Raw genomic sequence first — 46,725 nt, forward strand, 5'->3', positions numbered from 1 at the left:
TTCACCGGTACCCGGCACTTCTTCCACTGAGCCGTCCCGCGCGACGTGGCGACACCGGAGGCCGCACCCCGAGATCAGGGGTGCGGCCTCCGCCGCCCACCCCCGCTCCGGCCCCTCTCACGGGCCCTGAGTGGAATCGATGTCCCCGCATCCGGGAGGATGAAGCCATGACCGCCCAGATTCTCGATGGCAAGGCAACCGCCGCCGCGATCAAGTCCGATCTCGTCAGCCGCGTGGAGGCGCTGAAGGCCAAGGGCGTCCATCCCGGCCTCGGAACCCTGCTCGTCGGCGAAGACCCGGGCAGCAAGTGGTACGTCGCGGGCAAGCACCGCGACTGCGCCCAGGTGGGCATCGCGTCCATCCGCCGCGACCTGCCCGACACCGCCACCCAGGAGGAGATCGAGGCGGCGGTCCGCGAGCTGAACGAGGACCCGTCCTGCACGGGCTACATCGTCCAGCTGCCGCTGCCCAAGGGCATCGACACCAACCGGGTGCTGGAGCTGATCGACCCGGCCAAGGACGCCGACGGGCTGCACCCGATGAGCCTCGGCAAGCTGGTGCTGAACGAGACCGCACCGCTGCCGTGCACGCCGCAGGGCATCATCCAGCTGCTGCGCCACCACGGCGTGGAGATCAACGGCGCGCACGTGGTGGTCGTCGGCCGCGGCATCACCGTCGGCCGGTCGATCGGGCTGCTGCTCACCCGCCGCTCCGAGAACGCGACGGTCACCCTGTGCCACACCGGCACCCGCGACCTGTCCGCGCAGCTGCGCCAGGCCGACATCATCGTGGCGGCCGCCGGGGTGCGGCACCTGGTCAAGGCGGAGGACGTCAAGCCGGGCGCCGCGGTGCTCGACGTGGGCGTCAGCCGGGACGAGCACGGCAAGATCGCGGGCGACATCCACCCCGATGTGGCCGAGGTCGCGGCCTGGATCTCGCCGAACCCGGGCGGCGTCGGCCCCATGACGCGTGCTCAGCTGCTGGTCAACGTCGTGGAGGCGGCCGAGCGGGACGCGAAGGCGGCCGCCGACGGCGGTGCCGGTCATGACGGCTGAGGCGAGCGAAGACCCCGCGGGCGGTCAGACGGGGCAGACGGCTCAGGCGGCTCAGACAGCTCAGGCGGCGGCCGAAGATTCCGCGGCCTCCGCGACCAGGGACTCTGCGGCCAAGGATTCCGCTACGGAAGACTCCGCGGCCAAGGGCCCGGCGGGCGCTCAGGCCCCGGGGGGCAAGCCGACGGTCGCGGAGCTGCCCGGGCTGCTGCTCCGCAAGTCCCGCCGCTTCCCGCTGATCACCCGGGACACCGCGCGTCCGCAGGGCGGCGGCCGGGCCGCGCCCGGAAGCGCCCCGGCGACCGCCCGGCAGTGGCCGTTCCTGGCGGTGGTGGGCGGCGTCGCGCTGGGGCTGCTGATCGTCGCAATGGACGGGTTCCGGTTGGGCACGGCGCTGATCGGGCTGTCCCTGCTGGCCGGCGCGGGGCTGCGGTGGGCGCTGCCGGAGGTCGGGATGCTGGCCGTACGGTCGCGCTTCACCGACCTGCTGACGTACGGCGGGCTCGGCGCGGTGATCCTGCTGCTGTCGCTGATGGTCCAGCCGAACCCCTGGATCAAGCTTCCGTTCCTTCAGGACGTGGTGCACTTCACGGTCCGCTAGTCCGCGCCCTCCGCGCGGCCCGCCAACCGAACGGCGGCCCGTCCTCACCCCCCGCGGGAGGACGGGCCGCCGTTGGCTTGTTCGCATCCCTCGCGGTCCGGGCGGCGGTCCGCCCTCTCCCCCGAAGAAGGACGGACCGCCTGGTGAACAGGGTTGTGTGTCAGCTGTGCGGGATCAATGGACGTCGAACCCCTGTGGCTCGGAAGTGACCGTTCCGCAACGAGGTATCGGCTGCGCAACGATGAGCCGGCGCCGAGGGAGTGCGCCCCCGGGCCCGAAATGCTCCGATGCGCCCTCGCGCGGAGAACTGACATCCTGGGGCAAGGCATCTCTTTGGGTAGTCAGATCGACGCCCCGGGAAGCCGGCACGGGGACCAGACCAAGGGGAACCACCAGGTACGTACGGGGGGACAGGGGGAGGCACATGCCTCGTTGGAGGGACCTGCCGGAGGAACTCGATCCGCAGGTGCGGGAGTTCACCGGGCAGTTACGCGGACTCGTCGACCGCAGTGGTCTGAGCGTCGTGGCCATCGCCGACCGCACGGGCTACAGCAAGACCTCCTGGGAGCGTTACCTCGGCGGCAGACTCCTGCCGCCGCAGGGCGCGGTGGAGGCGCTGGCCGAGGCGACGGGGGCGGACGCGGGTCACCTCGGCATCCTGTGGGAGCTGGCGGAGCGGGCCTGGAGCCGCGCCGAGATGCGGCACGACCACACGATGGAGGCGATCCGGGTCGACCGGGCGCGGGCCGCGCTGGAGGAGTTCGCGCCGCCGCCCGCGGAGAAGGAGAAGAAGAACGGGCGCAAGTCGGCGAAGTCCCGCCCGGCCACCGCCGCGCCCGCCGTCGGCCAGAACGCTCAGCCCAGCCAGGAAGCTCCGGCCGACCAGGGCACCCGGACCGTCCAGGGCGTCGACGTTCCCGAGCCCGAACAGCCTCTGGTGGAGCCCGTTCCGGCGTCGTCGTCGCGCGCGTGGCCGACGTTGCCCGTACCCGACGCGGCACCCGCACCACCCGTGTCGAGCGCGCCGCCCGCGTCGCCCACACCGCCCGTACCGCCCGCGGCCGACGAGCCGGGTCCACCGCGTCCCGCGCCGGGGCCCCGGCGCCGTATCGCGCTGTTCGCCGGGGGCGTCGTCGGCACGCTGCTGATCGTGGCCGGAGCCGTCCTCCTGGCCGGGCAGGGCGGCGACGACGAGAAGCGGGCCCACAAGCCGGTCAAGTCCCCGGCCACCACCGCCTCCCGGCTCCCAGCCGGGGTGAAGTGCTCCGGCAACGGCTGCGCGGGCAAGGACCCCCAGGCCATGGGCTGCGGCGGCAAGTACGCCAGGACGGCCGCGAACGCGATGGTCGGGACGGCGTACATCGAGGTCCGCTACAGCAAGGTCTGCGGCGCCGCGTGGGCCCGCATCGCCCAGGCGGCCCCCGGCGATCTGGTCGAGGTCGGCGCCCCCGCCAAGGGCGGCGGGCAGAACCGTACGGAGCGCGGCAAGGTCGACGCGGACGGCGACGCGTACACCCGGATGGTCACGGCGGACGCCACCTCGCGGGCCACCGCGTGCGCGACCCTCACCGGCGGACAGCGCGGCTGCACACCGAAGGAAGGCACCCCGTAGGGGGAATTTTCCGGGAGGGGGAATGCCCCCGTGGAATCGGGGCAGGCGCACGCCGAACCCCCCCCACGGGTGCGGCACCGGGCGGCCGTCTGTACTCCCCCTCCTGGCAGGCGGCCGCCGGGGCGTGACCGGTGAGAAGCGACACAGAGGCCCGGGGATGCGCGCGCTCCGCCGTCGGATAGCCTGACGCCGGTATCTCGACACCAAGAGATCTCGGACAAACACAGCGCAGGAGACCGCCATGACCCGCACTCCCGTCAATGTCACCGTCACCGGCGCGGCAGGCCAGATCGGCTACGCGCTGCTCTTCCGCATCGCCTCCGGTCAGCTCCTCGGCGCCGACGTTCCGGTGAAACTGCGGCTTCTGGAGATTCCCCAGGGGCTGAAGGCGGCCGAGGGCACCGCGATGGAGCTGGACGACTGTGCGTTCCCGTTGCTGCGTGGCGTGGACATCTCCGACGACCCGAACGTCGCCTTCGACGGCGCCAACGTCGCGCTGCTGGTCGGCGCCCGCCCGCGCACCAAGGGCATGGAGCGCGGCGATCTGCTGGAGGCCAACGGCGGCATCTTCAAGCCGCAGGGCAAGGCCATCAACGACCACGCGGCGGACGACATCAAGGTCCTGGTCGTGGGCAACCCGGCCAACACCAACGCGCTGATCGCCCAGGCCGCCGCCCCGGACGTACCGGGCGACCGCTTCACCGCGATGACGCGCCTGGACCACAACCGCGCGCTGTCGCAGCTCGCCCAGAAGACCGGGGTGCCGGTCGGTGAGATCAAGAAGCTCACGATCTGGGGCAACCACTCCGCCACCCAGTACCCGGACGTCTTCCACGCCGAGGTCGCGGGCAAGAACGCCGCCGAGGTCGTCAACGACGAGCAGTGGCTGGCCGACACCTTCATCCCGACCGTCGCCAAGCGCGGCGCCGCGATCATCGAGGCCCGGGGCGCGTCCTCGGCCGCCTCCGCGGCCAACGCCGCCATCGACCACGTCCACACCTGGGTCAACGGCACCGACGCCGGTGACTGGACCTCGGCCGGTGTGGTCTCCGACGGCTCGTACGGGGTGCCGGAGGGCCTGATCTCGTCCTTCCCGGTCACCGCCAAGGACGGGCAGTTCGAGATCGTCCAGGGCCTGGACGTCAACGAGTTCTCCCGCACCCGCATCGACGCGTCGGTGAAGGAGCTGGAGGAGGAGCGTGAGGCCGTGCGCGGTCTGGGCCTCATCTGACGCACCTCGCCGCGGGATTCTGAGACGCACCCCGCCGCGGACTTCTGAAGGGTCACCCTCCGTTATTCACTCCGGAGAGTGACCCTTCGGCTATTCCCTGTTCTTGCGCCCCACCGTCTCCTACCGTAAGAGAGGTTGACGCCGGCCTCGGGGGGAGAGCATGGGCTCAGGCAGTCGTAGTGATCACGCGTCCAGACACACGGCCAGTGAGGCCACGCGTCTGCTGTGCGCGGGTGCCTATCTGGACGATGACTTCCGGGACACGGTCGTGGACGAGCTGTTGGTCCACGAGGAGCGTGTCGTGGCGCCGTCGCTGGGCATCGACGCCTCCCGGGTGCTCGCCCACGCGCTGCGCGCCCGCCGTCTGGAGGCGGGCTGGACCCTGCTGCTGATCGCCCTCTGGTTATTGCACTTCTTGCTGGCCAAGGGCTTCTTCGTCATCTTCCTGATGTCCTGCGGGCTGTTGCTGCTGGCGACCTGGGCCAGGGGCGGTGCCTCGGGCCCCTTCCGCGCCGACTATCCGGGCTCCGACGGGATCCCGCCCGCCCGGCGGCGGCTGGCCGCGGTCCTGCGGGTGTTCGGGGTGCTGCTGCTGATCGCCTATGTGTTCTCCGCGCTGGAGCTGGTCCTGACGGACGATCCGGAGCCGAGCGCCCTGGAGGAGAGCACCTCGCTGTCGGGGCTGACGGCCGGGGCGGGCGCCGGGGCCGCCTGGGCGGCGCTGCTGATCCCCACCGCGATGGCCGCGGCGGTCGCCCTGCACCGCGAGCATGTGGCCCGGGTGCTGTCCGCCGACCTCGATCCGCGGACCTTCGCCGCTCCGGCCGAGGACCCCGCCGAGCGCTCCGGCAGCGCCCGCTTCCGGCGGGTGCGGGAGCTGATCCGGCGCGAGCAGCACGCGCCCGTGATCCTCTACCACGATCAGCACCCCTTTCTCGGGGCGGGCACCGCGCATGCCACCTGGACGCTCGCGGTCGAGCTGCGCCCGCGCGAGGGCCGTACGGCGGTGCCGCTCGACAACCGGGTGATCCTGGAGCGGATCCGGCCGCTGGTGGAGAACCTGCGCACCCCGTCCGCCAGGACCCCCGCGCGGAACGGCGCCCGCACCGCCACCGTGCCGAGGCAGTCGTTCGAGGTCCGCGACCGGCTGCGCGGTCTGGAGCTGGACGAGTGCGTGTTCGTGAAGGCCACCGGGCTGCGCAGCCGCTCCCTCGCGCCGCACGGCGAGGCGCACTTCGAGCGGGAGCGGGCGGAGGCGGTCGAGGAGGGCGGCGAGGTCCGGCGGCACTTCCTGCGCATCCGGGTCGGAGCCTGGCAGGAGGAGGTCGTCACCACCGTCTTCGTCCGGGTGCACACCCAGGGCGGCATGCTGATGGTGGAGTTCGCGCCGCATGTGCTGCGCCCGATCCGCCCGGACTTCCGCGCGATCGACCGGCTCACCGACTCCCACCGCCGCGGCGGACTCCCGGGCAAGGTGCTGTGGGCGGTGGCCCGTACGCCCACGGCCGCGGGCCGCGTGCTGATCCACGGCTTCCGGATGATCGCCTTCTTGGTGCGGACGTACACGGGCGCCTATGCCGCGGCCATCCCCGACGGGCCCTGGAAGTCCGTGCGTGAGCTGGGCAGTGACGAGGGCGCCTCGCTCTTCCAGGAGATGGACGTCAGCCGCTATCTGAAGAGCGTCGAGGACCGGGTGGCCAATGGGGTGCGGCAGGCGCTGGATGAAGCCGGATGGGAGACCGGCGAGTTCGAGCAGAAGATCATCAACGTGAGCGGTGGCGGCATCTTCATCGAGTCCGCGCAGGACAGCGCCATCACCGTCGGCGACAACAACACGGTGAGCAACACCAGGGGCAACGGAGGGGGAGGCGGCCATGGGGACGGCTGAGAGGGACGAGGAAAGCGGCGCGGGCACGGCCGGGGGCCAGGGCGGGCGGCGGTTCGGGAACATCCGCATCGGCAATGTGCGCGGCGGTGTCGTCGGCATCGGCGACCACAACCACATCGTGAACGGGGCGCAGGAGGGCGTCGCCTGCGACCCCGCGTACGAGGAGCTGCTGCGCGCGGTCCAGCAGCTCTCCGCCGATCTGGAGCGGATGGTGGCCACCCCCGAGATCGGCGCGCTGTCGGACGAACTGACCGGTGCCCAGGACGAGATCGCCAGCACCGGCCGGGCCGGGGCGGGCCGCCTCGCCCGGCTCCGGGTGCTGTTGCAGGACGCCGGGGCCGGGATCGGCATGCTGGCGTCGGGCGTCGCGGTCGGCCAGGCGGTCGGCGCGCTGCTGGGTGGTTGAGATGAGCACGCCGGGCGACGAGCGCGGCCCCCACTGGGACGAGGCCGCGCAGCGCTGGGTGGGGGAGGGTGCCGAGCCACCCGCCCCGGGCAGACGGCCGCCCAGTCCGCACCGGGGGCCGGTGCTGCTCGTGGTGCTGGCCGTCGTGCTCATCGGCGGCATCGGCGTCGGCACCTGGCATCTGCTGTCGGACAGCGGCGATGACACGGCGAAGGAGGGCAGCGGCCCGAGCGCTACCGCGTCCGGCTGGGACACCGTCTCGCCCTCGCCGTCCGATTCCGTGCCGTCGTCGGGCCAGCCGTCCGCGTCGCAGTCGGGGTCGGCCGTCGCGGGCAGCGGGCCGCCGCAGGGGTATCAACGCACCGCGGATCCGGAGGGATTCACGCTGGACGTCCCGGTGGGCTGGCAGCGCGTCAAGCGCGATACGGGGGTCTTCTACGAGTCGTCCGACGCGAGCCGGCTGCTCCAGGTCTTCGCTCTGACCAGCCCGCAGGTCACCCCGTACGAGGCGTTGAAGCAGGCCGAGACCAGCCTCAAGAAGAACCCCGGCTACAAGCGGTACGGGCTGAAGCGGCTCGGCCCGGGCGACGACGCCGACGCGGAGCTGCAATACGGCTACCGCAGCGAGAAGTACGGGCCGCGCCGCGTCGTCGACCGTGCCTTCACCGGACCGGACGGCGTGCAGTACGCGGTGCTGGTGGCAGGCCCGTCCGATGAGTGGCCGCGTCAAGTGGAGCGGCAGCGGGTCGCGTTGGGCGCCTTCTGCCCCACCACGTACTGCCCGGCGGGCTGAGCGCGTACATCTCCGGTGGCGAACTATCCGGCATCGGGGCGGTAGCGGAGGTGGCGGAAGCGCGCATACTGGGTAAACCGTATGTCGGTTAACTAGATTAACTCGGCTTATGGGTAGAAAAATGCGATGTAGGGGGAACAGGCATGTCTGACGGGGGTTCGGACCCGGGCGCGGAGACGCGGCGGGTGGTGCAGGCGGTCGCGGTCACGGTGTTCCTGACCGCGGGGATCGCGTTCTCCGGCTGGGTGGCGTTCGGCGGCGACGGTTCGACCGGGAAGCAGGCGGGTCCGCTGCCCTGGGACCGTGCGACCCCCGCGCCCTCGGCGACCGCGGACGCCACCGCACCGGACGATGTCTATCCCGCGCCCGAGACCGGTGCGCCCACCGATCTGCCGTCGGGGCTGCCGAGCGCCTCGCCGTCCGGTCTGCCCTCGGCGTATCCGTCCGGGTCCCCGGACGCGTCCTCCTCGGCGGCGCCGCCCCTGACGGGCTCCGCACCGCCCGCGGGTTTCAGCACGGAGCGGGACCCGGAGGGCTTCGACATCGCCGTCCCCGACGGCTGGCGGCGGACGGTGGAGGGGCCGAGCGTCTTCTACACCTCGCCCGACGACTCCACCAAGATCCAGGTCTTCGAGCTGCACGGCCCCGAGGCCACCCCGTACGAGTCGGCGCAGGAGGCCGAGCGGCTGGCGTCCCGTAGCAGCGGCTATGAGCAGATCACCCTGGCCCAGCTGGGCGCGGCCGCCATGGATCCCGCCCAGCTGGAGTACACGTACCAGAGCAAGGAGTCCGGTGCCCGCCGGATACTCGACCGCCGCTTCGCCGCGCAGAACGGCACCATGTACGCGGTGCTGATCATCGGCCCCGCCGGTGACCGGGCGCAGGAGCGCTCGCTCCACGACACCGTGCTGGAGACCTTCTGTCCCACCGCCTACTGCACCGCTTCGTAGACCGTCCGCGCCTCCGCCTCGCGTGAGCCGTGCCACTTTCAAGAAAAATTTGCGCATACGTTTCGCGCTTCCGGTAAGGGGTCCCTGTTGCTGGCGTGGCCAGCGGAAACGCTCGCAACCCCCGGAAGGCAGAGGTAGACGTGTCGGCAGTCGAGACCATTCATGTGGACGGGGTGTGGCGGGCGGCCGCATCCGGCGCGCAGCGGGAGGTCCTCGACCCCGCGGATGCCAAGACGCTCGCGGTCGTGGCCGAGGGCGGCGCCGAGGACACCGACGCGGCCATCGCCGCCGCGCGCCGCGCCTTCGACAGCGGCCCCTGGCCGCACACCCCCGTCGCCGAGCGGGCGGCCCTGCTGCGGCGGGTCGCCGATCTGCTCCAGCGCGACCGTGAGGAGATCGCGCTCCTGGAGAGCCGCGACACCGGCAAGACCCTGGAGGAGGGCCGGGTCGACGTCGACGACGTGACCAACGCCTTCCGCTACTTCGCCGACCTGGTCACGGGCGAGTCGCCCGGCCGCGTGGTCGACGCGGGTAGCCCCGACGTGCACAGCGTCGTGGTGCACGAGCCGGTCGGCGTCTGCGCGATGATCACGCCCTGGAACTATCCGCTGCTCCAGGCCAGCTGGAAGGTGGCCCCGGCGCTCGCGGCGGGCAACACCTTCGTCATCAAGCCCAGTGAAGTGACCCCGCTGTCCACCGTTCACATGGTGAAGCTGCTGGTCGAGGCGGGCCTGCCGAACGGTGTGGCCAACCTGGTGACCGGTGCGGGCGACCCGGTCGGCGCCCGGCTGTCCGAGCACCCGGATGTGGACCTGGTGTCCTTCACCGGCGGTCTGATCAGCGGCACCAAGGTGGCCCAGGCCGCCGCGCCGAGCGTGAAGAAGGTCGCCCTGGAGCTGGGCGGCAAGAACCCGAACGTCGTCTTCGCCGACGCCTGCGCCACCGACGAGGGCTTCGACACCGCCGTCGACCAGGCGCTGAACGCCGCCTTCATCCACAGCGGCCAGGTCTGCTCGGCCGGTGCCCGGCTGATCATCGAGGAGTCGGTGCGCGAGCGGTTCGTCGCCGAGCTGGTCCGCCGCGCCGAGAAGATCAAGCTGGGCCGCGGCACCGAAGACGGTGTCGAATGCGGTCCGCTCGTCTCGGCCCAGCAGCTCGCCAAGACCCAGGCGTACGTGGCGTCCGCCCTGGAGGAGGGCGCGGTGCTGCGGACCGGCGGCAAGCAGCCTGAGCCGTCCGACGTCCGCCCCGCGACCGGCTACTTCTACCTGCCGACCGTGCTCGACCAGTGCCACCGTGAGATGCGGGTCGTCCGAGAAGAAACGTTTGGCCCGATCCTTTCGGTGGAGACCTTCAGCACCGAAGATGAGGCTGTGACGCTCGCCAACGACACGGAGTACGGCCTGGCCGGTGCGGTCTGGTCGTCCGACACCGCGCGCGCCCGCCGGGTCGCCGCGCGGCTGCGTCACGGCACCGTGTGGATCAACGACTTCCACCCCTACCTCCCGCAGGCCGAATGGGGCGGCTTCGGCAAGTCCGGCGTCGGGCGTGAGCTGGGCCCGGCGGGCCTGGACGAGTACCGCGAGACCAAGCATGTCTACGAGAACCTGCGGCCCAGCCCGGTGCGCTGGTTCGGCGGCTGACGCCCCGCCGCCGGCCCCCGCCCGGGGCGGCACGGCCGGGCCCGGACCTCCCGCCGGGCCCGGGCCTCGTCGCGTCCGGTGACGGCGCCCGGCGCATCCCCCTTCTCTCCCCTTCGTCCGAAACCCCCATCTCCCTCCGGGGACGGCCCACGGTCCGCACCCGTGCGGGCCGTCCCGGAAGACCGGAAGACCGCGAGGAGTAACCCCCACCATGCCCGTACCTGACGCATACGATTACGTCGTCATCGGCGGCGGCACCGCAGGATCGGTGATCGCCTCCCGGCTCACGGAGGATCCGGACGTCCGCGTCGCCGTCATCGAGGGCGGCCCCTCCGACATCGACCGCCCCGATGTCCTCACCCTGCGCCGCTGGTTGGGTCTGCTCGGCGGCGACCTGGATTACGACTACCCCACTGTCGAGCAGCCGCGCGGCAACTCGCACATCCGGCACAGCCGCGCCCGGGTGCTCGGTGGGTGCTCCTCGCACAACACCCTGATCTCCTTCAAACCGCTGCCGGGCGACTGGGACGAGTGGGCCGAGGCGGGTGCCGAGGGCTGGGACGCCACCGCCATGGACCCGTACTTCCAGAAGCTGCGCAACAACGTCGTTCCGGTGGACGAGAAGGACCGGAACGCGATCGCCCGGGACTTCGTGGAGGCCGCCCAGGCCGCCGCCGACGTGCCGCGCGTCGAGGGCTTCAACAAGAAGCCGTTCCACGAGGGCGTCGGCTTCTTCGACCTCTCGTACCACCCGGAGAACAACAAGCGCTCCTCGGCCTCGGTCGCCTATCTGCACCCCTTCCTGGACCGGCCGAACCTCCACATCATGCTGGAGACCTGGGCGTACAAGCTGGAGCTTGACGAGAGCGGCCGGGCCACCGGCGTCCACGTCCGCACCAAGGACGGCGAGGAGATCCTCGTCGAGGCGCGGACCGAGGTGCTGGTCTGTGCGGGCGCGGTGGACACCCCGCGGCTGCTGATGCACTCCGGCATCGGTCCCAAGGCCGACCTGGAGGCGCTGGGCATACCGGTCAAGGCCGATCTGCCGGGCGTCGGTGAGAACCTGCTCGACCACCCCGAGTCGGTGATCGTGTGGGAGACGGACGGCCCGATCCCGGACAACTCCGCGATGGACTCGGACGCCGGCCTGTTCGTACGCCGCGACCCGGAGTCCAAGGGTCCGGATCTGATGTTCCACTTCTACCAGATCCCCTTCACCGACAACCCCGAGCGGCTGGGCTACGAGAAGCCCGAGCACGGCGTGTCGATGACCCCCAACATCCCCAAGCCGCGCAGCCGCGGCCGCCTCTACCTGACGAGCGCCGACCCCGAGGTCAAGCCCGCCCTCGACTTCCGCTACTTCACGGACGAGGACGACTACGACGGCCGCACCCTGGTCGACGGCATCAAGCTCGCCCGCGAGATCGCCAAGACCGAGCCGCTGTCCGGCTGGCTCAAGCGCGAGGTGTGCCCGGGCCCGGAGATCACCTCGGACGAGGAGATCAGCGAGTACGCCCGTAAGGTCGCGCACACCGTCTACCACCCCGCAGGCACCTGCAAGATGGGCGCCGCCGACGACGACCTCGCCGTGGTCGGCCCCGATCTGCGGATCCGCGGTCTGTCCGGCATCCGGATCGCCGACGCCTCCGTCTTCCCGACGATGCCTGCTGTGAACCCCATGATCGGAGTACTGATGGTCGGCGAAAAGTGTGCGGACCTGCTGGTCGGCGAGCGTGATCAGGTCCGCTACCGATCGCGCGACCGAGCCGCCCAGCTCGCTCCGGGAGGTGAGGCGTGATGGCGACGACCCTGGCCCCCGAGACGCCCGACAGCCCCAAGACCGGCGACCGCACCCCGGTCTTCTCGGTCCGCGACATGTGGAAGGTGTTCGGCCCGAAGGCCGACCGCGTTCCCGGCTCGCCCGACGCCGAGCTGTCCGCCGCGGACCTGCGTGCCCGCACCGGCTGCACGGCCGCCGTCCGGGACGTCTCCTTCGACGTCGAACCGGGCGAAGTGTTCGTGGTGATGGGACTGTCCGGTTCCGGCAAGTCCACCCTGGTGCGATGCCTCACCCGCCTGATCGAGCCCACCTCCGGGACGCTCAAGATCGACGGTGAGGACGTCATGGCCATGGACAAGGCCCGGCTGCGCGATCTGCGCCGCCACCGCGCCGCCATGGTCTTCCAGCACTTCGGGCTGCTGCCGCACCGCTCCGTCCTCGACAACATCGCCTACGGCCTGGAGATCCAGGGCATGGGCAAGGCCGAGCGCCGCGCCAAGGCCGCCGAGATGGTGGAGAAGGTCGGCCTCACCGGTCTGGAGCGCCGCCGCCCCGGCCAGCTCTCCGGCGGTCAGCAGCAGCGCGTGGGCCTGGCTCGGGCGCTCGCCGTCGACCCCGAGGTGCTGCTGTTCGACGAGCCGTTCAGCGCGCTCGACCCGCTGATCCGCCGCGATATGCAGGAGGAGGTCATCCGGCTGCACCACGAAGAGCGCCGGACGATGGTGTTCATCACCCATGACCTCAGCGAGGCGCTGCGGCTCGGCGACCGCATCATGCTGATGCGTGACGGCGGCATCGTGCAGATCGGCACCCCGGAGGAGATCGTCGGCTCCCCGGCCGACGAGTACGTACGGGACTTCGTCCGCGATGTGCCGCGCGAGCAGGTGCTGACCGTGCGCCGTGCGATGCGGCCCGCGAAGTCCGACGAGGAGGACGGCGGCCCCGCGCTGACGCCGGGCACCACCGTCGCCGACGCGATCGAGGCCGTGGCCCGTTCCGGCGGCCCCGCGCGCGTCGTCGACGGCGGCCGCTGCCTGGGCGTCGTCGACCACGCCTGCCTGCTGAGCGTCGTCGCGGGCCTGGACGGAAAGGAGGCGGCCGCGGCATGAGCACGCCCCCGACCTTCTTCCCGCCGAGCGGCACCGGGAGGCGCGTGTGAGCGCGACGACCACCCGCTCCCGTACCGACCCCGACACCGCGCCGTCCGCGGACAACACCGCCGCGGCCGAAGCGCGCCCGTCGCTGCTGCGCACGCTCGTCAGCAGCCCGACCGTCCGCAAGCTCGCGGTGCTCGCGGTGATCGCCGCCGTGCTCATACCGCTCGCCCACGCCAAGTGGGCCGGTGCCGGATGGCCCCACGCGCTGACCGTCGATGTGTCCGGACCGCTGGAAAAGTCCAGCGACTGGATCCTCGACAACCGCGACAGCCACTGGATCTTCCTCTACTTCTTCGGCCACATCAGCCAGGCCATCATCACCGGCGTCCGCGTCGTCTACATCGCCCTGCTCGCCCTCGGCTGGGCCGGTGTCACCGCCGGACTGACCCTGCTCGCCTGGCGGGTCGCCGGGGTGCGGGTCGCGGTGACGACCCTCGTGTCCCTCGCCGTCTGCGGAGTGCTGGGCATGTGGGTGCCGACGATGCAGACGCTCGCGCTGATGGCCGTCGCCGTCACCGCCTCCGTCGTCATCGGCGGACTGCTGGGCCTGGCCGGCGGCCTCTCGGAACTGGCGTTCCGGGTGCTGCGGCCGGTGCTCGACACCATGCAGGTGCTGCCCGCGTTCGCGTATCTGCTGCCCGTCGTGATGATCTTCGGTAACGGTGTGCCCGGCGCGGTGCTCGCCACCGTGATCTACGCGGCTCCGCCCATGGCCCGGCTCACCGCCCTCGGCCTGCGCGGCGCGGACGCCGGGGTGCTGGAGGCCGTGGCCTCGCTCGGCGCGACCTGGCGGCAGCGGCTGCTGTCCGCCCGGTTCCCGCTGGCCCGCAAGGAACTGCTGCTGGGCATCAACCAGACGATCATGATGGCGCTGTCCATGGCCGTGATCGCCTCCGTGATCGGCGGCGGCGGTCTCGGTGACCGCGTCTACCAGGCGCTGTCCAGCGTCGACGTCGGCAAGGCGCTCGCCGCGGGACTCCCGATCGTGCTCCTCGCCGTCGTGATGGACCGCACCATCGGGGTGGCGGGCGAACGGCTCGGCGCGCCCCCGGCCGAGGGCGGCTCCCGGCTGCTGCGCGGCTGGCCCGCGTGGGCGGGCGTCGCGGTGATCACCGCGGTGATCACCGTCGCCGGACGGCTGTCCGGCTCCCAGACCTGGCCGGGCGGCTTGACCGTCGCCATCGAGGGGCCCGTCAACCAGTTCAAGGAATGGATCGTCGACCACATCTACACCGGTGTGCCGGTCGTCGGCGGCACCGCCGAATGGGCCGCGAACTACCTCAAGTGGGTCCTCGACCCGCTGCGTGAGGGGCTCCAGGGCATCCCGTGGTACGGGATCCTGCTGATCGTCGCGGCGCTGGCCTGGCTGATCGGCACCTGGGCCACCGCGCTGACCGCAACCGCCGCCATGGCCGCGATCGGCGTGCTCGGTGTGTGGGAGCCGTCTATGGACACCCTCTCCCAGGTGCTGGCGGCCGTCGTCGTCACGCTGGTCCTCGGGTTCGCGATCGGCATCTGGGCCGCGCGCAGCGCCCGGCTGGAGCGAATGCTGCGACCGGTACTGGACGTGTGCCAGACCATGCCGCAGTTCGTGTACCTGATCCCCGTGGTCGCGCTGTTCGACGTCGGCCGCGCCCCTGCGGCGGCCGCGGCCATCGTCTACGCGCTGCCCGCCGTCATCCGCATCACCGCACAGGGGATCCGGAACGTCGACCCGTCCGCGCTGGAGTCGGCGCGTTCGCTCGGCGCCACCCAGGGGCAGCAGCTGCGCCAGGTCCAGTTGCCGCTGGCCCGCCCGGCGCTGCTGCTCGCCGTCAACCAGGGCGTGGTGCTGGTGCTGGCCGTGGTCGTCATCGGCGGTCTGGTCGGCTCGGGCGCGCTCGGCTACGACGTGCTGTTCGGCCTGGCGCAGGGCGACCTGGCGACCGGTCTGGTGGCGGGCGTGGCGATCGTCTGCCTGGGGCTGATGCTCGACCGGGTGACCCAGCCGACCGCGCGCCGCGACAGGAAGGGGGCCTGAGATGGCTACGGCCCATAACCCTCGCCGTCGGCAGCTGCTGATGGCCGCCACCGGGGTCACGGCCCTGCTCACGGCGACCGGCTGCGGCGCGGCGGACATGTCCAAGCAGTCCTCGCCGTACGCCAATGTGGGCGGCGCGAAGAGCGTGACGCTCTCCGTCCAGTCCTGGGTCGGCGCACAGGCCAACGTGGCCGTCGCCCAGTACCTGCTGGAGCATGAGCTGGGCTACCACGTCGACACCGTCCAGGTGGACGAGATTCCGGCGTGGGACGCGCTCAGCCAGGGCCGGGTGGACGCGATCCTGGAGGACTGGGGTCACCCGGAGCAGGAACAGCGCTACGTCAAGGACAAGAAGACGATCGCGTCGGGCGGCGGCCTCGGCGTCACCGGCCACATCGGCTGGTGGGTGCCGAAGTACTTCGCCGACAAGCATCCGGACGTCCTGAACTGGAAGAACCTCAACAAGTACGCCAAGACCTTCAAGACCGCGGAAAGCGGTGGGAAGGGCCAGCTGCTGGACGGCTCCCCGTCCTATGTCACCAATGACAAGGCGCTGGTGAAGAACCTGGATCTGAATTACCAGATCGTCTTCGCCGGTTCGGAATCCGCCCAGATCACCCAGCTCAAGCAGTTCGCCAAGCAGAAGAAGCCCTTCCTGTCGTACTGGTACGAGCCGCAGTGGCTGTTCAACCAGGTGCCGATGGAAGAGGTGAAGCTGCCCAAGTACACGGACAAGTGTGCGTCCAAGGGTGAGAAGGACCCCGACTCCATCGACTGCGCCTACCCGACCACCCCGCTCCAGAAGTACCTCAACGCGGACTTCGCCAAGGAGGGCGGCAAGGCCGCCGCCTTCCTGAAGAAGTTCCACTGGACCAAGAAGGACCAGAACCAGGTGTCCGAGCTGATCGCCTCGGACGGGATGTCGGCACAGGACGCGGCCGCGAAGTGGGTCAAGGCGCACCCGGACGTCTGGAAGCCGTGGCTGCGCTAGACGCCTCGTGATAGAGATGCCCTGAAGGCGTCACCCGGCCGGGCCCCGCCCCGTCCCCCTCATGGGGTGGACGGCGCGGGGCCCAGCTGTCCGGCCAGGTCCCGCGCGGCGGTCATCGTCGCGCGGTAGAGCCGGGGGCCGAAGGTGACGCGGGTGGCGCCGAGCCGCCCCAGCTCGGCGGGCGAGGGGCCGTCCGGTGCGAAGGCCGACGCGTTGACCGGTATGCCGATGGCGGCCGCGAGCCGGGGCAGCAGCTCCGGCGGCGCGAAGATCGGGTAGACGCAGTCCGCGCCCGCCGCCGCATACGCCCGCCCGCGCTCGATCGCCGCCTCGGCCGCGCGCTCGGTGTCCTCGGGCCCGCCCTGGGCGAACTCGCCGCGGGCGAACGTGTCGATGCGGGCGTTGATCACCAGGCCGTCGCCCGCCTCGGCCCGCACCGCCGCCAGCCGGTCGGCCTGCTCCCGCGGGTCGGTCAGCTGCTTGGTCAGCCCGTCGGAGTCCTCCAGGTTGCAGCCCACCGCCCCGGTCTCCAGCAGCCGTTCGACCAGCTCCTTGGCGTCGAGGCCGTAGCCGCTCTCCAGGTCCGCCGACACCGGCACCTCCACGGCCCGGACGATCCGGGCCACCGCGGCGAACATCTCCTCGGCCGGTGTGTGGCCGTCCTGGAAGCCCAGCGACGCCGCGATCCCGGCGCTCGGCGTCGCCAGCGCCGGGAAGCCCGCGTCCACGAAGGCGCGGGCCGAACCGGCGTCCCAGGGTCCGGGCAGTACGAGCGGTGTCTCCGCGTCCCGGCCGTGGTGCATCGCCCGGAACGCCCTGGCCTCGGCCGTGGCGCTGGTCGTCATGGATCCCCCTCGTTCTCAGCCCGCGGTCGGCTTGTAGGAACCCGGGACCTTGCGGGTGGTCACCCCGATCCGGTTCCAGGCGTTGATGGTGAAGATGAGCGCGATGAGCTGGGCCAGCTCCTGCTCCTCGAAGTGCTTGGCGGCCCGGTCGTAAACCTCGTCCGAGACACCCTCGGGCAGGACGGTGACCGCCTCGGTCAGGGCGAGCGCGGCCTGCTCCTTCTCGGTGTAGACACCGGCCGCCTCCTCCCAGGCGTTGAGCAGATAGATCCGCTCCTCGGACTCGCCCGCCGCCCGGGCGTCCTTGATGTGCATGTCGATGCAGAACGCACAGTGGTTGATCTGCGAGGCGCGGATCTTGACCAGCTCCGTCAGCGACGGCTCCAGACCCTGACGCGCCGCCGCGTCCAGCTGGATCATGGCCTTGTAGACCGCGGGGGCCGCGTGCGCGAAGCTCATCCGGGGACCGTGCGGCGAGGTGCTCTCCGATGTCGTCATGCGGCCCACGCTAGAACCTCATCAGCCCAGGGGTATGGTCCAATCCCATGGAGGATTCGTGGGCCACTTCCGGGCCCGGAAAGCCCACTTCCGGGTCCGCGCGGGCGAGTTCCGGGGCCGGGTCCGCGCAGGCGAGTTCCGATGCCGGGTCCGGGGCCGCACGGCCGGGCGGGCTGGGCGCCGATCTGCATCTGGACCTGCCGCGGGGCGGAACCACCGGGGTGCGGGCCGCGCTCATCCGCTCCCTGCGCGACGCCGTACGCAGCGGCCGCCTCGCCCCCGGCACCCGGCTGCCCTCCTCCCGCACCCTCGCCGCCGACCTCGGCATCGCCCGCAACACGGTGGCCGACGCCTACGGCGAACTCGTCGCCGAGGGCTGGCTCACCGCCCGGCAGGGCTCCGGCACCCGGGTCGCCCGGCGCGTCGTCCCGCCCGAACCCGCACCGCCGCGCACCCCACCGGCCGCCGCGGTGGCCGCCACCCGCCCGGCGTACGACCTGCGGGCCGGATCGCCCGACGTCTCCTCCTTCCCCCGCTCCGCGTGGCTGTCCGCCGCCCGGCGCGCCCTCACCGCGGCCCCGAGCGACGCCTTCAACTACGGCGACCCCAGCGGGCGGCCGGAACTGCGCCGGGTCCTGTCCGACTATCTCGCGCGCGCCCGCGGGGTGCGGGCCGCGCCCGAACGGATCGTGGTCTGCTCCGGGTTCATCCAGGGACTGGCCCTGCTCAGCCGCGCGCTGCACAGGGACGGCCACCGCGCGATCGCCGTCGAGTCCTACGGACTCGACCTCCACTGGAGCGTGCTGCGCCGCAGCGGACTGCGCACCGTGCCGCTGCCGGTCGACGGGCGGGGCGCCCGCACCGGCGAACTGGACCGCCTCACCGACGTACGCGCCGCGCTGCTCACCCCCGCGCACCAGTTCCCCACCGGCGTCGCCCTGGACCCCGACCGGCGGGCCGCCGTGGTCGACTGGGCGTCCCGGACCGACGGGCTGGTGCTGGAGGACGACTACGACGGCGAATTCCGCTACGACCGCCAGCCGGTGGGCGCGCTCCAGGGGCTGGACCCGGAACGCGTCGTCTATCTGGGCACGGCGAGCAAGAGCCTGGCGCCCGCGCTGCGGCTGGCCTGGATGGTGGTGCCGGATCATCTGCTGGACCGGCTGCTGGCGGTCAAGCAGACGGGGGAGTGGCAGTCGGGGGCGCTGGATCAGCTGACGCTCGCGGAGTTCATCGCCTCCGGCGCGTACGACCGCCATGTGCGCGGGATGCGGCTGCGCTACCAGCGGCGCCGCGACCAGCTGGTGGCGGCGCTGGCCGAACGCGCCCCGCGGGTGCGCGTCACGGGCATCGCGGGCCGGACTGCACGCGGTGCTCGAACTGCCGCCGGGCACCGTGCCGCTCCGTTCTTCCAGGGCGCGGCCTGGCAGGGCCTGGCCATGGAGGGCCCTGAACCGCTACCGGTACCGCGAGGACGGCGCGCCGGGAGAGGGCGGACCCGAGCCGGACGAACTGGTCTTCGCCTATGGGGCGCCGCCCGATCATGCCTTCGCGGGCGCCCTGGACGCGCTGTGCCGGGTGCTGCCCTGAGCGGGCCGCTCCCCACCCCCGGCGTTCACTTGTGCGATAACGCCCCCTAGGGTGGGCGGACCAACGAACGGGGGAGCAGGACCAATGGAACGGAAAGGCCCACGACGGCTGCGGTCGAGCACGGTGATCCTGGGCGGTATGGGTGCCCTCGCGGCGGCCCTCACCTCCTGCGGGTCGGAGCCCGACAAGCGCTGTGTCGACCGGGACAGCTACGACTTCGCCAGGGGCTACCGCATCGTCGACTCCAGTGCCTGCAACGGCTCTTCGGGCTCCACGGGCGGCAAGAAGAAGAGCAGCCGCGGCACCACCAAGCGGGTCGACGGCGACTGGTACTACGACGCCGACGTCGACGGACGCTGGGCGGACTACGGCACCTTCAGCAAGAGCCAGGCCGCCGACCGCGGCGGCTTCGGCTGCTCGGGATCCGGCGGCGGCTGACCGGACGACGACCCGATGAAGCGTCACATCACCGACCCCCGCCCCGACTGGCAGGCCACGGTCGAGGAACAGGGGGTCATCTACCCGCTGACCCGCTACCCGGACGACTCGCTGCGCCCGTACTGGGACGAGAGCGCCTACTACGCCTTCACGCTGCCCGAGGTCGAGGCCCTGGAGGAGGTGGTCGAGGAGCTGCACCGGATGTGTCTGGAGGCGGCCGCCCACATCGTCGACCACGACCGCTTCGCCGACCTCGGCATCGAGGATCCGCGGGTGGCCGGGCTGGTCGCCGAGTCCTGGCACCGGCGGGCCGAACAGCCCAGCCTCTACGGCCGGTTCGACCTGCGGTACGACGGGGGCCCGGGCCCGGCGAAGCTGCTGGAGTACAACGCGGACACGCCCACCTCGCTGGTGGAGGCGGCGAGCGCCCAGTGGTTCTGGATGGAGGACCGCTTCCCCGGCGCCGACCAGTGGAACTCGCTGCACGAGCGGCTGGTCGACGCCTGGCGGAAGCAGGCCGCCCTGCTGCCGCCGGGCGTGCCCCTGTACTTCGCCCACTCGGCCGGGGACGAGCTGGGCGAGGATCTGATGACCGTCGCCTACCTGCGGGAGACGGCCGAACAGGCGGGGCTGCGGACCGAGGCGATCTCCATGGAGGACATCGGCTGGGAACGGCTCTCCGGCCGCTTCGTGGACCTGCGGCACCGCTTCATCCGCGCCTGCTTCAAGCTCTACCCCTGGGAGTGGCTGGTCACCGACCGGTTCGGCGCCCATGTGCTGGACACGATCGACAACGGCGGCGGCACCGGCTCCACCCTGTGGATCGAGCCCGCCTGGAAGATGCTGCTGTCCAACAAGGCGCTGCTGGCCATCCTGTGGGAGCTGTTCCCCGGCCACCCCAACCTGCTGCCCGCCTACCTCGACGGTCCCCGCGAACTCGCCCGCACCACCGGCTACGTGGCCAAGCCGCTGCTCGGCCGGGAGGGCGCGGGCGTCACCGTGCACCAGCCGGGCGCGGAGCCCGTCATCCGTGACGAGCCCTGCTGCTACCAGGAGTTGGCACCGCTGCCCGATGTGGACGGCAATCGGGTGGTCCTCGGCGCGTGGGTGGTGGAGGACGAACCGGCGGGGCTCGGCATCCGGGAGTCGGCCGGGCTGATCACGGACGAGTACGCGCGCTTCATACCGCACGTGATCCTTTGAGCGGCGCCACGGCAACAGGAGTAACACGAGCAAGGTGAGCAGCGCGGGTAACGCGAGCAACGCGACGCCTGCGGTCATTCCGCCAGCACCGCCCTGAGCTGGTCCAGGCCCCAGTCGAGATCCTCCTTGCCGATCACCAGCGGCGGTGCGATGCGGATGGTGGACCCATGGGTGTCCTTGACCAGCACCCCGCGGTCCATCAGCCGCTCGGAGATCTGCCGCCCGGTGCCGCGTGACGGTTCGATGTCCACCCCGGCCCACAGCCCGCGCCCCCGGACCGCCTCCACCGCGCCGCCGCCCGCCATATGCGCCAGCTCCCGGTGCAGGTGCTCGCCCAGCTCCGCGGCCCGCCCCTGGAACTCCCCGGTCCGCAGCATGGCGATCACCTCCAGCGCGACCGCGCAGGCGAGCGGATTGCCGCCGAAGGTCGAGCCGTGCTCGCCGGGGCGGTGGACGCCCAGCACCTCGGCGGACGACACCACCGCCGACACCGGCACCACCCCGCCGCCCAGCGCCTTGCCCAGCACATAGACGTCCGGAACGACACCCTCGTGTTCACAGGCGAAGGTCTTCCCGGTGCGGCCCAGGCCCGACTGGATCTCATCGGCGATCAACAGCACGCCCCGCGCCCGGGTCAGCTCGCGCACCCCGGCCAGATAGCCGGGCGGCGGCACCAGCACCCCCGCCTCGCCCTGGATGGGCTCCAGCAGCACGGCGACCGTCCCCTCGGGCCCGGCGTCGAGCGCCGCCTCCATGGCGGCCAGGTCGCCGTACGGCACGATGTCGAACCCCGGCGTGTACGGGCCGTGGTCCGCGCGGGCCTCCGGATCGGTGGAAAAGCTGATGATCGTGGTCGTGCGGCCGTGGAAGTTGTTGTCCGCGACGATGATCCTGGCCCGCCCGTCCGGCACGCCCTTGACCCGGTAGCCCCATTTGCGGGCGGTCTTGATCGCCGTCTCGATCGCCTCCGCGCCGGTGTTCATGGGCAGCACCGTCTCCATCCCGCACAGCTCGGCCAGCTCAGCGCAGAAGGCGGCGAACCGGTCGTGATGGAACGCGCGCGAGGTGAGCGTGACCCGCTCCAGCTGCGCCTTGGCTGCGTCGATCAGCCGCCGGTTGTGGTGCCCGAAGTTGAGCGCGGAATATCCGGCGAGCAGATCCAGATACCGGCGGCCTTCGACATCGGTCATCCACGCCCCCTCGGCGGAGGCGACGACGACCGGAAGCGGATGGTAGTTGTGCGCGCTGTGGGCCTCTGCGGCCGCGATGGCGTGCTCCGAGGGGCGTTCGGTCGAGGTCAAGACGTCCTCCGTTCTGTAACACCGAGGGGCTGCGACACCACCCAGGGGGACACCACCCAGGGTGGGGGTGCCCACCGTGACTGGCGAGCCGAGCGGGAACCGTCACGGCCGGGGCCGCCGGGCCGAGGTCGGCCCGGCGCGCCGCCGGTCCCCCGACCGGCCGGGGGCGCCGGTGGGCCCCTGCCCGGCCTCAAGCCCGGGCAGCTCCCGCCACCACTGCTCCTCCCGGATCCGGCCGCCGGGCCAGGTCGGCACCGCGCGATCCGGCGCCCCCGCGATCATCCCGACGATCTGGGCCAGCACCCGCTCGGCCATCGTCTCGCCGTCGGCCGACGGCGACCTGCCTGCCGGCGTCCTGCCTGCCGGCGTCCTGCCTGCCGACGACCTGATTGCCGACGACGCGCTGTCCCCTCGGGGGTCCTCCCCCTGGGGGCCGTCCCCCGGGTCGGCGGGCGGTGGCCCCTCCAGCGCGCGCCCGAGCGCCCGCAGCTCGCCGGGCAGCCCTTCCCCGTCCATCCCCTATGCCTCCCCGCACTCCCTGCCCTGCCTGCCGTGCCTGCTCTGCCCGCCCCGATCCCTCACCGGGCCGGACCGCCTCGTCCGCCTCCAGCAGCAGCTCCAGCCGCCGCAGCGCGCGGCTCAGCCGCGACTTCACCGTGCCGCGCGGCCAGCCCAGGGCCGCCGCGGTCTCCCCCTCGTCCAGATCCAGCAGATAGCGGTAGATGACCACCCACCGCTGCGGCTCGCTCAGCTCCTCCAGCGCGGCCATCAGCCGCGCCCGCCGCTCGTCCGCGAGCGCCATGGCCGCCGGATCCGCGCTCTCCGGTATCGCCGGATCGACTCCGGCCATGGCCCCTTCGCGGTCGACCACCATCTGCTGCCGACGCGCCGAGCGCACCGCGTTCCGCGTCTGATTGGCGACGATCCGCAGCAGCCACGGCCGGAACGCCGCGTCGTCCTTGAAGGTGCCCAGGGCGAGATACGCCTTCACGAAGGCGTCCTGCACCACATCCTCGGCGTCCGCACCCGCGCCCATCAGCGCGGCGGTGCGCAGCGCTATCGGCGTGTGGGCACGCACCAGCTCGGCATAGGCCCCGGTCTCCCCGGCCCGCACCCGAGCGATCACGCCCGCGTCAGGCCCTGCCTCCACGAACCCTGCTTCGTCCTGCGTTTCGTCCCGCGCGACGAGGTCCCCCTCCCGCGCCCCCTCACGAGTCCTCACACCTTTGATACACCGGCGGACCGAGTCCGGTTCCACACCTGAGAGAATGGGTGGCATGGCCCTTGATCGTCCCCGTGCGCTCTCCGGTATCCAGCCCACCGCAGGCTCCTTCCACCTCGGGAACTACCTCGGTGCGATCCGGCAGTACGTCGCGCTACAGGAGACCCACGACGCGTTCTACACCGTGGTCGACCTGCACGCGATCACCGTTCCGCAGGATCCGGCGGAGCTGCGAGCCAACAGTCGGCTCGCCGCAGCCCAGCTGCTCGCCTCCGGTCTCGACCCGGACCGCTGCACGCTCTTCATCCAGAGCCATGTGCCCGAGCACGCCCAGCTCGGCTGGGTGATGAACTGCCTCACCGGCTTCGGCGAGGCCTCCCGCATGACCCAGTTCAAGGACAAGTCGGCCAAGCAGGGCGCCGACCGTTCGACCGTCGGCCTCTTCACGTACCCGATCCTCCAGGTCGCCGACATCCTGCTCTACCAGGCCAACCACGTCCCCGTCGGCGAGGACCAGCGCCAGCACATCGAGCTGACCCGCGACCTCGCGGACCGTTTCAACGGCCGCTTCGGCGAGACCTTCACCGTTCCCGACGCGTACATCGTCAAGGAGACCGGGAAGATCTACGACCTCCAGGACCCGACGGTCAAGATGAGCAAGTCGGCCTCCACGCCCAAGGGCATCGTCAACCTCCTCGACGAGCCGAAGGTCTCCGCGAAGAAGATCAAGAGCGCGGTCACCGACCTGGAGACCGAGATCCGCTTCGACGAGGAGAAGAAGCCCGGCGTCAGCAATCTGCTGACCATCTACTCCACCCTCACCGGCGACTCCATCAAGGAGTTGGAGGGGAAGTACGAGGGCAAGGGGTACGGCGCGCTCAAGACCGACCTGGCCGAGGTGCTGGTCGAGTGGGTGACGCCGTTCCGCGAGCGGACCCAGGAATACCTGGGCGACCCGGGGACGTTGGACGGAATCCTGGCCAAGGGCGCGGACAAGGCTCGTGCCGTCGCCGCCGAGACGCTGGCGCTCGCCTACGACAAGGTGGGGTTCCTGCCCGCGGCGCGTTGAGCGTCCCGGTGGGCCGCGCGTCGGGCGTCCCGGTGGGCCTTCCGTTGGGCCTCCATGACGCGCGGCGCCCCGGCGGTCGCCGAGGGAGTGTACAGCGGCCCACCCCTGACCAGGGGGTTCTTCGGCCCGAGTGCCGAAGAATCGAGGAATCTAGCCGCGAAGGCGGCACAGCCGCCACACTGGCACCGGTGCAGCGGACTGAAGCCCAGCAGCCCGGGAGGGCCAGGAGGGAGAACGCAGTGGGGACCGTAACGCTCGGCGTTTCGATCGCGGTCCCGGAGCCGTACGGCAGCTTCCTCCAGGAGCGGCGCGCGGGCTTCGGGGACCCGGCCGCTCATGGCATTCCCACGCACGTCACCCTCCTGCCACCGACCGAGGTCGACGCCGCGGCGCTGCCCGCCGTCGAGGAGTATCTGGCCCAGGTCGCGGCGGAGGGGCGGCCGTTCCCGATGCGGTTGGAGGGGACGGGCACGTTCCGCCCGATCTCTCCCGTCGTCTTCGTCAAGATCGTCGAAGGCGCGGAGGAATGCATGCTGCTACAGGAGCGGATCCGGGCGGCGCACGGGCCGTGCGCCCGTGAGCTGCTGTTCCCGTACCACCCGCACGTCACCGTCGCGCACGGGATCGACGAGGAGGCGATGGACCGGGCGTTCGCGGAGCTGAAGGACTTCGAGGCGGCCTGGACGATCAACGGCTTCGCGCTCTACGAGCAGGGCTCGGACGGGGTGTGGCGGCTCGACCGCGAGTACCCCTTCGGCCGGGGCGGATCCGGCGAACAGCCCGAGGCGGCCTCGCCCGTGGTGCCCCGTCAGGTCGATCTCACCCGCCCGGCCGCGCCCTCTCCCTGGTGACTCCCGGCTCCGTCCGACGAAGCCCGACGAAGCCCGACAAAGCCCGAGGGGAAGCGCGAGGGGAAGCCCGAGGAAGCGATCGGCGGAATGGAGTAGCAAAAGTCGTGGAGTAGCGGAGAAACGGGAACCCGCCGCCGAGGAGTAAAAATCGGCGGAAGGGTAGTTGTTGATCATGGACTGGCTGACCCGCTTGCCGCTCATCGGCCCCGCCCTCACCCGGGTGATGCGCACCCACGCCTGGCGTTCCTACGAACGGCTGCAACGCGTCCACTGGTCCCGCCTGGCGGCCGCGATCACCTTCATCAGCTTCCTCGCCTTCTTCCCCCTCGTCACCGTGGGGGCGGCCATCGGCGCCGCGACGCTCACCGAGTCGCAGATGCATCAGCTCCAGCGGAAGCTCGCCCAGCAGATCCCCGGCATCTCCGGTCAGCTCGATCTGAGCGGCCTGATCCAGAACGCCGCGACCATCGGGATCGTCGCGGGCGCCCTGCTGCTGTTCACCGGCATCGGCTGGGTGGGCTCGCTGCGCGAATGCCTGCGCGCCGTCTGGGAGCTGGAGGAGGACCCCGGGAATCTCGTGACGCGCAGGCTCAAGGACGGCCTGGTGCTCATCGGCCTGGGCGGCGTCGCCCTCGCCTCGTTCGCGGTCTCGACGCTCGCCGTCACCGTCGTCCACCGGATGACGCAGCTCCTCCAGATCCCCGAGAACGGGGTGGGCGGCTGGCTGCTGTGGATCGCCGCGTTCCTGATCGCCGTCGCCGCCGACTTCCTGCTGCTGTGCTACGTCCTGACCTGGCTGCCCAGGGTCGAGCCGCCGCGCCGGAGGGTTGTGGTCGCGGCGCTCATCGGCGCGATCGGCTTCGAACTGCTGAAGCTGCTGCTGAGCAGCTATCTGCGGGGCGTGGCGGCCAAGAGCATGTACGGGGCGTTCGGCGTGCCCATCGCGCTGCTGCTGTGGATCAACTTCACCGCCAAGCTCACGCTGTACTGCGCCGCCTGGACCGCCACCGGATCGGCCGCCGAGGAGACGGGCGAGAAGACCGCCGAGCCCGATGAACCCGATCAGCCCGACGACACCACGGCGCTCGGGCCGAACGGCCGGGCCGAGGGGCCCGGCCGCTCGGCGGCGTGACGTTCACCCCCGGCGCGGCCAGCGGCGGTGCACCGCGTACGCCACCGCGCCCAGCACGGCCAGCGAACCGGCCGCGATCCCGGCCGCCGTCCACATGCCGCCCGAGTCACCGCCCGAGACGGACGCCTGGGTGTGCTCGTCCCCGTTCTTCTTGCCGTCCGCCGAGGCGTGGCTCTGGTTCAGGCCCGCCGGTCCGGGGCGGACGAGGGTGCCGACGGGATTCACCGAGTCGGCCGCGTCGAACCCCCAGTCGAACAGCTTCGCCGTCTCCTTGTAGACCCCGTAGGGCTCCGACTTCTGCGGGTTCATGACCGTGACCAGCAGCACCCGCTTGCCGCGCTGGGCCACCCCGGTGAAGGTGGAGCCCGCCTTGCTCGTATAGCCGTTCTTGACGCCCGCCAGACCCTTGTAGGGCTTGATGTCGATGCCGGTCAGCAGGCGGTCGGTGTTCTGGATCCCGAAGCTCATGCGGACCTTCTTGCCCTTTTTGTTCTTTTTGTATTCCCCCGGGAACTGGGCGGTCGACGTCGCGCAGTACTCCCGGAAGTCCGCGTTCTGTAGTCCGGACCGGGCGAACAGCGTCAGGTCGTACGCGCTGCTGTACTGGCCGTCCTCGTCATAGCCGTCCGGCGTGACGACATGGGTGTCCAGCGCGTTCAGCTTCTTGGCCTTCGCCTGCATGTCCCGCACGGTCGCCGGGACGCCGCCGTTCATCGCGGACAGGACGTGCACCGCGTCGTTGCCCGAGCGCAGGAAGACGCCCAGCCACAGGTCGTGCACCGTGTAGTCGAGGTTCTCCTTCACCCCCACCAGGCTGCTTCCCGCGCCCATCCCGGCCAGGTCGGACGCCCGCACCGTGTGCTTCTGCGTCTTGGGGAACTTCGGCAGCACGGTGTCCGCGAACAGCATCTTCAGGGTGCTCGCGGGCGGCAGCCGCCAGTGGGCGTTGTGCGAGGCCAGCACCTCGCCCGACTCGGCGTCCGCGACCATCCAGGACTTACCGCTCAGCTCCTTCGGCAGCGCGGGCGCGCCCCGCTTTCGGATCCACCTGGGTGCCGGGTCGGCCGAGCCGCGCCCCGCCCACCGTGGACATCCGGGCGGGAGGCTTCGCGGCCTCGGCCCCCTTGGCGCCGCCCGGGTCGTCGGCGGCGAGTGCGGGGGAGGCGAGCAGGGGGGACAACAGGGCGGACAGCAGCAGGGCGGCGGTGATGGCCTGCGGCGCGGCGGCGCTTCGCGACGGGAAGGTGTTCGAAGAGATCGGCACGTCTGCGAAAGTACCCGCAGGCGTGGCGGACGGCGAAAGCACCGCCGCCTTACGGGCGGTGGCCCCCCGCGTGGAGGTACGCGCCCGGGTGCCCATACTGGAGACCATGAAGCTCAGCCGCCCCGTGTCCTGGTTCCTGCTCGCCTTCGGGGTCTGGAGCTGGGTCATCTGGTTCACCTTTGTCAAAAATTTGTGGAAGGACGCCAGCGGGCTCGCGACGGCCAGCGCTAACGGCCCGACGCGGCGCTTGCCATGGCGGCCTTCGGGCCCACCGCCTCCGGCTCCACCCCCGCCTCCTCCGCCGCCGCGCCGCGCCGACGGGAACCACGCCTCGTACGTATTGCGCAGCCAGGGCAGGCGCGGCGCCGCGCGGATCGGGACGGGTTCGCCCTCGTTGAGGATGCGTTCCAGGGCCTGGCGCACCACCGGCGCGGTCAGCCGCTCCCGCGGATCGTCGCGCAGCAGCCCGTGGATGACCTGGACGAGCGGTCCCGCGTTCGGCGGGGACGGTGCGGGCTCCTCCCGGATGATCCGCAGCGTCTCCTCCGGCGAGGCCCGGCTCCGGTGCGGCGGACGGCCCTCGACCATGGCGAACAGGACCGCGCCCAGCGCCCACAGGTCCGACGCGGCGCAGGCGCCGGTGCCGCGCGCCTGCTCCGGGGAGGCGTACGCGGGGTCGGTGACCTGCCGCGACGGCTCGGTGCCGACATGGCCGAAGCCGGACAGGACGACCTCGCCGTCCGAGCGCATCAGGACCCGCGCGGGGCTGATGTCACCGTGGACGATGCCCGCGCGGTGGGCGGAGTCGAGAACGGCGAGGAGCTGGAGGCCGATGCGGGTGGCACGGACGGGGTCCAGCCCGCCGCGCCAGTCGAGTTCCACACTTAACGGGCGGCTGTCGCTCATGGGCCGGCCGATTCGTTCCTCTGCGCCGCGCTCCTGCGTGCCGGTCACGCTTTCACCCCTTGATGAACGTGCCCCATCCACCCTCTTCCCCTGGAGGTACGTCGAGGTCGCGGCGGGCGTTCAACGGCTGTGAAAACGCTATGGACCGCCACAACGCGACGGGCCCGCCCCCGGGTGAGGGGGCGGGCCCGTACGAACCAACAGGGGGCTCAGAAGCGACGCGTGATCAGCGCGCGCTTCACCTCCTGGATGGCCTTGGTGACCTCGATGCCACGCGGGCACGCGTCGGTGCAGTTGAAGGTGGTGCGGCAGCGCCAGACGCCGTCCCTGTCGTTCAGGATCTCCAGCCGCTGCTCACCGCCCTCGTCGCGCGAGTCGAAGATGAAGCGGTGCGCGTTGACGATCGCCGCCGGGCCGAAGTACTGGCCGTCGTTCCAGAACACCGGGCACGAGGAGGTGCACGCGGCGCACAGGATGCACTTGGTGGTGTCGTCGAAGCGCTCGCGGTCCTCGGCGGTCTGGAGGCGCTCCCGCGTCGGCTCGTTGCCCGTCGTGATCAGGAAGGGCATCACATCGCGGTAGGCCTGGAAGAACGGGTCCATGTCCACGACCAGGTCCTTGAGGACCGTGAGGCCCTTGATGGCCTCGACCGTGATGGGCTTCTCCGGGTTGATGTCCTTGATCAGCGTCTTGCAGGCCAGCCGGTTGCGGCCGTTGATCCGCATGGCGTCGGAGCCGCAGATGCCGTGGGCGCAGGAACGGCGGAAGGTCAGGGTGCCGTCGTGGTCCCACTTGATCTTGTGGAGACCGTCGAGGACGCGCTCCTTGGGGTCGATGTCGAGCTGGAAGTCCTCCCAGTACGACTCGGCCGCGACCTCCGGGTTGAAGCGCCGGATCCGGAAGGTGACCGTGATCGTGTGCGCGGCCGTGGCGTCGGCCGGCTCCGGGGCCTGGTCCTGCTTCTCAAGCGTGGGGGTGCTCATCAGTACTTACGCTCCATCGGCTGGTAGCGGGTCTGCACGACCGGCTTGTAGTCGAGGCGGATGGACTCGGAGCCGTCCGCGCCCACCTCTCGGTACGCCATGGTGTGCCGCATGAAGTTGACGTCGTCGCGGTTCGGGTAGTCCTCGCGGTAGTGACCGCCGCGCGACTCCTTGCGGGCCAGCGCGGAGATGGCCATGACCTCGGCCAGGTCGAGCAGGTTGCCCAGCTCCAGGGCCTCCAGCAGGTCGGTGTTGAACCGCTTGCCCTTGTCCTGGACGGAGCAGTTCTTGAACCGCTCGCGCAGGCTGCCGATCTCCTCGACGGCCTCCTTGAGCGTCTGCTCGGTGCGGAAGACCATGACGTTCTTGTCCATGGTCTCCTGGAGCGCCCGGCGCACCTCGGTGACCCGCTCGGAGCCGGTGGCGTCGCGCAGGTTCTCGACCTGGTCGCGGACGAACCCGGCCGGGTCCTCGGGGAGTTCGACGAAGTCGGCCGTGGCGGAGTACTCGGCGGCGGCGATGCCCGCGCGGCGGCCGAACACGTTGATGTCCAGCAGCGAGTTGGTGCCCAGCCGGTTGGCGCCGTGCACGGACACGCACGCGACCTCGCCCGCGGCGTACAGGCCCGGCACGACGGTGTCGTTGTCCGAGAGCACCTCGCCCTCGACGTTGGTCGGGATGCCGCCCATCGTGTAGTGCGCGGTGGGCTGGATCGGGATCGGGTCGGTGTACGGCTCGATGCCCAGGTAGGTGCGCGCGAACTCGGTGATGTCCGGCAGCTTGGCGTCCAGCTGCTCCGGCGGCAGGTGGGTCAGGTCGAGGAAGACGTGGTCGCCCTCGGGACCGCAGCCGCGGCCTTCGCGGATCTCCGTGTAGATGGACCGGGAGACCACGTCGCGGGAGGCCAGGTCCTTCATGACCGGCGCGTACTTCTCCATGAAGCGCTCGCCGTCCTTGTTGCGGAGGATGCCGCCCTCACCGCGGGCGCCCTCCGTCAGCAGGATGCCCATGCGCCAGATGCCGGTCGGGTGGAACTGGAAGAACTCCATGTCCTCCAGCGGCAGTCCGCGCCGGTACGCGACGGCCTGGCCGTCACCGGTGAGGGTGTGCGCGTTGGAGGTCACCTTGAAGAACTTGCCGCAGCCGCCGGACGCGAAGACGACGGCCTTCGCCTGGAAGACGTGCAGCTCGCCGGTGGCCAGCTCGTACGCCACGACACCGGCGGTGCGCTTGACCCCGTCGACCTCGGTCATCAGGAGGTCCAGGACGTAGAACTCGTTGTAGAACTCCACGCCCTCCTTGACGCAGTTCTGGTACAGCGTCTGGAGGATCATGTGGCCGGTGCGGTCCGAGGCGTAGCAGGACCGGCGGACCGGGGCCTCGCCGTGGTTACGGCTGTGGCCGCCGAAGCGGCGCTGGTCGATCGTGCCGTCCGGGGTCCGGTTGAACGGCAGGCCCATCTTCTCCAGGTCGAGGACCGAGTCGATGGCCTCCTTCGCCAGGATCTCGGCGGCGTCCTGGTCGACCAGATAGTCGCCGCCCTTGATCGTGTCGAAGGTGTGCCACTCCCAGTTGTCCTCCTCGACGTTCGCGAGGGCGGCGGCCATGCCGCCCTGGGCGGCGCCGGTGTGGGAGCGGGTGGGATACAGCTTGGTGAGCACCGCCGTACGGCTGCGCTTCGTCGACTCGATGGCCGCGCGCATACCGGCGCCGCCGGCGCCCACGATGACGGTGTCGTACTTGTGGATCTTCATGAGTGGATACCTCAGCCCCGGGGCCTAGCGGATGTTCGGGTCGAAGGTGAAGATCACCAGGGTGCCGAGCACGATGGTGAATCCGGCCGCCGTGTAGAGCAGCCCCTTCAGCCACAGGCGGGTGTTGTCCCGCTCCGCGTAGTCGTTGATGATCGTGCGCAGGCCGTTCGCGCCGTGCAGCGTGGCGAGCCACAGCATGATCAGGTCCCATGCCTGCCAGAACGGCGACGCCCAGCGGCCGGCCACGAAGGCAAAGCCGATCTTGGTGACACCGCCGTCCAGCACGAGCTGGATCAGCAGATGGCCCAGGACGAGGACGACCAGCACGATGCCGGACAGGCGCATGAAGAGCCAGCCGTACATCTCGAAGTTGGTACGGGTCGTCTTGGGCGTCTTGCGGGTGCGGGCCCGCGGCGCCTCGATGACCGGCGCCGGGTGGTCCACGTCGTACGCGCTGACCGCGTCGTTCGCGGGGGTGGTGGTCTCGGCGGACATGTGCGTCAGCTCCCGAACAGTTCGCGCAGCGTGTGCTGGAGGATCGGGTAGAAGGCGCCGAGCATGAGCACGGCCCAGACTCCGACCACGGACCACAGCATCTGGCGCTGGTACTTCGGGCCCTTCGACCAGAAGTCCACGGCGATGACGCGCAGCCCGTTGAGGGCGTGGAACAGGATGGCGGCCACGAGGCCGTACTCCATCAGGTTCACGATGGGCGTCTTGTACGTCGCGACCACGTCGTCGTACGCCTCGGGGGACACACGGACGAGCGATGTGTCCAGGACATGCACGAACAGGAAGAAGAAGATGAGGACGCCGGTGACTCGATGAGCCACCCAGGACCACATACCTTCCCGGCCGCGGTACAGCGTTCCAGCCGGCACGGAAAACCCTCCGGAAGCGGGGACTGGGGCCTGCCGGCTTGACTGTCGGTCGGGCCCGGCCGGGTACGGTCCACCGGCCCTGGCCATCGTAGCGACGTGCTGTCGGAACGCTCGCGCGGGGGGCTCAGGTGTGATCAAAGAAGCACGTGTGGGCAGGTCACGCGGGGCGGAATCGGGAGATATCCGGCATGGGGGTCCCTGGGGTCGCCAGCCGGGTGAGCCGACCGCGGGCGATGCGGCGCAGCTCCTCGGCGGCGTTGGCCCGCTCCTCCTCCGGTTCGTTCCCCAGCCGGTTCCGGATTCCGGTCAGCAGCCGGTCCAGCGTCTCGTCGGGGGCCAGTCCGTCCAGGCAGATCACGAAGGCATGGCCGAAGCGCTGCTCGTACGCGGCGTGGGCGGCGCGTAACGCGGTGTGCGCGGCCAGCGAGCCGACCCCGGTCTCGGCGGGCGGCGGATGGCCGGTCATGGACTCGTCGGCCAGCGCCTCGGCGAGATCGGCCGGGGTGAGGTCGTAGCTCGCCTCGTCCCCGGCGGCCAGCAGCGCGTCGAGATCGGGATACGGGCGGTGGTCCGCGATCAGCCGGGCCCAGCGGCGGCTGCCGCAGCAGGAGAGCAGCGCCGCCTCGGCGGCGTCGGCGGTCAGGCCGTTGAGCCGGTCGAGGCCGACTGTGGTGCTGGAGCTGGGCAGCGTGGACTCCTTGGGCGCGCGGGGACACACGGTGGCGCGTGGGGGAGGTGTGCTGGGAAGCGTGAGCAGTTCACGGTAACGACGTGGAGAGGCCGGTGTGGCGGCGGGAGCGTAAATTCACTCGTAGGGGGACGTTTTATGGCGTGAAGTAGACATCACGGCCCAGCACAGTCCGATACAGGAGGTGCGCGCCATGGGGTTGCCCGTCAGAGCCGCCAAGGCGGCCATCCTCCGCGGCGGCGTCGCCGGCGCCGCCGCGACCGCCGTCCTCATCGGCCTCGGCTGCCAGCAGTCGCAGCCCACCCAGCACGGCTCGGGCTCCCCGCGGGCCCCCTCCGTCCCCACCCGGCAGCACACCTCGGCCACCCACGCCAGCGTGGCGCCGCCCCCCTCGGCCACCTGGCCGCGCTCCACCGCACCCCGCACGATCCCCTCCGTCCGCGAGTTCACGCCGCGGTCAGGACCCGGCTGGAAGCCCGGAAAGAACAGCCGGGTGGTCGCCGACCTCAAGGGCCCCCTCGCCGACGAGGCCCGTACGACCGCCGCCGAGCTGGGGCTGCGCACCGCCTCCGGCACCCCGCGCCGCGGTGATCTGTCCCTCGCCGTCGCGCCCGGTCAGGGCGGCGGCGCCGAGGGCTACACCCTCACCGTCCGCAAGGGCAGCGCCCGCGTCACCGGCCCGGCCACCGCGGGCGTCTTCTACGGCACCCGGACCGTGAAGCAGGCCCTGCGCTCCGGCGGCAAGCTCCCCGAGGGCGTCATCCACGACCGCCCCGGCCGCTCCCAGCGCGGGCTGAACCTGGACATCGCGCGCAAGTTCTACACCGCCTCATGGATCGAGGCGCGGCTGCGCGAGATGGCCGACCTCAAGCTCAACCAGCTGGGCCTGCACTTCTCGGACGACCAGGGATTCCGTATCCAAAGCGATACCAACCCCGAGATCGTCTCGCCGCAGCACCTCACCAAGGCCCAGGTCCGGCGGATCGTCGCGCTTGCACAGGAGCTGCACATCACGGTCGTGCCCGAGATCGACTCGCCCGGCCACCTCGGCGCGGTGATCCGGCAGCACCCGGACCTCCAGCTGCGCAACGCGGGCGGCACCACGTTTCCAGGGCGACGTGGACATCTCCAAGCCGGCCTCCGCCCGGATCGTGGACCATCTGATGCGCGAGTACGCCCCGCTCTTCCCCGGCCGCTACTGGCACCTGGGCGCCGATGAGTACCTGGCGCTCACCGTCAAGGACCCCGAGGCGTCGTTCCCGCAGCTCGTCACCGCCGCGAAGCGCAAGTACGGCTCCCGCGCCACCGTCCAGGACCTGGCCACCGGCTGGCTGAACGACCGGGCGGCGGTCGCCCGCTCGCTCGGCAAGGAGCCCAAGGCGTGGAACGACGGCTTCTTCACCGGCGGCGTCATCACGCCCGACAAGAACATCGAGGTCGAGTACTGGACCGGCCGCACCCGCTGGGCCGCCCGGCCGCCGGTGGAGTACCTGCGCGAGGGCCGGAATGTGGTGAACCTCAACTCCGAGTACCTCTACTACGTGCTCGGCGAGCCCAACGGCTTCTTCTACCCCACCGGCAAGCGCATCTACGACGAATGGACCCCCGGAACCCTGCGCGGGACCCAGCCCGTCTCCGACAAAAAGCTGACCGGCCCGAGCCGCGTCCTCGGCGCTCGCTTCGCGGTCTGGTCCGACCAGCCCCAGGCGCAGACCGAGCAGCAGGTGGCCAGGGGTATCCGGCTGCCGCTCGCCGCGCTCTCCCAGCGGCTGTGGAACCCCGCGAAACCCCCGCTGAGCTGGGCCGCCTTCACCCGTCTCGCCGACCGGCTGGGAGTCTGAGCAGCACGAGGCAGGAAAGCCGCGGGCACGAGGCAGGCAGGAGAGAGGCAGGGGGAGAAGGAGGGACGGCCGGGGCCGCCACCCCCCACAGGAGAGGCCCCGACCGCCGTCCAGCGCGGGCCGGTGAAGGCCCTTGCTCCTTATAGCGTCGCACGCTTCGAATACGTCACACCCGCTGCGGAGGCGAAACCTGACCGTTACGGGCGCGTGCAGGGGCGCGCCCGCCGTGTCCATGCCCTGGGCCGACTCTGGACGGGACCGGTCGGATGCCCGTAACGTGCAGGTCCGCGCTGCGGGCGCGGTCAGATTTATTTTCTCGCGTGGTTCCGATCGGGCCACGTCCCCAGGGGGATCAAGAAATGTATCCGTGCGGGAACTGCCGCGCTGTCGCCGTCGGGCCCGACGGCCGCTGCGCGGCATGCGGCACCTATCAGCAGCAGCTGAATCCGGCTCCGAACCACGGGCCGGGAGGTTACGCCGCGGCGCCGCCCGTGAACATGCCCGCGGGCGCCATGCCGCCGGGCGGCGTCGATCTGCGGCGCGGGCTGGCCACGACGCTCACCGTGCTGTTCTCTCTGATGATCCCCACGCTGATCCTGGTGATGATCGGGCGCGGGGGCCAGTACGGCGTCGTCTCGGACATGCTCAGCAACAACGGCGACGTGTCACTCGACGACGCCAACGAGGCCGACGACTTCTACGTGGCGATGACCGGCCTCAACGCCCTGGTCGCCATTCCGGCCACGATCGTGTGGGCCATCTGGTTCCGGCGGCTGCGGCTGAACGCCGAGGCGTTCGCGCCCGGCCAGCACCGGATGGGCCCTGGCTGGGCCGCCGGGTCCTGGTTCACCCCGGTGGTGAACCTCTGGTTCCCCAAGCAGATCGCCAACGACATCTGGCGCGCCAGCTCCCCGCAGGGACCGCACCAGGTCAACCGCGCTCTGCTCAACGGCTGGTGGGTGACCCTCCTTGTCTCGATCGGCGTCAGCCTCGTGGGAAGCGCGCAGTACACGGCCGCCGATACGAAGCTGACGCAGATGGAAAGCGGCGACGTCAGCGGCTTCGGCGAGGTGCGCGGGGTGATCGAGGACATGAAGTCGGCCCTCGGCATCAGCATCTTCGCGATGGTGATCACGATCGCCGCCGCGATCCTTGCCCTGCTGCTCGTCCGCCAGATCACCGCCATGCAGGAGCAGCGCGCCGCGCTGCCGCCGCAGGGCCCGCAGGGCCAGATGCCGCCGTCCCCGTACGGTGCGCCCGCGCCCAACCCGTACGGCGGCGGCGCCCCCGGCAACCCGTACGGCGCGCCCGCCCCGTCCCCGTACGGTGGCGGCGCACCGCAGATGCCCCCGGTTGTCCCGCAGGCCCCGCCCGCACGGCCGCCCGGCCCGCCCGCCGGGTCGGAACCGCCCTACGGGCAGGGCTAGCGCGCCGCCCGGCATCGCTGGACCGAACTTCTCCGATTGGGCAGGAAGAGAGCGTGCAGGGGGACGACGCGGAACTGACCGCCGCGGTGAACGCGGCGCAGGATGGGGACGAGACCGCCTTCCGGACCGTGTACCGAAGCGTGCACCCCCGGCTACTCGGTTACGTCCGCACCCTGGTCGGTGACGCCGACGCGGAGGACATCACCTCCGAGTCCTGGCTCCAGATAGCCCGCGACCTCGGACGGTTCAGCGGAGACGCCGACCGGTTCCGCGGCTGGGCCGCCCGTATCGCCCGCAACCGCGCCCTGGACCACATACGGATGCGCGGCCGGCGCCCGGTCATCGGCGGTGACGAGACCGAGCTGGAGACCCGGGCGTCCGAGGCCGACACTGCCTCAGAGGCGCTGGAGTCCCTCGGCACCGGCCGCGCGCTCAGCCTCGTCGCCCAGCTCCCGCAGGACCAGGCGGAGGCGGTGGTGCTGCGGGTGGTCCTCGGGCTGGACGCCAAGAGCGCGGCCGCGGTCCTCGGCAAACGCCCCGGCGCGGTACGGACCGCCGCGCACCGGGGATTGCGGCGGCTGGCCGATCTCCTCGGTGACACGCCCGTGCTCGACGGGATACCCGGGCAGCGGGAGACGGGGGTGGCCAGGTCCGCAGGTGTGACGGAATCGGGCGCGCCAACGCAGAAAGACATGTGATGGCCGACGACCACCGCTACAGCTGGCTGGATGACAAGGCCGCGGAGCGGCTGCTTCGCGGTGAACCGGTCGACGGGCAACACGACGCCCCCGACAGTCGGAGCGATCGGCCGCGCGCCGAAGCGGAACGGCTGGCGGCCGTGCTCGGCGCCGTGGCCGAGGCGGGCCGCCGCACGGACGGCGCCGCCGCGAACGGCACGGCCCCGCTCCCCGGCGAGGAGGCGGCGGTGGCCGCATTCCGCGCCGCGCGGACCAAGCCGTCGGTGGTCGCCATTTCGGCAGAAGACCAGGTGGGCGGCAAGTCAACGCGCATAGCGCGACCGGATGACTCCGCGCCGCCACGGACCGGATGGCGTGGGGTGCGGCGTCCGCTGCGCGCGGGCATGGTGGCCGCGGTCGCCGGGTGCGCGCTGAGCGGCTTCGCGGTCGCGGCGGCGGCCGGTGTTCTGCCGTTCGGGCAGAGCGGCGGCACCCCGGGCCCGGACACGAGCGTGACGGACACCGGCCCCGGGAGCGGAGAGTCGGCGCGGCCGGAGATCTCCGAGGACGACGGTTCGCCCGATCCCCACGCCCCCGGCACCTCGGAGGGCGCCCAGGGCCGCGGCGTACCGGGCGGCGGCGACGGCAAGGGCAAACACGGCAAGGACGGCAAGCGCGACCGGCATGACAAGCCCGGTAAGCAGGGCAAGGGGCCGAAGGCCGGGGCCTGGAAGAGCGGCACCGGGATCGGCCCGGACAACGGCACCGGGCAGCGCGCCCTGGGCTCCTGCCGCCGCTACCTGGCGGCGGAGGCCGGAACCGGCCCCGGCCTCGGCCCGAAGGGGATGCAGAAGCTGACGCGGGCGGCGGGCAGCCGGTCCGCCATCCACGACTACTGCGTACAGCTCGTCGGCCACGACCCCGTTCCGCGCAGCGGCACCGAGGACACCGGCACGAGCGCCGGTACCGGCGGCGACGGCGGGTCCTCCGACCCCGCGCCCCCGCCGCCCTCCGGGGACGACAGCGGTACGCCGAGCCCGGACCCCACGTCGTCGTCCGACACCCCGAGCACCCTGTCCGGCACCCCGTCCGGCGGCTCGGACGAGACCTCGTCCAAGAGCTCGTCCAAGGGCTCGTCCGCGGAGCCGTCCGACTCCGCGACACCCTCGGCCGACCCCGCGACGCCTACGAAATCCGGCGCTTCCTGAGACGCCCGCACACCCTCCCGTGCATCTGGTGTGACGTTTTTTTCAGGGGTGACGCAGTAAGAAACGGGCCGACTGGTCATCGGCCGCGCAGGAGCCGAGGTTCCCCCCGTACCGACGGCTCCGCGCATCAGGCGCGGGCAGAGCACGTTCCCCCGGCTCTGCCCGCGCCGCCCCCCTTTGCGCACTCAGCCGGCGCCGCTCTCGCGGACCGGGTCCTCGCCGTCGTGGTTCCTCAATTGATGGCTGATGCCCTTACTTGTAAACGACTACCTTGTCGCCCGCTTTCACTTGGTTGAAGACCGCCGCGATCTTCTTCTTGTCGCGGACGTTCACACATCCGTGCGACGCCCCGTTGTAGCCGCGGGCGGCGAAGTCGGCCGAGTAGTGCACCGCCTGGCCGCCGCTGAAGAACATCGCGTACGGCATCGGGGTGTCGTAGATCGTCGAGACGTGGTCCCGGCTCTTGAAGTTGACCTGGAACAGCCCCTCCCGGGTCGGCGTGTACTGCGAGCCGAAGCGCACGTCCATGGCCGAGACGACCCGGCCGTTGATCATCCACGCCAGGGTCCGGCTGCTCTTGCTGATGCACAGCACCCGCCCGGTCAGGCACCGGGAATCCGGCTTGGCCAGCGGGTTGGTGGTCGGCGGATACAGCTCGTCGCGGGTGGGCCGGGCGGTGCGGGACCGCAGGGAGGTCCAGGTGCGGCTGTCCACCGAGCCGGTGGCCGACAGGCCGCGGGCGCGCTGGTACGAGGTGACCGACGCGCGCGTCACCGTGCCGAAGTAGCCGGTCGGGTTGCGGTCGAAGTGCCCGAGCCGGCGCAGCCGCGCCTGGAGTTCGCGCACCCGTTCGCCGCTGGTGCCGAAGGCGACCACGGGCGGCGCCACCCGTGGGGCGCTGCGCGGGCTTTCGCGGCCACCCGGGTGCGGGGCGGGGTGGCCGGGCGGTGCGTGGCCCGCGGGGTGTGGGTGTACGTGCGGTGCGGGCGCGGCGCGGCCGCCGGGGTGCGGGGCGCCGCGCTCGCCGTGCTCGCGCCCGCACGCGGCTCCGCTCTCGTATGTCGCTGTCCGTCCAGGGTCACCGTCTCGCCCCGGCAGCCCGCCACGAGCGCCGCCGCGGCGGCCGTGGCGAGTGCGGTGCGGACGACCGATCTTCCGTGCATGGATCCCCCTCTTCGCCGGTTCGTCGCCCGGAATGTTGCCCGGGGCTGCCATGCGCCGAACATCGGCGCATGCTGTGAAGAAGGCCCTGAATGGGTACAAGGGCAGATATAAGCCACCAGAAGGCAGGGACCCATGGCGCGCGAGTCGGAGTCGGGATTCCCGATCGAGCCGGTGTACGGGCCCGGTGGTGATGACGCCGGTCAGGGGCGACTCGGCGAGCCCGGTGCGTACCCGTTCACCCGCGGTGTCTATCCGTCGATGTACACCGGCCGTCCGTGGACGATGCGTCAGTACGCGGGGTTCGGCACCGCCGCCGAGTCCAACGCCCGCTACCGGGAGCTGATCGAGCACGGCACGACCGGTCTTTCGGTCGCGTTCGACCTGCCCACCCAGATGGGCTACGACTCCGACGCGGCGCTCGCGCACGGCGAGGTCGGCAAGGTCGGCGTCGCCATCGACTCGATCGAGGACATGCGGATCCTGTTCGACGGCATTCCGCTCGACCAGGTCTCGACGTCGATGACGATCAACGCGCCCGCCGCGCTGCTGCTGCTCCTCTATCAACTCGTCGCCGAGGAGCAGGGGGTGCCGGGGGATCGGCTGACCGGCACCATCCAGAACGATGTCCTCAAGGAGTACATCGCGCGCGGCACGTACATCTTCCCGCCCGCACCCTCGCTGCGGCTCACCGCGGACATCTTCCAGTACTGCCGGACTGCCCTGCCCAAATGGAACACGATCTCGATCTCCGGCTATCACATGGCCGAGGCCGGTGCCTCGCCCGCGCAGGAGATCGCGTTCACGCTCGCGGACGGCATCGCGTACGTCCGTACGGCGCTCGCGGCGGGCATGGGCGTGGACGACTTCGCCCCGCGCCTCTCCTTCTTCTTCGTCTCCCGCACCACCCTCCTCGAAGAGGTCGCCAAGTTCCGCGCCGCGCGCCGGATCTGGGCTCGGGTGATGCGCGAGGAGTTCGGGGCGCGCGATCCGAAGTCGCAGATGCTGCGCTTCCACACGCAGACCGCGGGCGTCCAACTCACCGCCCAGCAGCCCGAGGTGAACCTCGTCCGGGTCGCCGTCCAGGGTCTTGCGGCGGTGCTCGGCGGTACCCAGTCGCTGCACACCAACGCCTTCGACGAGGCCATCGCCCTGCCCACCGCCACCTCGGCCCGGCTCGCGCTGCGCACGCAGCAGGTGCTGGCGTACGAGACGGATGTGACGGCGACCGTCGACCCGTTCGCGGGCTCGTACGCGGTGGAGGCGCTGACCGACGCCGTCGAGGAGGCGGCGGTGGACCTGATGCGCCGGGTGGAGGATCTGGGCGGGGCCGTGGCCGCCATCGAACAGGGCTTCCAGAAGGACGAGATCGAGCGCAACGCGTATCGCATCGCCCGCGAACAGGAGGCGGGGGAGCGGGTGGTGGTCGGGATGAACCGGTTCCGGATCGACGCGGAGGAGCCGTACGAACCGCTGCGCGTGGACCCGGCCATCGAGGAGCGCCAGCGCGACCGGCTGGCGCGGCTGCGGGCCGGGCGGGACCGGGCGGGCGTGGGCGCGGCGCTGTCGGCGCTGAAGAAGGCGGCCGAGAGCGAACCGGGCACGGCCAATGTGCTCCACCCGATGAAGGACGCGCTCGCGGCGCGGGCCACGCTCGGCGAGGTGTGCGACGCGTTGCGGGAAGTGTGGGGCACGTATGTCCCGGCTGATGCATTCTGAGCGGTAATTGCTCTATCAGGGGGGATGGTCCGATGAGGGCTTCATGGGGGCGGGCCGCGGCGGCGGTCTGGTGCGCGCTGGCCACGACGGCGATCGCGGGCTGCGGCGGCGGGGGCGGCGGGGAACGGGTCTTCGGCGGGCCGGTCGGGAGCGCCGCGTCGTCCCCCGCTCCGTCGCCCTCCGCCGTGGCGCGGGACGCGGAGCCGCTGCGGTTCCTGCCCGTCGAGGCGACGGCCCAGGGGGCGTGCCCGAGCCGTACGGCGCTCGGCGCCGACCAGGACGCGTACGTCACGTACCGGGACGCCAAGACGGACACCTGCTACGTGGTCATGCCCGCCTCCGGTATGACGGCGCGTCCCGCCTGGGCGAAGGCGACTGACGAGACATCGGGCGCTGGCTGGGTCGTGACCGTCGGCCTCACCGGCCGCGACCGGGCCCGCTTCGCGCGGCTCACCGGCACGCTGGCCGCGCAAGCGCCGCCGCGGAACCAGCTCGCCATGGTGCGCGAGGGCACGTTGCTGTCCGCGCCGTCCGTCGCCCAGGCCCTCACCGGCGGTACCGTCCAGATCTCCGGGAGTTTCACCGCGGACTCGGCCCGGAAGCTCGCCCGGGACATCCGCGGTGGGTGAGCGACACTGGGGTCATGTCTGCTCCCCGCCGCACCTGTCCGGTCTGCACCCGTGAGATCGCGGTGGTCGGCGGGCGCTTCGCCCGCCACGATCCGCCCGGCCGCCGCTCCGACTACGAGCTGGTCTCGTGCCCCGGGTCGCGGCGGATCGCGCCGCTGCTGACCACTCCGCCGAAGCTGTTCGGCGGGGACGAGCCGCCGACGTCGGGCCAGCAGCCGCTGTTCTGAGCTAGTTCACCAGCCGCGAGGCGATCACGACGCCGGGGCTGGACTCGGCCAGCGCCTCGCTGAGCCGGTCACCGGCCGCCGTCAGCGCGGCGTCGTCCATCGGCCCGAGCGCGTCCAGGACGAACATGGCCCGGGTGGTGGTGTGGGTGAGCCGGGTGCGGGTGCACTGCCGCCAGTTCCAGCGGCGGCAGGTGACGCCCGCGTCGTCCCGCCACACCACCTCGCCGGGGGCGGGGTGCTCCACGGCGGGCTCGCCGCTCGCCGTCGTCTCGAACGCCTCGTCGCCCGTGGCGCGCACCAGCCGGGCCGCGCCGGTGTAGTGGTCGAGGTCTTCGCCGCCCAGCGGGATCACATGGCCGACCGAGATGGCGTTGTAGAGGTCGGTCAGCCGGTCCACCCGGGGCAGTCCGGCCCCCGCCCGGCGCAGCAGCGCCTCCGCGCTGGGCCGGGTGCGCTGCGGCTTCGCGCCGAAGCCGCGGAACGCCTCGCGCCATGCGGCCAGATGCGGATGCTCCTCCACCGGCCCGTCCCCGAAGCGCTCCCGCGCCTCCGTCTCGGCGGCGGACAGCCACTTCTCGCTCAGCTCGTCACTGGGCCCCGGGCGCAGGCCCTCGGCGGTGATGAGCAGCGCGCGGTAGTCGGGGCGCAGGGCGTGTACGGCGGGGTCGACGGTGGCGGAAGCGAGCCAGTGGGATGCGGTGGACGTCGTCATGCGGTCCACTATGACATACGCGTCAGTGCATCGTTTTGTACTGCTCGAGATCCTAGAACAGGCCGATCTGGACGGTGAGCATCGCCATCGCGATGGCGAGAACCCAGCCGATGGCGTGCTCCATCAGCTTGTCGTGGTCGGAGCCGGAGGGGCCGCCGGTGCCGGTGCGCGGGACCGCGATCTCGGTCATGCGGGTCGTCCTTGCTGCTCGGAGATGCTGAGTCTGCTTGGAGATGCTGGGGAGGATGGTGATGATGGTGATGAAACGGGCAACCGTTGTTGCCCAGGGTGCGTGGTGTCCCCTCCCCGGGTAAAGGGGGAGTGGCCTAATTCACCTATCTGTTCAGAGCGAGGAGGTCCATCGTTGACCAGCGTCATTCCGAAGGGGCTGGGCCAGCAGGTCAAGGCTCTGGCCGACGGCGAGGTGACCTCGCGGGCGCTGGTCGAGCAGGCGCTGCGCCGCATCGCCGAGACCCAGCCCACCCTCAACGCCTTCCGGCGCGTCCGGGCCGAGGCCGCGCTGCGCGAGGCCGCCGACGCCGACCGGCGGCTGGCAGCGGGTGAGCGGCTGCCGCTCCTCGGGGTGCCCATCGCGGTGAAGGACGATACGGACGTGGCGGGCGAGCCGACCGCCTTCGGCTGCTCCGGCGACTTCCCGGCCAAGACGGAGGACGGCGAGGCGGTGCGGCGGCTGCGGGCGGCCGGGGCCGTGATCGTCGGCAAGACGAACACGCCCGAGCTGGGCCAGTGGCCGTTCACCGAGGGCCCCGCCTTCGGCGACACCCGCAACCCCTGGAGCCTCGCCCACACCCCCGGCGGCTCCTCCGGCGGCGCCGCGGCCGCCGTCGCCGCCGGGCTGGTCCCCGCCGCGCTCGGCTCGGACGGCGCGGGCTCGGTCCGCATCCCGGCCGCCTGGACTCATCTCGTCGGCATCAAACCGCAGCGCGGCCGGATCTCCACCTGGCCGGACGCCGAGTCCTTCAACGGCATCACCTGCAACGGCCCCCTCGCCCGCACCGTCGCCGACGCCGCCCTGCTGCTGCACGCGGCCAGCGGCAACTGCGACGGCGACCTGCACTGCCCGGACCCCGTGGACGTGCTGTCCGCCCCGGGCCGCGACCCCGGGCGGCTGCGGATCGCCCTGTCGTTCAAGCCCGCCTTCACGGGTACGCCGAAAAGCCTGGACCCGGCCGTCCGTGCCGCCGTGACCCGGCTCGCCGAACGGCTCGCCGCCCTCGGCCACGAGGTCGAGGAGGCCGAGCCGCGCTACGGCGCCGTCGGGCTCGCCTTCCTGCCGCGCGCCACGGCGGGCCTGTGCGAATGGGCGGCCCGCGTCCCCGATCCGCTCCTGCTGGACGTACGCACCCGCGCCGCCGCCCGCAACGGCCGCCTCCTGCGCGGCGGCGCCCTCCGCCTCGCCCGCGCCGCCGAGGAGCCCCTGCGGCGCCGGGTCGGGGCCATCTTCCAGCGGTACGACGTCGTCCTCTCCCCGACGACCGCCACCCCGCCCCTGCGGATCGGCGCCATGGCCCGGCTGTCCGGCTGGCACACCGACCGCGCGATGATCGCGGCCTGCCCGTACGCCTGGCCCTGGAACGTCCTGGGCTGGCCCGCCGTCAACGTCCCGGCAGGCTTCGCCGACCCCGCCGCCACCCTCCCCCTGGGCGCCCAACTGCTGGGCCCGGCCTGTAGTGAACCCCTGCTGATCTCCCTGGCCGCCCAGCTGGAAGCCGACCAGCGGTGGCACGAACGCTGGCCCCGGGCCGTGGGCTAACGCCGGTCGGCCGCGTGCCGGTCCCGGGCCCGCTCCAGCGCGGCGTCGAAGTCGCGCTGGGTGTCGTCGCACCAGTGCAGCAGATCGGCGAGCAGGAGCCGCAGGGTCTCGCCGGGGCTCCGGCGCCAGCCGTCGCCGGAGAGCGTGTAGGTCTGTAGGGCCTCGTTGGCGCGCTGCACGGCCTCTTGGTGTGCGCTCGGCATCGTCATGTCCAGGTGTCCTCTCGTTCCTCGTAGCTCCGCCGAAAACTGAAACGCATTGTATATTTGCAACGTAATTCAGTATTGCGGGTGTCGGTTGGGGGTGGGAGATGAACAGCGCACTGCGCGAGGTGACGGCCGTCCGATACGTCACCCCGCTGCGCACCGGCGGCTCCGTCCCCGGCGTGGTGGAGGCCGACGACCTGGGCACGTACGTCGTCAAGTTCACCGGCTCCGCGCAGGGGCCCAAGGCGCTCGTCGCCGAGGTCATCGTGGGCGAGCTGGCCCGGCGACTGGGCTTACGCGTACCGGAACTGGTCCTGGTGCACTTCGACCCCGCGGTCGCCGAGGAGGAGCCGCACCAGGAGATCCAGGACCTGCTGCGCGCCAGCGCGGGCCTCAACCTCGGCATGGACTACCTGCCGGGAGCCGCCGACTTCACGTCGGACGGGCGGGATGCGCTCGGCCTCGACCCACTGGAGTGCGCCCGGATCCTCTGGCTGGACGCGCTCACCGCCAACGTGGACCGCACACCGCACAGCACCAACCTCATGACCTGGCCCACCAACGGCCACCAGCCGCCCAGGCTGTGGCTCATCGACCACGGCGCCTCGCTCGTCTTCCACCACCGGTGGGAGACTGCCGCGGCCGTGGCGGCCAAGCCGTACGATCTCCGTCACCACGCCCTCGTACGCGGCGTCCCCGCCCTCCCGGCGGCCGCCGCCGAACTCGCCCCCCGGGTCACGCCCCGACTGCTCCGCGAGATCGTGGCCACGGTCCCCGACGCCTGGCTGGCCGCCGAGCCGGGATGGGCGACGCCCGCCGACCTCCGCGAGGCCTACGTCTCCCACCTGGCCACCCGCGCCCGCCTCATGCCCGACTGGCTCCCGACCGCCTGCGGCTGACGCTCACCCCGGCGGCCGGGTGCCCAGCGCCTTCGCGATCGCGGGCAGGTGGGCGTCCACCGGGCCGAGCGTCAGCAGGCCGCTGGCCGCGCCCGCGAGCTGGCCTGCGGCCGGGAGCAGGCGGGTGTGGGTCCGTTCCAGGGCGGCGCGGTCGCCGACCTCCAGCGCGACCGCCGCCTCCAGGGCGCACAGCGCCTCGTACAGCAGATCGGGCGGCGGCTCCGGCAGGGCGCGCAGCGCCGCGCGCGCCTCGGCCTCGGCACCCGCGCCGAGCAGCGCGAACGGCTCGGCCCACGGCCGGTACGGACCCCAGTCCGCGCCCAGGTCGACGCGCCGGCCCGCCTCGCGCGCGGAATCCCCGTCCGACAGTCGCAGACACAGCAGCGCCAGCGGCAGCAGCCCCCGCTCCAGGCCCGGCATCCCGGCGCCCTCCAGCCGCCCGGCCGCGGCCCGGTACGCGGCCTCGGCCCGCGCCGTCTCTCCGGCCGCGGCGAGCCGTAGCGCCCTGTACCACTCGGTGAAGACGCCCACGAGCGGCAGCTCATGGCGCGCGCCCAGCCGGTCCGCGGCGGCGGCGTGCTCGTCCGCGGCCGGGAAGTCGCCGAGCGCGGCGCGCGCCTGGAGGCGGACCAGGTGGCCCAGCACCTCGTACGTCACCAGCCCGTGCCGGGCGGCCACCGCGATCAGCTCCGCGCCGATCGCGTCCCGCCGCGGCGCGAGTCCGGCGCGGGTGCAGGACTGCATGAACGCGCCGTTCAGGGCGAACACCAGCAGCGCCGGATCGTCCAGCCGCCGGGCGATCTCCTCGGCCTCGCGGGCCGCCGCGGGTCCGCGCGGGGAGCGGGTGCCGCGCATCTCCAGCGCGACGGTGGCCAGCAGCCGGCAGCGCGCCGCGTCGCCCCCGGACGGCGAGGGCAGTGCGGTCAGGGCGCGTTCGGCCGCGTCCACGATCCGCTCCGCCAGTTCCGGATCGTCGCTACGGGTCCAGATCGCGGGCACGTCGTACGCGCCGATCACCCGCGCCGTCAGCTCCGGGTCGCCGCACTCCTCGGCGGCGGTGATGGCCGCCAGCCGGTGTTCGCGGGCCGCCGCCAGACCGCCGCCCCCGGTCACCGCGAGGTTCCGGATCAGCCCCACCGCGGCCTCCAGCCGCGCCCGCGCTCCGCCACCGACCGTCTGTCCGTAGGCCGCAGCCGCCTCAGCCCACACCCGGGCCGCCCCGCCTACGGGCCCGGCCTCGGTGATGGGCGACGGGCCGGTCGCCCGGCCGGGCTGCGCCCCGGGCCCGGCGCCCGCCCCGGCCTCCAACCCGGGGTCCTGCGCCAGGATGTCCGCCTGGAGGCGGCGGAGGCGGGGGCCGGGGTCCAGGCCCAGCTGGTCGATCAGCGTGGTGCGGGCCCGGCGCAGGACGGCCAGCGCGTCCCCTTGGCGACCCGAGCGGTACAGCGCCAGGGCCAGCAGGCGCCAGGCGTCCTCGCGCCAGGGGTGGTCCGGTC

At 71.9% G+C, this 46,725-nt stretch carries 39 protein-coding genes and 6 pseudogenes; 29 read left to right on the plus strand and 16 right to left on the minus strand.

What is annotated here, in order from left to right:
* Positions 1–167 precede the first annotated feature (167 nt).
* The 13 genes from SSOG_RS53910 (at position 168) to SSOG_RS25525 (ending at position 16,124) form a co-directional block, all read left to right on the plus strand.
* Positions 168–1,055 (plus strand): bifunctional methylenetetrahydrofolate dehydrogenase/methenyltetrahydrofolate cyclohydrolase, encoded by an 888-nt coding sequence (locus SSOG_RS53910; protein ID WP_009717125.1) that lies wholly within the window; start codon positions 168–170, stop codon positions 1,053–1,055.
* Positions 1,045–1,653: a DUF3017 domain-containing protein gene (locus tag SSOG_RS51285; protein WP_245606371.1), complete on the plus strand. Its 609-nt coding sequence runs from the start codon at positions 1,045–1,047 to the stop codon at positions 1,651–1,653. The genes SSOG_RS53910 and SSOG_RS51285 overlap by 11 nt, the downstream gene beginning before the upstream one ends.
* Before the next feature lie 424 nt (positions 1,654–2,077).
* On the plus strand, positions 2,078–3,265 hold the full coding sequence (locus SSOG_RS25480; protein WP_009717127.1) for a helix-turn-helix domain-containing protein: 1,188 nt from the start codon (positions 2,078–2,080) through the stop codon (positions 3,263–3,265).
* Positions 3,266–3,506: 241 nt separating this feature from the next.
* Complete coding sequence (locus SSOG_RS25485) at positions 3,507–4,496, plus strand: malate dehydrogenase (RefSeq protein ID WP_009717128.1); 990 nt, start codon at positions 3,507–3,509, stop codon at positions 4,494–4,496.
* Positions 4,497–4,656: 160 nt separating this feature from the next.
* Positions 4,657–6,384, plus strand: coding sequence for a hypothetical protein (locus SSOG_RS25490; protein WP_009717129.1), 1,728 nt, complete (start codon positions 4,657–4,659; stop codon positions 6,382–6,384).
* Positions 6,371–6,790, plus strand: coding sequence for a hypothetical protein (locus tag SSOG_RS46885; protein ID WP_009717130.1), 420 nt, complete (start codon positions 6,371–6,373; stop codon positions 6,788–6,790). Before SSOG_RS25490 ends, SSOG_RS46885 begins: the two co-directional genes overlap by 14 nt.
* Before the next feature lies 1 nt (position 6,791).
* Positions 6,792–7,583, plus strand: a complete 792-nt coding sequence (locus SSOG_RS25495) for a hypothetical protein (protein WP_245606372.1) — start codon at positions 6,792–6,794, stop codon at positions 7,581–7,583.
* Positions 7,584–7,726: 143 nt separating this feature from the next.
* Entirely contained in the window at positions 7,727–8,533 is an 807-nt protein-coding gene (locus SSOG_RS25500) for a serine/arginine repetitive matrix protein 2 (protein WP_009717132.1), read from the plus strand.
* Between the two features lie 140 nt (positions 8,534–8,673).
* Positions 8,674–10,176: an aldehyde dehydrogenase family protein gene (locus SSOG_RS25505; protein ID WP_009717133.1), complete on the plus strand. Its 1,503-nt coding sequence runs from the start codon at positions 8,674–8,676 to the stop codon at positions 10,174–10,176.
* Positions 10,177–10,387: 211 nt separating this feature from the next.
* On the plus strand, positions 10,388–11,974 hold the full coding sequence (locus SSOG_RS25510) for a GMC family oxidoreductase (protein ID WP_009717134.1): 1,587 nt from the start codon (positions 10,388–10,390) through the stop codon (positions 11,972–11,974).
* Complete coding sequence (locus SSOG_RS25515) at positions 11,974–13,065, plus strand: quaternary amine ABC transporter ATP-binding protein (RefSeq protein WP_050799963.1); 1,092 nt, start codon at positions 11,974–11,976, stop codon at positions 13,063–13,065. The genes SSOG_RS25510 and SSOG_RS25515 overlap by 1 nt, the downstream gene beginning before the upstream one ends.
* A gap of 133 nt (positions 13,066–13,198) precedes the next feature.
* Complete coding sequence (locus SSOG_RS25520; protein ID WP_009717136.1) at positions 13,199–15,133, plus strand: ABC transporter permease; 1,935 nt, start codon at positions 13,199–13,201, stop codon at positions 15,131–15,133.
* Between the two features lies 1 nt (position 15,134).
* Positions 15,135–16,124, plus strand: coding sequence for an ABC transporter substrate-binding protein (locus SSOG_RS25525; RefSeq protein WP_009717137.1), 990 nt, complete (start codon positions 15,135–15,137; stop codon positions 16,122–16,124).
* A 59-nt stretch (positions 16,125–16,183) separates the two neighbouring features.
* Here the strand turns inward: SSOG_RS25525 and SSOG_RS25530 are convergent, their stop codons facing one another.
* A complete protein-coding gene (locus tag SSOG_RS25530) occupies positions 16,184–16,969 on the minus strand; it encodes an isocitrate lyase/PEP mutase family protein (RefSeq protein WP_009717138.1) in 786 nt (261 codons plus the stop codon).
* Positions 16,970–16,984: 15 nt separating this feature from the next.
* Positions 16,985–17,467, minus strand: a complete 483-nt coding sequence (locus SSOG_RS25535; RefSeq protein WP_039941690.1) for a carboxymuconolactone decarboxylase family protein — start codon at positions 17,465–17,467, stop codon at positions 16,985–16,987.
* A gap of 47 nt (positions 17,468–17,514) precedes the next feature.
* Here SSOG_RS25535 and pdxR point away from each other — a divergent pair.
* The 3 genes and pseudogenes from pdxR to SSOG_RS25550 all read left to right on the plus strand — a co-directional run bounded on the left by pdxR (position 17,515) and on the right by SSOG_RS25550 (position 20,698).
* Positions 17,515–19,057, plus strand: a pseudogene (gene pdxR / locus SSOG_RS25540) (MocR-like pyridoxine biosynthesis transcription factor PdxR).
* Positions 19,058–19,141: 84 nt separating this feature from the next.
* Entirely contained in the window at positions 19,142–19,495 is a 354-nt protein-coding gene (locus SSOG_RS25545) for a hypothetical protein (protein WP_039938681.1), read from the plus strand.
* 15 nt (positions 19,496–19,510) lie between these two features.
* Entirely contained in the window at positions 19,511–20,698 is a 1,188-nt protein-coding gene (locus tag SSOG_RS25550) for a glutathionylspermidine synthase family protein (RefSeq protein ID WP_009717142.1), read from the plus strand.
* Positions 20,699–20,772: 74 nt separating this feature from the next.
* Here SSOG_RS25550 and rocD read toward each other — a convergent pair whose 3' ends face one another.
* Positions 20,773–21,999: an ornithine--oxo-acid transaminase gene (rocD, locus tag SSOG_RS25555; protein ID WP_009717143.1), complete on the minus strand. Its 1,227-nt coding sequence runs from the start codon at positions 21,997–21,999 to the stop codon at positions 20,773–20,775.
* A 559-nt stretch (positions 22,000–22,558) separates the two neighbouring features.
* Positions 22,559–23,221 (minus strand): annotated as a pseudogene (locus SSOG_RS56295) (RNA polymerase sigma factor); the annotation flags it as partial.
* Positions 23,222–23,276: 55 nt separating this feature from the next.
* Between SSOG_RS56295 and trpS the strand changes: the two are divergent.
* The 3 genes from trpS to SSOG_RS25575 all read left to right on the plus strand — a co-directional run bounded on the left by trpS (position 23,277) and on the right by SSOG_RS25575 (position 26,273).
* Positions 23,277–24,290, plus strand: a complete 1,014-nt coding sequence (gene trpS, locus SSOG_RS25565; protein ID WP_009717145.1) for a tryptophan--tRNA ligase — start codon at positions 23,277–23,279, stop codon at positions 24,288–24,290.
* Between the two features lie 239 nt (positions 24,291–24,529).
* Entirely contained in the window at positions 24,530–25,141 is a 612-nt protein-coding gene (locus tag SSOG_RS25570; RefSeq protein ID WP_009717146.1) for a 2'-5' RNA ligase family protein, read from the plus strand.
* Positions 25,142–25,313: 172 nt separating this feature from the next.
* A complete protein-coding gene (locus SSOG_RS25575; protein ID WP_078510398.1) occupies positions 25,314–26,273 on the plus strand; it encodes a YihY/virulence factor BrkB family protein in 960 nt (319 codons plus the stop codon).
* A gap of 3 nt (positions 26,274–26,276) precedes the next feature.
* Here the strand turns inward: SSOG_RS25575 and SSOG_RS25580 are convergent.
* A pseudogene (locus SSOG_RS25580) lies at positions 26,277–27,633 on the minus strand (D-alanyl-D-alanine carboxypeptidase family protein).
* Between the two features lie 10 nt (positions 27,634–27,643).
* On the opposite strand from SSOG_RS25580, the pseudogene SSOG_RS58520 reads away from it, so the two are divergent.
* Positions 27,644–27,778: pseudogene (locus SSOG_RS58520) on the plus strand (SCO4848 family membrane protein); the annotation flags it as partial.
* Between the two features lie 191 nt (positions 27,779–27,969).
* Here SSOG_RS58520 and SSOG_RS48925 read toward each other — a convergent pair.
* From SSOG_RS48925 to SSOG_RS25610, 6 genes and pseudogenes are all read right to left on the minus strand, one after another.
* A pseudogene (locus SSOG_RS48925) lies at positions 27,970–28,443 on the minus strand (protein kinase domain-containing protein); the annotation flags it as partial.
* Positions 28,444–28,652: 209 nt separating this feature from the next.
* A complete protein-coding gene (locus tag SSOG_RS25590) occupies positions 28,653–29,426 on the minus strand; it encodes a succinate dehydrogenase iron-sulfur subunit (RefSeq protein WP_009717151.1) in 774 nt (257 codons plus the stop codon).
* Positions 29,426–31,180, minus strand: coding sequence for a succinate dehydrogenase flavoprotein subunit (sdhA, locus tag SSOG_RS25595; protein WP_009717152.1), 1,755 nt, complete (start codon positions 31,178–31,180; stop codon positions 29,426–29,428). The genes SSOG_RS25590 and sdhA overlap by 1 nt, the downstream gene beginning before the upstream one ends.
* 24 nt (positions 31,181–31,204) lie before the next feature.
* On the minus strand, positions 31,205–31,675 hold the full coding sequence (locus SSOG_RS25600) for a succinate dehydrogenase hydrophobic membrane anchor subunit (protein ID WP_039938683.1): 471 nt from the start codon (positions 31,673–31,675) through the stop codon (positions 31,205–31,207).
* A gap of 5 nt (positions 31,676–31,680) precedes the next feature.
* A complete protein-coding gene (gene sdhC, locus SSOG_RS25605) occupies positions 31,681–32,061 on the minus strand; it encodes a succinate dehydrogenase, cytochrome b556 subunit (RefSeq protein ID WP_009717154.1) in 381 nt (126 codons plus the stop codon).
* A 157-nt stretch (positions 32,062–32,218) separates the two neighbouring features.
* Positions 32,219–32,779: a 2-oxo-4-hydroxy-4-carboxy-5-ureidoimidazoline decarboxylase gene (locus SSOG_RS25610; RefSeq protein WP_009717155.1), complete on the minus strand. Its 561-nt coding sequence runs from the start codon at positions 32,777–32,779 to the stop codon at positions 32,219–32,221.
* A gap of 163 nt (positions 32,780–32,942) precedes the next feature.
* Here SSOG_RS25610 and SSOG_RS25615 point away from each other — a divergent pair.
* The 4 genes and pseudogenes from SSOG_RS25615 to SSOG_RS46890 all read left to right on the plus strand — a co-directional run bounded on the left by SSOG_RS25615 (position 32,943) and on the right by SSOG_RS46890 (position 37,902).
* A pseudogene (locus SSOG_RS25615) lies at positions 32,943–34,590 on the plus strand (family 20 glycosylhydrolase).
* A gap of 497 nt (positions 34,591–35,087) precedes the next feature.
* The gene (locus tag SSOG_RS57545; RefSeq protein WP_281048204.1) at positions 35,088–36,017 is read left to right on the plus strand and encodes a DUF4328 domain-containing protein; all 930 of its coding nucleotides are present in this window, start codon (positions 35,088–35,090) and stop codon (positions 36,015–36,017) included.
* 53 nt (positions 36,018–36,070) lie between these two features.
* Positions 36,071–36,715, plus strand: coding sequence for an RNA polymerase sigma factor (locus SSOG_RS25625; RefSeq protein WP_039938687.1), 645 nt, complete (start codon positions 36,071–36,073; stop codon positions 36,713–36,715).
* Positions 36,715–37,902, plus strand: a complete 1,188-nt coding sequence (locus SSOG_RS46890) for a hypothetical protein (protein ID WP_050799965.1) — start codon at positions 36,715–36,717, stop codon at positions 37,900–37,902. Before SSOG_RS25625 ends, SSOG_RS46890 begins: the two co-directional genes overlap by 1 nt.
* 252 nt (positions 37,903–38,154) lie before the next feature.
* Here SSOG_RS46890 and SSOG_RS25635 read toward each other — a convergent pair whose 3' ends face one another.
* Positions 38,155–38,790, minus strand: a complete 636-nt coding sequence (locus SSOG_RS25635; RefSeq protein ID WP_009717160.1) for a L,D-transpeptidase family protein — start codon at positions 38,788–38,790, stop codon at positions 38,155–38,157.
* Between the two features lie 408 nt (positions 38,791–39,198).
* Between SSOG_RS25635 and SSOG_RS25640 the strand changes: the two genes are divergently transcribed.
* Genes SSOG_RS25640 through SSOG_RS25650 form a run of 3 tightly spaced genes read left to right on the plus strand, consistent with a single transcriptional unit; the run spans position 39,199 to position 41,638 of the window.
* Positions 39,199–40,782, plus strand: a complete 1,584-nt coding sequence (locus SSOG_RS25640; protein ID WP_009717161.1) for an acyl-CoA mutase large subunit family protein — start codon at positions 39,199–39,201, stop codon at positions 40,780–40,782.
* Between the two features lie 32 nt (positions 40,783–40,814).
* Positions 40,815–41,411 (plus strand): SecDF P1 head subdomain-containing protein, encoded by a 597-nt coding sequence (locus tag SSOG_RS46895; protein ID WP_009717162.1) that lies wholly within the window; start codon positions 40,815–40,817, stop codon positions 41,409–41,411.
* Positions 41,412–41,425: 14 nt separating this feature from the next.
* Complete coding sequence (locus tag SSOG_RS25650) at positions 41,426–41,638, plus strand: hypothetical protein (protein ID WP_009717163.1); 213 nt, start codon at positions 41,426–41,428, stop codon at positions 41,636–41,638.
* Position 41,639: 1 nt separating this feature from the next.
* Here the strand turns inward: SSOG_RS25650 and SSOG_RS25655 are convergent, their stop codons facing one another.
* Positions 41,640–42,350: a B3/B4 domain-containing protein gene (locus SSOG_RS25655; protein ID WP_039941706.1), complete on the minus strand. Its 711-nt coding sequence runs from the start codon at positions 42,348–42,350 to the stop codon at positions 41,640–41,642.
* A 52-nt stretch (positions 42,351–42,402) separates the two neighbouring features.
* The gene (locus tag SSOG_RS51290) at positions 42,403–42,540 is read right to left on the minus strand and encodes an SCO1431 family membrane protein (protein WP_106516455.1); all 138 of its coding nucleotides are present in this window, start codon (positions 42,538–42,540) and stop codon (positions 42,403–42,405) included.
* A 174-nt stretch (positions 42,541–42,714) separates the two neighbouring features.
* Between SSOG_RS51290 and SSOG_RS25660 the strand changes: the two genes are divergently transcribed.
* A complete protein-coding gene (locus SSOG_RS25660) occupies positions 42,715–44,124 on the plus strand; it encodes an amidase (RefSeq protein WP_009717165.1) in 1,410 nt (469 codons plus the stop codon).
* Here SSOG_RS25660 and SSOG_RS25665 read toward each other — a convergent pair.
* A complete protein-coding gene (locus SSOG_RS25665) occupies positions 44,121–44,333 on the minus strand; it encodes a hypothetical protein (RefSeq protein ID WP_009717166.1) in 213 nt (70 codons plus the stop codon). The genes SSOG_RS25660 and SSOG_RS25665 overlap by 4 nt on opposite strands.
* A gap of 101 nt (positions 44,334–44,434) precedes the next feature.
* On the opposite strand from SSOG_RS25665, the gene SSOG_RS25670 reads away from it, so the two are divergent.
* A complete protein-coding gene (locus SSOG_RS25670; protein ID WP_009717167.1) occupies positions 44,435–45,229 on the plus strand; it encodes a HipA family kinase in 795 nt (264 codons plus the stop codon).
* A gap of 3 nt (positions 45,230–45,232) precedes the next feature.
* On the opposite strand, the gene SSOG_RS25675 is transcribed toward SSOG_RS25670, so the two are convergent.
* Positions 45,233–46,725 (minus strand): BTAD domain-containing putative transcriptional regulator (locus SSOG_RS25675; RefSeq protein WP_009717168.1); only part of this gene is annotated, 1,493 nt, incomplete at its 5' end.

The organism is Streptomyces himastatinicus ATCC 53653 (assembly GCF_000158915.1).
GTDB lineage: Bacteria > Actinomycetota > Actinomycetes > Streptomycetales > Streptomycetaceae > Streptomyces > Streptomyces himastatinicus.

What these genes read in the sequence shown, in the direction of transcription:
- SSOG_RS53910 (WP_009717125.1), top strand. Translation starts at nt 168, where the DNA reads ATGACCGCCCAGATTCTCGATGGCAAGGCAACCGCCGCCGCGATCAAG.
- SSOG_RS51285 (WP_245606371.1), top strand. Translation starts at nt 1,045, where the DNA reads ATGACGGCTGAGGCGAGCGAAGACCCCGCGGGCGGTCAGACGGGGCAG.
- SSOG_RS25480 (WP_009717127.1), top strand. Translation starts at nt 2,078, where the DNA reads ATGCCTCGTTGGAGGGACCTGCCGGAGGAACTCGATCCGCAGGTGCGG.
- SSOG_RS25485 (WP_009717128.1), top strand. Translation starts at nt 3,507, where the DNA reads ATGACCCGCACTCCCGTCAATGTCACCGTCACCGGCGCGGCAGGCCAG.
- SSOG_RS25490 (WP_009717129.1), top strand. Translation starts at nt 4,657, where the DNA reads ATGGGCTCAGGCAGTCGTAGTGATCACGCGTCCAGACACACGGCCAGT.
- SSOG_RS46885 (WP_009717130.1), top strand. Translation starts at nt 6,371, where the DNA reads ATGGGGACGGCTGAGAGGGACGAGGAAAGCGGCGCGGGCACGGCCGGG.
- SSOG_RS25495 (WP_245606372.1), top strand. Translation starts at nt 6,792, where the DNA reads ATGAGCACGCCGGGCGACGAGCGCGGCCCCCACTGGGACGAGGCCGCG.
- SSOG_RS25500 (WP_009717132.1), top strand. Translation starts at nt 7,727, where the DNA reads ATGTCTGACGGGGGTTCGGACCCGGGCGCGGAGACGCGGCGGGTGGTG.
- SSOG_RS25510 (WP_009717134.1), top strand. Translation starts at nt 10,388, where the DNA reads ATGCCCGTACCTGACGCATACGATTACGTCGTCATCGGCGGCGGCACC.
- SSOG_RS25515 (WP_050799963.1), top strand. Translation starts at nt 11,974, where the DNA reads ATGGCGACGACCCTGGCCCCCGAGACGCCCGACAGCCCCAAGACCGGC.
- SSOG_RS25525 (WP_009717137.1), top strand. Translation starts at nt 15,135, where the DNA reads ATGGCTACGGCCCATAACCCTCGCCGTCGGCAGCTGCTGATGGCCGCC.
- SSOG_RS25530 (WP_009717138.1), bottom strand. Translation starts at nt 16,969, where the DNA reads ATGACGACCAGCGCCACGGCCGAGGCCAGGGCGTTCCGGGCGATGCAC.
- SSOG_RS25535 (WP_039941690.1), bottom strand. Translation starts at nt 17,467, where the DNA reads ATGACGACATCGGAGAGCACCTCGCCGCACGGTCCCCGGATGAGCTTC.
- SSOG_RS25545 (WP_039938681.1), top strand. Translation starts at nt 19,142, where the DNA reads ATGGAACGGAAAGGCCCACGACGGCTGCGGTCGAGCACGGTGATCCTG.
- SSOG_RS25550 (WP_009717142.1), top strand. Translation starts at nt 19,511, where the DNA reads ATGAAGCGTCACATCACCGACCCCCGCCCCGACTGGCAGGCCACGGTC.
- trpS (WP_009717145.1), top strand. Translation starts at nt 23,277, where the DNA reads ATGGCCCTTGATCGTCCCCGTGCGCTCTCCGGTATCCAGCCCACCGCA.
- SSOG_RS25575 (WP_078510398.1), top strand. Translation starts at nt 25,314, where the DNA reads ATGGACTGGCTGACCCGCTTGCCGCTCATCGGCCCCGCCCTCACCCGG.
- SSOG_RS25590 (WP_009717151.1), bottom strand. Translation starts at nt 29,426, where the DNA reads ATGAGCACCCCCACGCTTGAGAAGCAGGACCAGGCCCCGGAGCCGGCC.
- sdhA (WP_009717152.1), bottom strand. Translation starts at nt 31,180, where the DNA reads ATGAAGATCCACAAGTACGACACCGTCATCGTGGGCGCCGGCGGCGCC.
- SSOG_RS25600 (WP_039938683.1), bottom strand. Translation starts at nt 31,675, where the DNA reads ATGTCCGCCGAGACCACCACCCCCGCGAACGACGCGGTCAGCGCGTAC.
- SSOG_RS57545 (WP_281048204.1), top strand. Translation starts at nt 35,088, where the DNA reads ATGCCCGCGGGCGCCATGCCGCCGGGCGGCGTCGATCTGCGGCGCGGG.
- SSOG_RS46890 (WP_050799965.1), top strand. Translation starts at nt 36,715, where the DNA reads ATGGCCGACGACCACCGCTACAGCTGGCTGGATGACAAGGCCGCGGAG.
- SSOG_RS25640 (WP_009717161.1), top strand. Translation starts at nt 39,199, where the DNA reads ATGGCGCGCGAGTCGGAGTCGGGATTCCCGATCGAGCCGGTGTACGGG.
- SSOG_RS46895 (WP_009717162.1), top strand. Translation starts at nt 40,815, where the DNA reads ATGAGGGCTTCATGGGGGCGGGCCGCGGCGGCGGTCTGGTGCGCGCTG.
- SSOG_RS25650 (WP_009717163.1), top strand. Translation starts at nt 41,426, where the DNA reads ATGTCTGCTCCCCGCCGCACCTGTCCGGTCTGCACCCGTGAGATCGCG.
- SSOG_RS25655 (WP_039941706.1), bottom strand. Translation starts at nt 42,350, where the DNA reads ATGACGACGTCCACCGCATCCCACTGGCTCGCTTCCGCCACCGTCGAC.
- SSOG_RS51290 (WP_106516455.1), bottom strand. Translation starts at nt 42,540, where the DNA reads ATGACCGAGATCGCGGTCCCGCGCACCGGCACCGGCGGCCCCTCCGGC.
- SSOG_RS25665 (WP_009717166.1), bottom strand. Translation starts at nt 44,333, where the DNA reads ATGACGATGCCGAGCGCACACCAAGAGGCCGTGCAGCGCGCCAACGAG.
- SSOG_RS25670 (WP_009717167.1), top strand. Translation starts at nt 44,435, where the DNA reads ATGAACAGCGCACTGCGCGAGGTGACGGCCGTCCGATACGTCACCCCG.